The sequence below is a fragment of the Stenotrophomonas sp. GQ19 genome, assembly GCF_059758695.1.
Genome location: NZ_JCAXES010000001.1, coordinates 854908 through 912578, shown reverse-complemented (window position 1 = coordinate 912578; position 57671 = coordinate 854908). Strand labels below are relative to the sequence as shown.

At 62.3% G+C, this 57671-nt stretch carries 44 protein-coding genes (2 of these 44 only partly in view); 28 read left to right on the top strand and 16 right to left on the bottom strand.

All coding sequences use genetic code 11. The features are described 5' to 3' along the window. On the bottom strand, positions 1–263 hold the start of the coding sequence (locus AC6CHL_RS03905; protein WP_498293433.1) for an STY4528 family pathogenicity island replication protein. 940 nt of this gene lie to the left of the window's left edge; only the first 263 of its 1203 coding nucleotides appear in the window; it begins with the start codon at positions 261–263; its stop codon lies off the left edge, out of view. Between the two features lie 163 nt (positions 264–426). Further along, entirely contained in the window at positions 427–1323 is an 897-nt protein-coding gene (locus tag AC6CHL_RS03900) for a LysR family transcriptional regulator (protein ID WP_498293432.1), read from the bottom strand. Between the two features lie 91 nt (positions 1324–1414). Between AC6CHL_RS03900 and AC6CHL_RS03895 the strand changes: the two genes are divergently transcribed. The 4 genes from AC6CHL_RS03895 to AC6CHL_RS03880 all read left to right on the top strand — a co-directional run bounded on the left by AC6CHL_RS03895 (position 1415) and on the right by AC6CHL_RS03880 (position 8404). Further along, positions 1415–1684 (top strand): type VI secretion IcmF C-terminal domain-containing protein, encoded by a 270-nt coding sequence (locus AC6CHL_RS03895; RefSeq protein WP_498293431.1) that lies wholly within the window; start codon positions 1415–1417, stop codon positions 1682–1684. Positions 1685–2252: 568 nt separating this feature from the next. Continuing rightward, on the top strand, positions 2253–5225 hold the full coding sequence (locus tag AC6CHL_RS03890) for a hypothetical protein (protein ID WP_498293430.1): 2973 nt from the start codon (positions 2253–2255) through the stop codon (positions 5223–5225). 96 nt (positions 5226–5321) lie between these two features. Then, the gene (locus AC6CHL_RS03885; protein WP_498293429.1) at positions 5322–5948 is read left to right on the top strand and encodes a hypothetical protein; all 627 of its coding nucleotides are present in this window, start codon (positions 5322–5324) and stop codon (positions 5946–5948) included. A 116-nt stretch (positions 5949–6064) separates the two neighbouring features. Then, positions 6065–8404, top strand: coding sequence for an ATP-binding protein (locus AC6CHL_RS03880; RefSeq protein ID WP_498293428.1), 2340 nt, complete (start codon positions 6065–6067; stop codon positions 8402–8404). Positions 8405–8466: 62 nt separating this feature from the next. Here AC6CHL_RS03880 and AC6CHL_RS03875 read toward each other — a convergent pair whose 3' ends face one another. The 4 genes from AC6CHL_RS03875 to AC6CHL_RS03860 all read right to left on the bottom strand — a co-directional run bounded on the left by AC6CHL_RS03875 (position 8467) and on the right by AC6CHL_RS03860 (position 11977). Continuing rightward, positions 8467–9702: a tyrosine-type recombinase/integrase gene (locus tag AC6CHL_RS03875; RefSeq protein ID WP_498293427.1), complete on the bottom strand. Its 1236-nt coding sequence runs from the start codon at positions 9700–9702 to the stop codon at positions 8467–8469. 1213 nt (positions 9703–10915) lie between these two features. Next, complete coding sequence (locus AC6CHL_RS03870) at positions 10916–11263, bottom strand: hypothetical protein (RefSeq protein WP_498293426.1); 348 nt, start codon at positions 11261–11263, stop codon at positions 10916–10918. Between the two features lie 18 nt (positions 11264–11281). Continuing rightward, complete coding sequence (locus tag AC6CHL_RS03865) at positions 11282–11476, bottom strand: hypothetical protein (RefSeq protein WP_259203111.1); 195 nt, start codon at positions 11474–11476, stop codon at positions 11282–11284. 78 nt (positions 11477–11554) lie between these two features. Beyond that, a complete protein-coding gene (locus tag AC6CHL_RS03860; protein ID WP_498293425.1) occupies positions 11555–11977 on the bottom strand; it encodes an H-NS family nucleoid-associated regulatory protein in 423 nt (140 codons plus the stop codon). 191 nt (positions 11978–12168) lie between these two features. Here AC6CHL_RS03860 and AC6CHL_RS03855 point away from each other — a divergent pair, with 191 nt between their 5' ends. Beyond that, a complete protein-coding gene (locus tag AC6CHL_RS03855; protein WP_498293424.1) occupies positions 12169–12381 on the top strand; it encodes a hypothetical protein in 213 nt (70 codons plus the stop codon). 22 nt (positions 12382–12403) lie between these two features. Here the strand turns inward: AC6CHL_RS03855 and AC6CHL_RS03850 are convergent, their stop codons facing one another. Beyond that, positions 12404–13369, bottom strand: coding sequence for an AraC family transcriptional regulator (locus AC6CHL_RS03850; protein WP_498293423.1), 966 nt, complete (start codon positions 13367–13369; stop codon positions 12404–12406). A gap of 104 nt (positions 13370–13473) precedes the next feature. On the opposite strand from AC6CHL_RS03850, the gene AC6CHL_RS03845 reads away from it, so the two are divergent. The 8 genes from AC6CHL_RS03845 (at position 13474) to AC6CHL_RS03810 (ending at position 21660) form a co-directional block, all read left to right on the top strand. Continuing rightward, complete coding sequence (locus tag AC6CHL_RS03845; RefSeq protein WP_498293422.1) at positions 13474–14718, top strand: MFS transporter; 1245 nt, start codon at positions 13474–13476, stop codon at positions 14716–14718. Between the two features lie 497 nt (positions 14719–15215). Continuing rightward, positions 15216–16220, top strand: a complete 1005-nt coding sequence (locus tag AC6CHL_RS03840; protein ID WP_038687756.1) for a sensor histidine kinase — start codon at positions 15216–15218, stop codon at positions 16218–16220. Next, complete coding sequence (locus AC6CHL_RS03835) at positions 16217–16921, top strand: LytR/AlgR family response regulator transcription factor (protein WP_038687758.1); 705 nt, start codon at positions 16217–16219, stop codon at positions 16919–16921. Before AC6CHL_RS03840 ends, AC6CHL_RS03835 begins: the two co-directional genes overlap by 4 nt. A 105-nt stretch (positions 16922–17026) precedes the next feature. Beyond that, complete coding sequence (locus tag AC6CHL_RS03830) at positions 17027–18376, top strand: acyl-CoA thioesterase/BAAT N-terminal domain-containing protein (protein ID WP_051598780.1); 1350 nt, start codon at positions 17027–17029, stop codon at positions 18374–18376. A 79-nt stretch (positions 18377–18455) separates the two neighbouring features. After that, positions 18456–19253 carry a bifunctional hydroxymethylpyrimidine kinase/phosphomethylpyrimidine kinase gene (gene thiD, locus AC6CHL_RS03825; protein WP_038692057.1) on the top strand — a complete coding sequence of 266 codons (798 nt, stop codon included), beginning with the start codon at positions 18456–18458 and terminating at the stop codon, positions 19251–19253. A gap of 191 nt (positions 19254–19444) precedes the next feature. After that, the gene (locus AC6CHL_RS03820; protein WP_038687760.1) at positions 19445–19996 is read left to right on the top strand and encodes a CPBP family intramembrane glutamic endopeptidase; all 552 of its coding nucleotides are present in this window, start codon (positions 19445–19447) and stop codon (positions 19994–19996) included. Positions 19997–20410: 414 nt separating this feature from the next. Continuing rightward, on the top strand, positions 20411–20986 hold the full coding sequence (locus AC6CHL_RS03815) for a sigma-70 family RNA polymerase sigma factor (RefSeq protein WP_038687762.1): 576 nt from the start codon (positions 20411–20413) through the stop codon (positions 20984–20986). After that, entirely contained in the window at positions 20983–21660 is a 678-nt protein-coding gene (locus AC6CHL_RS03810; RefSeq protein WP_038687764.1) for a ChrR family anti-sigma-E factor, read from the top strand. Before AC6CHL_RS03815 ends, AC6CHL_RS03810 begins: the two co-directional genes overlap by 4 nt. A 138-nt stretch (positions 21661–21798) precedes the next feature. Here AC6CHL_RS03810 and AC6CHL_RS03805 read toward each other — a convergent pair whose 3' ends face one another. Both AC6CHL_RS03805 and AC6CHL_RS03800 read right to left on the bottom strand, forming a co-directional pair. Further along, positions 21799–23952 carry a methyl-accepting chemotaxis protein gene (locus AC6CHL_RS03805; RefSeq protein ID WP_498293421.1) on the bottom strand — a complete coding sequence of 718 codons (2154 nt, stop codon included), beginning with the start codon at positions 23950–23952 and terminating at the stop codon, positions 21799–21801. 86 nt (positions 23953–24038) lie between these two features. Then, on the bottom strand, positions 24039–25877 hold the full coding sequence (locus tag AC6CHL_RS03800; protein WP_498293420.1) for an EAL domain-containing protein: 1839 nt from the start codon (positions 25875–25877) through the stop codon (positions 24039–24041). A gap of 76 nt (positions 25878–25953) precedes the next feature. Here AC6CHL_RS03800 and AC6CHL_RS03795 point away from each other — a divergent pair, with 76 nt between their 5' ends. Continuing rightward, positions 25954–26358, top strand: a complete 405-nt coding sequence (locus tag AC6CHL_RS03795) for a hypothetical protein (protein ID WP_185753484.1) — start codon at positions 25954–25956, stop codon at positions 26356–26358. A 210-nt stretch (positions 26359–26568) separates the two neighbouring features. Here AC6CHL_RS03795 and AC6CHL_RS03790 read toward each other — a convergent pair whose 3' ends face one another. The 3 genes from AC6CHL_RS03790 to AC6CHL_RS03780 are packed head-to-tail and all read right to left on the bottom strand — an operon-like array spanning position 26569 to position 29968. Then, positions 26569–26694: a hypothetical protein gene (locus tag AC6CHL_RS03790; protein WP_280512940.1), complete on the bottom strand. Its 126-nt coding sequence runs from the start codon at positions 26692–26694 to the stop codon at positions 26569–26571. Then, positions 26691–27821 carry a PepSY-associated TM helix domain-containing protein gene (locus AC6CHL_RS03785; RefSeq protein WP_498293419.1) on the bottom strand — a complete coding sequence of 377 codons (1131 nt, stop codon included), beginning with the start codon at positions 27819–27821 and terminating at the stop codon, positions 26691–26693. Before AC6CHL_RS03785 ends, AC6CHL_RS03790 begins: the two co-directional genes overlap by 4 nt. Before the next feature lie 8 nt (positions 27822–27829). Next, a complete protein-coding gene (locus AC6CHL_RS03780; protein WP_498293418.1) occupies positions 27830–29968 on the bottom strand; it encodes a TonB-dependent siderophore receptor in 2139 nt (712 codons plus the stop codon). A gap of 191 nt (positions 29969–30159) precedes the next feature. Here AC6CHL_RS03780 and AC6CHL_RS03775 point away from each other — a divergent pair, with 191 nt between their 5' ends. The 9 genes from AC6CHL_RS03775 to AC6CHL_RS03735 all read left to right on the top strand — a co-directional run bounded on the left by AC6CHL_RS03775 (position 30160) and on the right by AC6CHL_RS03735 (position 46642). Then, complete coding sequence (locus AC6CHL_RS03775) at positions 30160–30462, top strand: type II toxin-antitoxin system HigB family toxin (protein WP_038687768.1); 303 nt, start codon at positions 30160–30162, stop codon at positions 30460–30462. Position 30463: 1 nt separating this feature from the next. Further along, positions 30464–30823 carry a helix-turn-helix domain-containing protein gene (locus AC6CHL_RS03770; RefSeq protein ID WP_038687770.1) on the top strand — a complete coding sequence of 120 codons (360 nt, stop codon included), beginning with the start codon at positions 30464–30466 and terminating at the stop codon, positions 30821–30823. 374 nt (positions 30824–31197) lie between these two features. Beyond that, complete coding sequence (locus tag AC6CHL_RS03765; protein WP_081797185.1) at positions 31198–31497, top strand: SymE family type I addiction module toxin; 300 nt, start codon at positions 31198–31200, stop codon at positions 31495–31497. Positions 31498–31584: 87 nt separating this feature from the next. After that, a complete protein-coding gene (locus tag AC6CHL_RS03760) occupies positions 31585–31824 on the top strand; it encodes a hypothetical protein (RefSeq protein ID WP_428712567.1) in 240 nt (79 codons plus the stop codon). A 140-nt stretch (positions 31825–31964) separates the two neighbouring features. Continuing rightward, a complete protein-coding gene (locus tag AC6CHL_RS03755) occupies positions 31965–32294 on the top strand; it encodes a helix-turn-helix domain-containing protein (RefSeq protein ID WP_498293417.1) in 330 nt (109 codons plus the stop codon). 365 nt (positions 32295–32659) lie between these two features. Next, entirely contained in the window at positions 32660–33376 is a 717-nt protein-coding gene (locus tag AC6CHL_RS03750; RefSeq protein ID WP_137189771.1) for a response regulator transcription factor, read from the top strand. Positions 33377–33675: 299 nt separating this feature from the next. Further along, positions 33676–41511, top strand: coding sequence for a CLIPPER-2 domain-containing protein (locus tag AC6CHL_RS03745; RefSeq protein ID WP_498293504.1), 7836 nt, complete (start codon positions 33676–33678; stop codon positions 41509–41511). Positions 41512–41531: 20 nt separating this feature from the next. Beyond that, complete coding sequence (locus AC6CHL_RS03740) at positions 41532–45188, top strand: zinc ribbon domain-containing protein (RefSeq protein WP_498293416.1); 3657 nt, start codon at positions 41532–41534, stop codon at positions 45186–45188. A gap of 89 nt (positions 45189–45277) precedes the next feature. After that, positions 45278–46642 (top strand): sensor histidine kinase, encoded by a 1365-nt coding sequence (locus AC6CHL_RS03735; RefSeq protein ID WP_161578716.1) that lies wholly within the window; start codon positions 45278–45280, stop codon positions 46640–46642. Here the strand turns inward: AC6CHL_RS03735 and AC6CHL_RS03730 are convergent. The 4 genes from AC6CHL_RS03730 to AC6CHL_RS03715 all read right to left on the bottom strand — a co-directional run bounded on the left by AC6CHL_RS03730 (position 46632) and on the right by AC6CHL_RS03715 (position 50977). Continuing rightward, positions 46632–47279, bottom strand: coding sequence for a hypothetical protein (locus AC6CHL_RS03730; protein WP_137189768.1), 648 nt, complete (start codon positions 47277–47279; stop codon positions 46632–46634). The genes AC6CHL_RS03735 and AC6CHL_RS03730 overlap by 11 nt on opposite strands. Before the next feature lie 760 nt (positions 47280–48039). Next, positions 48040–49041, bottom strand: a complete 1002-nt coding sequence (locus AC6CHL_RS03725; protein WP_498293415.1) for an NADP-dependent oxidoreductase — start codon at positions 49039–49041, stop codon at positions 48040–48042. Next, positions 49038–49820, bottom strand: a complete 783-nt coding sequence (locus tag AC6CHL_RS03720; protein WP_498293414.1) for an SDR family NAD(P)-dependent oxidoreductase — start codon at positions 49818–49820, stop codon at positions 49038–49040. Before AC6CHL_RS03720 ends, AC6CHL_RS03725 begins: the two co-directional genes overlap by 4 nt. Positions 49821–49879: 59 nt before the next feature. Continuing rightward, a complete protein-coding gene (locus AC6CHL_RS03715) occupies positions 49880–50977 on the bottom strand; it encodes an alkene reductase (protein WP_498293412.1) in 1098 nt (365 codons plus the stop codon). 177 nt (positions 50978–51154) lie between these two features. Between AC6CHL_RS03715 and AC6CHL_RS03710 the strand changes: the two genes are divergently transcribed. The 5 genes from AC6CHL_RS03710 to fabF all read left to right on the top strand — a co-directional run. Further along, entirely contained in the window at positions 51155–51736 is a 582-nt protein-coding gene (locus AC6CHL_RS03710) for a TetR/AcrR family transcriptional regulator (protein WP_038687778.1), read from the top strand. Between the two features lie 156 nt (positions 51737–51892). Beyond that, the gene (locus AC6CHL_RS03705; RefSeq protein WP_141056980.1) at positions 51893–52522 is read left to right on the top strand and encodes a TetR/AcrR family transcriptional regulator; all 630 of its coding nucleotides are present in this window, start codon (positions 51893–51895) and stop codon (positions 52520–52522) included. A gap of 62 nt (positions 52523–52584) precedes the next feature. Further along, the gene (locus tag AC6CHL_RS03700; RefSeq protein WP_498293411.1) at positions 52585–53697 is read left to right on the top strand and encodes an efflux RND transporter periplasmic adaptor subunit; all 1113 of its coding nucleotides are present in this window, start codon (positions 52585–52587) and stop codon (positions 53695–53697) included. Beyond that, on the top strand, positions 53694–56759 hold the full coding sequence (locus AC6CHL_RS03695; RefSeq protein ID WP_498293410.1) for an efflux RND transporter permease subunit: 3066 nt from the start codon (positions 53694–53696) through the stop codon (positions 56757–56759). Before AC6CHL_RS03700 ends, AC6CHL_RS03695 begins: the two co-directional genes overlap by 4 nt. A 36-nt stretch (positions 56760–56795) precedes the next feature. Next, on the top strand, positions 56796–57671 hold the 5' portion of the coding sequence (gene fabF, locus AC6CHL_RS03690; RefSeq protein WP_498293408.1) for a beta-ketoacyl-ACP synthase II. It continues 402 nt past the right edge of the window; 876 of the gene's 1278 nt are visible here — the first part of the coding sequence; it begins with the start codon at positions 56796–56798; the stop codon falls past the right edge of the window.

Here is a 57671-nt window from a genome sequence, read left to right as displayed (position 1 = left end):
GGCATGGAGGAAAGGAAGGGGCGCAACTGCTCGTAGGTCGGCAGGGCGGTAAGGCCGTCATCGTTGAGCTGTAGCCGAAATACCTGCCAGGCATTGCGCTCCAGCGGCGTCAGGCGCTGATCCATCAATAGCGCCCGCGGGACGGTTTCATGCCGGTTGCCGCTGTACAGGTATGCATCAAAGCGCCCTGAGGCCGGTGGTGGCTGGCTCTGTCCGAACAGCTTGGGTGCTGGCTCGGCCGCGTTGGCGGGCGGGGGCACCATGGTCAGGCCAGGCCTTGTTCGATCCAGTCCTTGATCGTGGACCAGATGACCGAGGCTGGCAGCGCCAAGGATTCCGCCAGGTTCAGGGTCAGACTGAGCTTGGCACGGTCGTCATCCAGGCGCAGTGCACGCTGCTTGGCCTCGGACTTACTTGCAGCCCAGCTCAGATGTGTAGAGCAGCTATGGCCCGAGCGCGGGCGATGAATCGACTCAATGGCGGTTTCGGCTCGCACCGTGAGCGCAGCAGGTAGGTCGTCAGCGGTGCAGGTTCACCGGCCAGCGGGCGGGTGACAATGGAGGGAGTGTGGCGCGTCGCCAACTGTGCGGAGCAACTCAGGCCAACGGCATATCCTGCCGCTACCAAAGACAGCAGCATCTCCTGGCTCGTAGCGCGCTCGGCCACTTTAGGTGCTGTTTTAACCGTACTCAGCAGCGCCGCGATCTGTTCATGCAGTCCTGCTTGCACCTGGGGGTGGAACAACACGAGGGGGTAGTTCAATACCTCGATCAGAGGCACCTGTTTGTGAATCAGCAATGGATGGCGAGGAGGTGGCGTCACGACAAGTTGGGACTGCCACAACGCTTCGGCATACAGACCAGATGCCTCACCCGATGAGCAGGCAAAGCCGATATCAAACACGTCTTGCTGGAGGCCTTTAAGCTGTTCAGCCAATGGCACCTCGAACAGGCGAATGTTGATGTCGGGCTCTTCTTCTCGACAGCAGGCCAGTAGCGCAGCCAATCGCTGCGGCAGGATCCCATCGGATATCGCAACCCGTAGAGAGTGCTGGAAGCCAGAGGTCGCTGCGAGCACGTTGCTTCGCGTCTGCTCCAAGAGATTGAAAATCCCCGGTACTGCCTCCGCCAGCGCGTGGCCAGCAGGTGTCAGTTGGGTACCTTGCCCAGGGCCGCGCGAAAACAGGACCGCATCGAGGTCGCCTTCCAGATCACGAATTGTGCGTGATAGTGGAGATTGCTCCATGTGTAGCCGACCGGCAGCGCGGGTGAAGTGACATTCCTCGGCCAAAACCAGGAAGCATTGCAACTGACGCAGGTTCATCGCTGATCCTTAGCGAGCGGTGTGTGAGGCTCCAAGGCGACAAAAGCAGATGAAGACGTGGCCGCAGAGGGGCGGGCGATAGGCAGTGGAGATGGCTCGAGTGGATACGGCGGGCAACAGCAGCAGCCTGGGCTTCCAGGGGCCGTGGTCACTGTTCCGGCTGCTCAGCCGGGGCCAGCTCAATGGCCGGACCGATACCAGTGTGGACCTGAGCTTTCGCATAACGGACGGGATGATGCGGTATCGGATCACGGCGGAGAAGACGCTCAATCCGTTCACGCGGCGGCCGTTTCAAGGGTTTGCGTTGCCACGAACTTTGCTTGCGGCAGGTGACGCAAAAAAGTCGGGGCAAACACTCTGAATCGTCTTCGGTTTCAGGCGCCGGGGCCGTCTCGTAAGATGGCGAGCCCCGGGTAACTCAAAGCATGTACTGCCATTGAGGCGGATCTGAGTTCTCATGGTTGGTGCCGCACCTCGCGTGATTTTGGCGGATTCGACACTTGCCAAAGTAATGCATAGTGGCAATGTGGCAGTATTCTAATATGCTTTAGAATCAGGGAGAGGGAGGGCCTTTGAACGGTCTAGTCAATCGGGAACGGAATGATTACCGTGCGTTTCGAGAGCGCATTGTTGCGGGATGCGATTCAGGCACGCCCTGCGCCTCGAGTTGTTACTACAGTGAGGGTGAGGGATCTCGTTCCTATTCGCGTCGCCGTGAGCAGATTGCGGAGTTTCGTGAAGCGGTTCGTCACTTGGTGGCAGAGCTACTGTCTGAAGATCCCCAAGATGAACGCCATGTGAGGCGTGCACTTGGCATCCCCAACAACCTATCTCTCGACCCGCGAGACTGTTCGATATGGCGATCAATTGGGCAGTTTTTCGTTCCGACGATCTTTGGGGCGCGGAAGGCCCGGGTTCTACTGGTCCAAGTGAAGACCTATGAGGGGCGCCGGTACATATTCGACAATTTGATCGCCCCTGAATTTGCCTGGCATTCAATCTTTCCCGGCCCTGTAGGTTTCTCTCCATCGCTGGACCTTCTACTTCGACGATTGGCTTTGCCAAACTCGTGGCCTGAGTTAGACGGCGCTCGGTCCCTGGACAATAACTGGCTCAAAATCGCGCGACGATTTGATCTGGAAAAAATGCCTGAACTTGTGGCGATGGCTCGATACGGAAACTTCCAACTGGACGGTGAACTCGCATGGATGTTGGTTCAGGAGGGAGTCGTCCGTACAAGGCAGGAGCTCAGTCGGCTTGGGCGTAAGAAAGAGTCGTATGGCGTCAGTGCCGCTGCTGCTCGTGGTTACAAGCGGCAAGCTAGGCAGATGATTCGCGTGCTACTTGATCACGAGGTCGATCGAGGTCAGATCGCGACGATCTTCGAGTACGACATGCATTTCTTCAACTCGCAGAAGCTCGACACCAATCTGACAGCTTTGAGAGCGGCCGGGGTGGTAGAGCTGAGTTCAGTGTTCGAGGCAGTAGGACAGCTGTTGTGGCGTGCGTCAACAGAGAGCTGGACCTATGTTCTGCGTACGTTGGGAGCGAGTAGTTCAGCTGATATCGCGCGATTCAGCAGGCTGCTGGATTCCCATCAGAAACTTCCGGTCGATTTCGCATTGGCATTGAAGTCATTGGGGGCCGACCTGCTGGGACTGGCCCAGTGCCAATCATTGATCCTCTGCGTAGGTGAGGACGATCAGGAAAAACGGTCCATCAATGAACTCAAACTCCTTGCGTCGCCTCCATTTGGACTGAGTATTGAGCAGATTTCGCAGTGCACGGGTTACCTGTCAGGCCCTGAAAAGGTTGAGCCATTCCTGTCTGTACTTGCAAAGCACAGCTACGTATCCGGCGCCGGTGTGCTCTCGTTTCAGGACTGCTACCAAAAGCTTAGCGTTGACGATGTCGATGCATGGCTGAGCATTGTTGACAGTGTCCGTGGTCAACCACTCCCAGATGTCGTCGCTGACTGGGTTCGGCAGGCTGGTTCAGGTGGTCACATAGATGCTTGTTGCTATCTTCAGGAAGCGACGGACTTAGATGACTTCAGGTCGCTGCAGCAGGCGCTTCCCATCGTTCACCTTGGACGTGAAATGCTCAGTTACCTCGTCGAGGTGCGCGATCTGAGGACTGTTCAGGCTCTCAAGAAGTGGTACTACAAAGCGCGAGGGATAGAGTCGCTGCGCGTTGGCCGCAGGAATGATGAGATTTCACAGTTGCTGCTTGACGATGCATACACGCGCAACAATTTCAGTGTTCTATCTGGGAACGAGGGCCAGATCTACTCTGCTGTGAGTAAGCGGGTGGAGACCATCATCGGAAAGCGGCCCTCTACCGCTGTCGAGGCAGTCAGGGGCGCCTATCAGCAACGGTACTCTCAACAGGAAGCTATCGAGCGTCTTGCACTACTCGGCGTTCTACCGATCATTCTGGAGCAAACCGGGGGCGTCCTACTCAGCAGCGTGCTCCGCCATGCGTGGGAAGGACAAGAGGCACTTCACGCCACCCTCGACAGGCTCAAGCCACTGGTACATGGACTTCTGTCGGGAGGTGGGCCCGCCGGGCCACAACTAGATGAGTTGGAGGTCGATGCAATCGCAATGCTGTATCGGACCTCATCTTTTACTTTGACATCTCTCTGGCCGAGGCTAATCAATAACCAGGCCGATCTGTCGTGGCTTAAGCTACAAGGCACATATCCCATGACTTGGCAGCGCTCATTTCGGCGCTTGAACGGCACGCTTGAGCGCCAGAGCCTGCTCGCACTTGCGCAGGCAGCGGCCTTCGCCAAGCAGTTTTCTTTGTCCAACAACCAAACCATCTCCGAAGCATGCAAACATTTGAGGGCCAAGCGTGTTTTCGACAACGCTCGTGACCCATGGTCCCTCAGTGCCCATGTTGGTGTGTTGCTGGCCGCCGCACGCGACGATTCCGTGATCGCGGAGTGGATTTCAGGCGGGCTTGAATCTGCTTCGCAGATGGCAGATGAGGGCGCGCAGACATTCGAACGAATCGAGCAGTTAGGCAGGTTGTTTGATAGCGATCTGACCGACGCCTTGGATAAACATGCTGCCAGATTCCTTGGCCGCTTCGATGATGGCGACGCTAGGTTTTTGGCCGAGCGGCTCGTGGGTTCTGAGAACACCCGTTCGGGCAGTGGCAAAGAGCAACTTGATGATGCATTTGCTCTGGTGCGGTCGAATGTTCTGGAGGCATGCCTGCGATGGGTGGCTCGTGAGCGAGGCAAGTTCATAAGGGACAGGACAGAACATACAGCAACGAATCTTGTCGGAGTGGTTTCCAAGCACCCGGCCGCTTTTTTTGCCAAGCATGCAGCGACCTTGTGTTCGCGTGACAACACGGCAATGTGGGAGGAGTCCAGGCAGGCTCATCTTGTTGTCTTTGATCAGGCTCGAAGAAGTCTGGCAGGGATGGCGCTGGTCTACTTTCAGATCCTCCCAGAGTTGCATGCGAGCAAGAAATGCCTGGTCATACGGGCCATCAATCCAATGGACGAAATGCTTGCAACACATACAGAGTCATCGATCGTCGATTCCTTCTTTGATGTGGTTGTAACGATCGCGCAAGAGAACTCGCTAGCCGCAGTTGTTTTTCCAGAAAGCAATGGCTCTCACCTGCTGTCGAACCGAGATGCAATCGAGAAGAACTTGCAGAAGCGATTCGTTGCTGGGTCAGCTGACACCTATGGTCGTTGGCAGGAACCTCGCCTTGGTGGGGAGAAGCAGGACTTGCGCAGAACCCCTCTCTCGTTTGTCTCAACGTTCTACGCCTATGAGCATGGAGCCGAGAAGGTGGGCAGGTTGTATGCCATCTGGTTGGGGGGCGAGGATTCGACCAATGAGTCTGAATGCCTTGGTTTGGAAGGTGTCGCGTAGGCGAAGCGATGCATGCCAGCTGGCGCATGCTTATGGCCATGCTGACAGAGTTCGCTTCGTGCTCTAATCCCAAGACGAGTTTTGAATGGAGGCGTCATGACCGAGGAAGAAGGCCATTTGCTGGACCCAACTTTGACGGATGACCACAGATTTCCGTCCGCATTTTCTGGTCGGAGCTTGTTCGTCAAGGGGGAGGACTGGCAGAACAACGCCATGCTGGGTTGGACAGGTTTTCCTGCTGATCTCTATGCGACGGGGTACAAGGACGCGGCTGATGCGTTGCTTTTTGCTCTGTCTCAACGTCGAGCCAGCTTAGATAGCGTGGTGTATCCGCTGGTCTTTCTATACCGCCAGGGACTGGAACTGCAGCTCAAACTGATGCTTCCACTTGCCAGGAGGCTGGCAGATGAGTACCCGAAATCTGACCATGGCCATGGCTTGATGCCGCTTTGGGGGGAGTTACGCAGTCTTCTCATTAGCGTGGGGGTACCCAGCGATGATAAAGAAGTGGTCGCAACAGAGGTATTCATTCGACAACTGGATGAAGTGGACCCCCAGTCGTTCGCATTTCGGTACGCCACGTCAAAGAAGGGTGAGCTATCCCTGCCAGACCTGACGCACATCAACGTGCGCCACCTTGGCGAAGTGATGGATAGCGTCTTCATGGCGCTTTCTGGAATCTACTCATGGCTGGGAGAGATGGAACAGGGCGTCGACTATTGACCGAGATGTGGCCTTGGCGAATTTCCACCTGCTTAATTCCTAGCTCTCCGAGCGGCTATCAGCGGGAGCCGTAAGTCCTGCCCGTCATACAAATATGAAAGTGGAGTTGATATTTGATGTCCGAAAATCCACCGACCCAGCACTCAACAGAGGCTGATCTGGAGGCATCCGTGCATGCCGCTATCGCAAGAGCATTTCCCGGCGCAGATGTTCAGATACAGCATCAGATGCGGTTCAAATTTCATGTTGGCAAGGCATTGGTTGATATCGATGGGGCGCAGTCGTGGACTAAAGAAGGGCGTGCGGATATTGTTCTCCTCCACAAGGGGCGCGCTCTTGCGGTCGTAGAGCTAAAGCGGAAAGGGCTTGAACTTCAAGACGCAGATAGATTGCAAGGAATTTCCTATGCGCGAATGCTGGATCCGATTGCGCCGCTAGTGGTGGTTTCAAATGGAGAGGTCACTAAGCAGTACTGCACTTACACAGGGCAGGAGTGGATTCCTGTCAGCAGTGACGAGATCCAGCTTGATAGCTTGATCAACAACGTACTCATGCTGGCCACCGATGATGTAAGAAAGGCTGCGCAGACGCTGATGGGCACGGTGTGTGGTGTGTGGTCCGCCGTGGTGAAGGAAAGCACCGCGGAGAAGATGGAGTCCCTTTCTGGTGAGCTGAGAGACAGTCACGTCCCCTTTGCACGGGACTTTTTGATCCCACGTGAAGCAACAGGCGCTGTGATCGAGGCGCTTGAACGTTCCTGTTTCATAATCCTTGAAGGTGAGCCCCTCACTGGAAAGAGCAATGTCCTTCGGGAGCTGGTTAATGTCGCAGCGCAAAGCGATGATTTCGTGCCGCTCTATTTGGAGGATGGGGGTGGCGGCTACCTTCAGTGCTTGGCGGATGCGCTGGCGAGAACGGTGAACTGGCCATTCACGGTTGAGGACGCCCGCTTCTGGCTTCAGCGTCTAGCGCGGGATCAGGAGATGAAGCTGGTAATCATCATTGATCAATACTTGAACACTAGTGAAGCAAGTCAAAGGGAGCTGGAGGATCTGGTTGGGCTCGCCAAGAATGGAGGGTTCTCCGTGGTAGCGGCAATGGATGATGCATTGGTCGACGGTGTCATCAAGTCTCGTAACGGAAGGTCGCTTTCTCTTCTGGGGAGGTTGTGCGATCGAGTCATGGTCCAATCACTGCAGGATGATGAGTTCGAGCGCGCGGTGTTTGCTGCAAAGCGCCTTGGGGTTACATTGATGGAGGGGAGCTTTCGTTCCGATGATTACCGGCGCCCATGGATCCTCAGATCGGTTATCTGCAGTGCTATGGATCGTATCCCCGTGGATGAATCGTGTGCAGTCGAAGCCCCGCCGCTGCTCGGTGTCGACTTTATAGGCTATGTGCGTGAACGTTACGATGACGCCGCCCTAAGGCGGCATTATCATGAACTGGCTAGGGTCACGCTCGACGACTATCTTCGGGCTGGTCGGTCGGACAAGATGGAAATAGAGGCAGCTAATGCCTTCCTGCTTCGTGATGAAGCCTTGAAGAACCTTTCATCTGAGGCTAGGAAATATTTGGCAGACTGTGGGGCGCTTAAGTACCGCACTTATGAGGATCTCCCTGTCTTCCGAATCGGCTTTTACGAGATGCTGGTAAGTGAACTTGCATCTGTTATTGCCGATCGCCTTCGTTGCCAAGTTGAGTTCGACATAGAAGATGCTATGAAATGGCTGATGAGTGCAGCGGAAGTTTTGCCAATGGGCGAGATCATCGCCGCGCGCGCAATCGTTTCGTTGATTCGATCAGGTGTCGACCCGACGCCTATATGCCGTGAGCTTCTGTCGCAATCCCCTGTCCAAGGTGTGAGCTCGCCACGAACTCGATTCGCTATCAAGACTATCGACGTGCGTGATGACGAAGTGGGCGATGCGGAGACGCATGAGGTGTCTCCAGGATACTACAGCGACAACACCTTACCTTGGATTACGCTTTCACATGTGCTGGCAGCGCAGCCATTGAGGGGGGGGCAGATCGGGCTTCTTCCTCAGATGATAGTGTTGATGGAGGTTGCCAAGTCCGTAGTGGCGCTGCGTCGTCCTGGTACGACTGCAGCCTCATACGAACTATTTTCTCACGAGATGAACGACGGCACATTCGTTCCAGCGTGGGGTGTCGGCATCATCGAGCCTGTCACGTACGCCATCTTCAAAATGTTCCGGACATACCCGAGATCGGGAGATGTGTGGCTGATGATGGTTGAAAAAATGGACTCGGCGCATCTGCTTGCGCGTACTTACACCGTATTGATCGAGCTAATTCGTCTCGGTGGCCTTCAGGGGCAGTGGGCCGGCGTCACTGCAGAGCGGGTGCTTCTCCCATTGCTGATCGAACATCCAAACATCACCATTACGGGTGTTTTTTTGATGGCGAGTGGCGATCCTAGTTCGCGAAAGTAGCGGGGGCAAAGGGGGCCACAGACAAAGCTGGGGGACAGACTTCATCCGCGGACTGTCGCGCGCTAGGACGGTGTCGAGCTGGTCATGTCTTTGCAGTTGGGGGGCGCTGAGGTGAGGAACTGGCTCCAGTGCTCCATCATCGACTTGCGCTTGTCGAACAGATCTCCCCGAGCGTAGGCGGCTTCTGTCTTGTCGCTGATCGTATGGGCAAGCGCTGCTTCAGCCACCTCCCTCGCATAGTCCGTGGTTTCCCTGGCCCAATCCCTAAAAGTGGAACGAAACCCATGCGCCGTCAGGTCGGTGCGTTGGATGCGTTTGAGCAACTGCAGCAGCGCTGTGTTCGACAGGTGGGTTCCTGGCTTTGCCCCCTTGAACACGAACTCGGAACCATCCCCCTCATCTCTGATGATTCGTGACACGAGACGCAGCGCTTCAGAGGACAACGGAACTCGATGTTCCTTTGGGACCTTCATGCGTTCCGCTGGGATCGTCCACACGCCAGTGACCAGATCGATCTCACTCTTGCGCGCACCGAGCGTTTCGCTGGTGCGTGTCGCAGTCAGGATCAGGAACTCGAATGCCCTGGCCGAGGCGTTGTCCATTGATCGAAGGGTCTCAATGAACTCCGCGCTTTCGCTGTAGGGGAGGGCAGCGTGGTGCTTCACTTTTCGGATCTTTGATCGATGAGGGAGCAAGTGATCTAGATGCCCCTTCCAGCGCGCAGGGTTCTCTCCTGTTCGATAGTTGCGTGCAGTTGCCCAGTCCAGTACCGACTCGATTCCGCTCCGGACACGGGTGGCGGTCTCTGTCTTGGTCGTCCAGATGCCTTCCAAGACGCTCATGACCAACCCTGTGTCTATCGAGTCCACTGGCAACTTCCCGAACACCGGGGTGACGTAGGTCTCCAATGTATTTTCCCATTGGGAGGCGTGCTTCGCGTTCTTCCAGCCGCTGCGATGGGCAGCGATATACTTGGTGGCACACTGATCAAAAGTTAGAGAGGTTGCCTCTTTAGCCTTCCGAGACGCCACATGAGCGTTCTTCTCATCAAGGGGGTCGATGCCATCTAGCAGCTTTCTTCTGCAGTCCATGGCCCTCGACCTGGCTTCCGCTAGGGTGATGGTATGCAATGGGCCCAGGCCCATGCCCCTTGCTTTGCCGTTTCGCATATACCGGAACAGCCACGACTTGACGCCTGCCTTGGTGACCTGGAGATACAGCCCGCCGCCATCGCAGTAGAGTCCTGCTTTGTTCTGGCGTGACGCGGATAGGGCAGTCAGGCGATTGATGGAAGCCATAGTATCCAACTCACAAAATGACTATCAAAAAGGTTAGCGGATCTGAACGTATTTGAAAAGCTCTGGTTGGACGAACGGTGACGTCGGACCCCTTATGCTGTGGGGGTTTCAGAGCTTCCATGGCTTTTGATGGAGCTTCGGAGAAGGGACACTCTCTCCGCCACTGATTCCTATCTCTCCGCCAAACCCTTCTAACTCATTGCTTTTAACGTAAATTAACTGAGTTGGATGGTTTGGAAGGCAGGAAGCATGTCGAGGGAACACTCGCATGCGCATCCCCCATCATCTGAGACGCACATCGGCCAGTCGCTGGTCGTTTTTCCAGCGCGTCCCTACTGACCTTCAGGCCGTGCTCGACTGCCGGCTGATCAAACGAACCCTTCGTCACTGGTCGGGCTTTGTCGGACGGCGGATCAGGAAGTGCGGGCCATACCTTTGGTCACGAAATTCTTCACGCGACATACTCCAGAGTTGGGGTGCCAAATGGAGGTTGGACCAATGGCGCGTATAACATGCAGCATCAGGAACCTTTCAATGATGCTTCCGATGCAATCAAATGGCGCATGCCCGTGGAGCATTCCGTTGCGCGTAGGATGCCTTATTCTCCTCATTGCGTTTGCTGTGTGCGTCTCAGGGTGCAGCTCCTCGAGCCCACCAAAGAAGGAGTCGAGGTCATTCACTCGGCAACTAGGCATGCCCAGCTGTCGAGCATCTGTTCCGCTGCTTCCAAGTGACGCCTTGGATATAGGGCGTCGCTGGCAGCTTTATCCAAATCTCGAAGAAGATCCAAAGTGGACAAGCATGATCGCTGGCATGCAGCATGGCGACGAACTTCGTTCGCTCTACTGTACGTCTGGGCACGCCTATTCCTACGTGGTTATCCGTAATGGAAAGGTCATAGCCAAGTATGTTCTCCCAATGCTGGACTGATTTAGTCGGGATAGAGGAGAAAGGTGGCAGATTTTTTTGAGCTACTCTTCAGGGCGTAGATTTGTTGCACCCAAGGAAGGAGGTGAAAGATGCCCAGCAAATGCGCCTGCCGAACACAGCTCTGGGCATCCAAGACTGGCCATGGTCGAAGAAACATCCGGGTCTCCACTCTGCGCAGACTCCAGCGCGTAGCGCTCACCATCCGAAAATTCCCACCCTACACCTCATGCTCAGATACGGCCCAGCCTGGTCTGAGGCAGCCTGTGCTGAGTTCCTGAGCGCCTCACCTGACGAATTGGTGCGCGTACTTGATCACATGGTCAGGAAACAACGCGTCATAAAAAGCGGTGGGAATGCCGAGGATGCTGATCTCGATGCAATCAGGCAGAAGGTCTTCAGTGAAGTCCAGAATGGCGATTGCCATGGATGGAACAACCAAGCCTGCTTCGGTTTTCACTGAAAGGGTCAAGCCGGACTGGTCGACGTGATTTGTGCGGCACTCGTTTTGAATGGCGAGATACCCAGGGGTTGGCTCGAACTGGCCGAAAGCAACGCCCATGGGAGGATCGCCACTTTCCAGCGACGAGTAGCCAACCAACATCATTCCGCTATAGATCGAGAATCGCGCCATCTGATCGCCAGCCTGGGTTCACTTCGCCGCAAGTGATGCCTGAAGCGCTGCAGCCAACGCGGCGTCGCCGTTGACCAACTCCGTCCACTGCAGCTCCAACCCCTTCCTCCGCCCCTTCAGCACGAGCTTGAGCCCGCTCGGGTCGATGGTCAGTGTGTACGTGTCGTCGCCGACCTGCAGTTCTCTACGAATCGCTTTGTCGAGAGGCGTCATTTCCAGCTCCTGTTTGAAGGGTTGGACGGAGAAGGAAGACGCTGGCGCTGGAGAACGCCTGCGCTCTTGCAGCCGCAATCAGCCCGGGTAGGTCGGGAATCGCTCGCCGGGGTGCCGCTTCTTCCACTCGGTATGGGCGACGGTGCCTTCCCAGGCGAGGAAGGCTGCTGGCGGGCGTCCACGTCCAGACCACGTCTCACCACTGAAGGGCAGCCAGAACCGGGGCGGCAGGTCTTCCTTTGGAGCCTTGGGTGCCTTGGGAGCCTTGGCCTGTTTAGGTGGCTTCGGACTGGCGCTCACTCCGATCGCCTCGCGGATCCTGCGCTGCTGCGCTGGGCTGAAATCCTCGAAGTAAGCGCTCAGGAGCACATTGACGCGCTTGTAGGCTTCCTTGGTCGCTGCACTGAGAAGTGCCTTGTCCGTTGCTGTTCCTAGCGGGATCGCGCCGGCAGGGAGGTCCAGCAGCGACGCGGAGGGATTGTTCGAGGTCTTGCGGGGCATGGGGGTCGGGATCTGTGCAGAGCTGGCGCCCAAGATACCAAATGGCTGGGCGATCACGTCAGGCGGCCTCACCGATTGGACCGCAAGCAGCTGGGCACCGGCAGGCCGTTCCTGGTCAGGCGACAGGACGATAGTCAGCCGGCGTTGCCTCCGTATCTCGCCATGCGACGCCCCGTATTCACCATGGACCCATGACGAAAGCAGACATCGGAAAGGCGCGCTGGGCGCGCGCACGGGCGGCTTCGCTGTGGCTGCAGGCCGACGCACTGGACCTGCAGCGGGGTGGCGACTGGCGGGCGAGGGCGAGTCGACGCGCTGCCGCCGATCGCCTTCGAACAGAGGCGGCGCGCTTCGATGGGATCGCCAACCGGCTGCAGCCCGCTGACGACGTTCAGGCGGCTTGAGCGACTGACCCCAAACGGACCCCTATGGCGAAGCCAAGGCGCGCCCGCGCCGAGTCGCCCCAGGAGAGTGCCCCATCACGCGCTTGTAGGCGCGACTGAAGGCTGCCTGCGACGCGTAGCCCAGGCGCTCTGCCACGACCTCGATGGACAGGCTTTGGTGTGTCAGCCATTGACTCGCCAACTGCATGCGCAACTCCGTCACGTACCGCAGGGGCGCGGTTCCAATGACGGTCTGGAACCGGTCTGCAAAGACAGAACGTGAGATGTTGGATTCTGCAGCCAGCGCTTCGACGGTCCAGTCACGCCCAGGATCCCTGTGCAGGGCAAGCAACGACAGTGATAGACGCGGGTCGCGCATGGCCATGACCAGGCCGGATGCGCCGTCGCAACCGCGCTCCACCCAGTCGCGGACGATCATGGCGGCAACGGCATCCGCCAGCCGGGCGAGTATGCCTGCAAAGCCAATACGTCCGGAGCACACCTCGCGCTTCATCGCGTCGATCATCGGCAACAGCCCAGGAAACTGAGTGCCGTTGCCATCGGCCAACATCACCGCCGGCATCACCTTGCTCAACCCTTGCATGCCACCCAGATCGACCACCATGCATCCGTGGAAGAGCACGGCGCTTGGTACGGCATGGGTGCTCGGGCAGGTGTCTATGCCACTCACCGTGTCACCCAATGGGGCGGCGTCTATCGTTTCCAGGCACTGGACGGGATGGTCCTCGCCCGACAGCAACGCGTGGCCGTCTCCGCGGGGAAGAAGCACGACATCCCCGGCCGAGAGAAGGTGTTGGCTGCCGTCCGCGCCGCGAAGAATCGCGGTGCCCACGGCCAGGTAATGGAAGTAGGCATGCCCTGGCTTCGGCGGAAATCCAAGCCCAAAGGTCGGCCCGGTTTGAATGCGTCGGTATTGAACGCCATGCAGCCGCATGCCGGTCAGCAGCTCGCTGATCAGGTCTGTGGGCTGGGGTGGAGCGTGGCTCATTGAGACGACCCGGGGTTTCGATCAAAAAGACAGGTTGGACAATCATAGATCATCCTGGCATGGCTCCCTAGACTCTCGGCTGCACGAATGCACTGGGATCTTTGATGAGCAATAACGTAGTGGATGCCGTAGGCGCGCCTGATTCTGTGACCCGGGAGAGCGGGGAGCCGTCTTCGTCGGCATGGGTGGCCGTGTTTTCGCTGGCCATGGGTGTCTTCGGGCTACTCACGGCCGAGTACCTGCCTGCCAGCCTGTTGACGCCGATGGCAGCGGACCTGGGGGTGTCGGAGGCGCTGGCCGGGCAAGCGGTGACTGTCACTGCGGTCGTGGCCCTGTTCGCTGGCCTGCTGGTGCCGCGGCTGACCCGTTCGATCGACAGGCGCCTGGTGCTGTTGAGTTTCACGGGGCTGATGATCCTGTCCAACGCCTTGGTGGCGTTGTCGTCCAGCATGGGCGTCCTGCTGGTGATGCGCGTCCTTCTGGGCGTCGCGCTGGGCGGTTTCTGGAGCATGGCGGCGGCCGTGGCCATGCGGTTGGTGCCGCCGCAGCGCGTGCCTCGCGCGCTGTCCATCATCTTCAGCGGCATTGCGGTGGGCACGGTGGTGTCCGTTCCGTTGGGGAGCTACCTCGGCGGGCTGCTGGGCTGGCGCAGCGCCTTCTGGGCGGCGACGGCGGTAGGTGGACTCACGTTTGCGTTCCAGTGGTTCACGCTGCCCCGAATGGCCCCGCGCAAGGCGGCGCTTCCGGAGTCGGTGGCGGGTCTCTTGCGCCGGCCGGGCGTTGCGGTGGGCATGCTCGGCTGCGTTCTGGCGCACACCGGTCAGTACGCGCTCTTCACTTATATCCGCCCGACGCTGGAAAGCCTGGGGCAGATGAGCGCCGATGGCCTGGCCCTGATTCTGCTCGGATTCGGTGTGGCGAACTTCGTTGGCACCCTACTGGCCGGCTGGCTCATGGAGCGCAGTTTGAAAGTTACGTTGGTGGTCATGCCTGCCCTGGTGGGCGTAGCCGCGCTCGGCATGCTCCTGTTGCCGGTGGGCGTGGGCGGGCTGGCGATCCTGGTCGCGCTCTGGGGCCTGGCCTTCGGCGGCGTGCCCGTTGCCTGGTCAAGCTGGGTCGCCCGTGCGGTACCCGATCAGGCCGAGAGTGCCGGCGGGATGGTGGTCGCTGCTGTGCAGTCTTCCATCGCGGCGGGGGCCGCCTTGGGTGGCCTGGTGTTCGGGCTTGGGGGCATCGTTGCCGTCCTCACCGTTGCTGCGGTGGTGATGCTGCTGGCCAGCCTGCTCATTGCGCTTCGGGTCAGGGTGAGCTCGGCGACGGTCTCGGCGGGTCCGGCCTTTCACATCTAGCCGTCCTCCCCCCTGAGTGGCAGGGGGATCAGCCCGAATGGCGAAAAGGAGAAGGGGCAGTACGCTGGCTATCCCGGATGGATGGCCCTCAACCAGGTCAGAGGCTGTGTAGAGGTTGCCATGTGACGTGCGACGCGGCTCCGCAGGTGGACCAAAAGCGCGCCGGCCAATCCGGCATCGTCCAGAGCGTAGGTGCCGGCGACAAAGACAAGCCCGGCGATAGAGTGACGGTGACGAGCATGCTCCCTGCGCTCGGCTTGATTGTCCTTGGTTGCTTGGCGATGAGTCGTCATGAAGAGCCGGGCATATCCACTTCCTGGAGTGCCATGGCTTACTCTTGCATTCTGTCTAGGGGAGTAGAAAATGGCTTGGATGATTCGATCCCTGCGGCTCCTTTGACCAAGTCGAACACCACTCCCACGTCTTTGAACACTTGAATGCCTGGCAATCAGTCCATCTTGAGAGTTCGATGGCGTTGGGTTGGGCTGTCTTGGCTCGTGCTCGCGTTTGCCTACACACCTGCCGTCGTCTTGACGAGCCCATCAGATGGCGCGCGGAGCGCTTCGGATATCCTGCATGCCTTCTTGTTTCTCGTCGGCAGCTACACGCCATGGGCATTGGCCACCCCCATGCTGTTCGGTCTCTCAGAGCGATGGATCATCGGAGCTGGCCGGTCTGCTTACCACCTGATTTGGGTTGCATTGTTCGGTCTTCTAGCGATTCCCCTTCTAACAGGGGCGGGCTGGGGATTGGGGCATGGCGTCTTGAATATGTTCGGACTTGCTGGGCAAGGGCAGTTGGATCTGCGCAGCAGTCAGCGTGCTTTGGTGGCCACCGCTCTATTTGCCATACCGCTTTACCTGGCTGTCATGGGGGTAGGGCAGCTGTTGGCCCATACGGCCCTGAAAAGCGAGCGAGAGAGCCTTCTGGCGCGTTTGAACGAAGAAGCATTGAGATCACGGCTACACCAGCACTTCATCTTCAACGCGCTCAATGCCATCGGCGAGCTTGGATATCATGATGCTCCCAAAGCTGACCGGGCCTTGGGTCATGTCGCAAACTTGCTTCGAGCGTTGCTGGAAAGCGCTCCTGCGGTGGCTTTGAGGGACGAGATTGGGGCATGCGCTGAGTTCATCGAATTGCATCAGGTGCTATCCGGCAACATTACGTTCGTTGCGGAGATCGAGCCCGGTGCTTGGGACGCATCCGTCCCTTCGATGGTGTTGCAGCCGCTTTTAGAGAATGCCATCCAACACGGCGCGGATACTGACGGGGCAGTCGAGATCAATATTGGGGCCAACCTTCAAGACGGGGACCTTGTCATCAGTGTGGTGAACTCGGTCAACAGGCGCTCATCTGGCGGTCTGGGCATTGGCTTGGACCACCTCAGGAAACGATTGGTACTGGCGCACGGGGCGGGGGCATCGTTGACGACTCAATGTGAGAAGAATCGGTTCATTGCTTCAATCCGTCTCCCGCTGATGGAACACTATCAACCGTGATTCGCACGCTGATTGTTGACGACATTTCTCTTGCGCGAGCGCGACTCATTCGGTTGCTGGCGAGCGAACCTGACGTCACGATCGTAGGGGAGGCATCAACGTTGGAAGCTGCGCTTGAGCGCGCGAACTTTGGAGATGTCGATCTCATTCTTCTCGATATCGGGCTGCCGGATGGCAGCGGCTTGGATCTCGTGCAGCATCTTGAGGAACTGGTGCCGCACATCGTCTTCATCACCGCATACAGTGCACACGCCGTTCGCGCCTTCGAGACCGGGGCGTTGGATTACCTGTTAAAGCCGGTGGACCCAGATCGCCTGCAGTTGGCCATGCGCCGTGTCCGGGAGCGCCTCGATGGAAAGGTCGAGCGCACCGTGCGTCTAGCGGTTCAATCGGGCGATCGGACGGTCTATCTGTTGCCGGCAGACATTGACTATGTCGACGTAGCTGGCCATTACGTGTGCATCCATGTGGGAAAGGATACGTATTTGCGCCGCGATAGCATGGCAAGTCTTGCGGAGGCGTTGGAACCAAGTGGGTTTCTCCGTATCCACCGATCCTCATTGGTGAATGTAAGGCGCATCGCAGCACTTCGTTCCGCGCGAAACCAGGACGCTCTCTTGGAACTCACTGACGGCACGATCCTTCGGGTCAGTCGACAGTTCCGAACACAGCTCGAAGCCAGTTTGCCGCGATTGCCGTAGATGTCTGCACGATTGGTGCCACGTGGAGCACGGCTCACGCCAAAGTCCGTCTCAGGGATGCGTCCTGCCCGCACGCTTTGAGGTCTCCCTCAGAGCGCCACCTCGATGCGTCGATTCGCCCTCCTATCGCTTCTTTTGGCTTACGCCAATAGTTACGCCGCGACGCTTAACATCATCTCGGCAGACAGTCGAGCTGACGCGCCACTGGGGGTGTCTGTCTCAGGCGTGCGGCCCACGGATGTCGTTGAGCTCAGGCTGGCCATGCGTGACTCAAAGGGCACCCGCTGGCGCTCCAACGCGGTTTATCGAGCGGATCTGGAAGGCAGGGTTGACCCCTCGACGACGGCCGCCGAGGCGGGTAGCTATACGGGAGTCGATCAGACCGGGCTGTTCTGGTCGATGAAGCCGGACGGTCCAGGAAGACCTTCGCCTTTCCCCATCAAAAGGAGGGATGGAGACCTGCGATTCGAGCCTGCGATTTTCACGCTCGAAATGGTTATTGAAGGAAACGTCGCGGAAACCGTCGAACTCCGCCGCTGGATCGACGGCGAAGACGTCTCCGCGTTCACTGTGGAGTCTCCTGGCCTGGTCGCCAACATCTATGCACCCAGGGGAGTGCTGACAGACGGCCGCCGTCATCCCGTCGTCATTACGCTCGGTGGCTCCGAGGGTGGCATTGAGAGCGCAAACATGTATGCCGCCTGGCTTGCCTCTCATGGGTTCTTGGCCATGTCAGTGGCCTACTACCGCATGCCTGGCTTGCCTAAGGACCTCGTGCGGGTTCCGATTGATCCTGTGTCGGTGGCTGTGGATTGGCTGGAAGAGCAAAGCTACGTCGACGCGTCTGGAATAGGTGTGTTGGGAGGGTCCTGGGGCGGCACGATTGCCATGGCGGCCGCGTCGCATGATCAGCGCCTGCGCGCCGTGGTCTCGATAGTGGGAAGTCCCGCGCCCTTCCGCGGCATACGGCGCGATATCGCACCGGCTGACTTCCGTGCGGTCGATGAGCCCGGTCTGACGTTGAAGGGGAACGATCTGCCCTTCCTGCCGTATAGGGAGGATTCGCGATGGCTTGATGAGGAAGACGCTACGGCGCAGTCGGCGTTGAAATCTGCCATGTTGCCGATCGAGAATATCAACGGCCCGCTCATGCTCGTGGCGGCTGGAGACGATCGGCTTGGTTTCTCTGGTGAGATGGCGGCGGTGGCGAGTCGCTATTTGGCGAAGCATCATCGTGATAAGTCGGACGAGATCGTCTATTTCAGTGATGCCGGGCACTTGATCTCCCCGTTCTGGCAGCCAACCTCCTATCGACACGACCTGGGTCCTTACCTGCAAGTGGGCGGCACCCCCACGGGCTATGCGCGCGCAGATCGCGAGGGGGGTGCGGCTGTCATCCGGTTCCTGCGATCGGCACTGAAAAGTGACCGTGATTCGCTCCCCGCGTCGAAGTGAACGAATAGGCAGTTCACCCTGCGCAGGCCGAGCGCTAAGCTCTCGGGCTCTGCGGTTGACCGGGTTTTTGGAGAAACACGTGATCCCCAACGTTTTGAGCATTGCAGGAACAGACCCCACCGGCGGCGCCGGCATTCAAGCAGACCTTAAAGCGTTCTCAGCGCTGGGTGCGTATGGCATGACCGTCATTGCTGCCGTTGTCGCCCAAAACACCCAAGGTGTCCGGCGATTTGTAGCACTTGACCCCGATTTCGTGCGGGCGCAGCTTGAGGCTGTCTTCGATGACGTGCGCGTGGATGCAATCAAAATTGGCATGGTTGCCAACGCGGGCGTTGCCCGAGCTATTGCGAAGACGCTCCGTGAGCGTGCCACGTGCCCTATTGTCCTGGATCCAGTGATGGTGGCCAAAAGTGGTGACCGCCTCTTGGAGGAAGACGCGGTTGCGGTGCTGAGGGATGAGCTGCTTCCGCTATGCACGATCGTCACTCCCAACTTGCCCGAGGCCAGCGACTTGCTTGGTGTGCCCGAGGCCGCCAGCATTGAGCAGATGCATCACACCCTGGATGCAATGGTGAAGCTTGGGAGCGAGTGGGTGCTGTTGAAGGGTGGACACCTGAAGGGTGATGAGAGCACTGACCTGCTGGCCGGAAATGGAGGGAGGTGGACCTTCAACGCCCCGAGGATCGCCACGCGAAACACGCATGGAACCGGCTGTACGCTATCTGCGGCACTTGCCGCGTTGATTCCCAAAATGCCTGTAGCTGATGCAGTCGGGGAGGCGAAGGCCTATCTAAGCGGTGCTATAAGCTCAGCTCAGGAGCTCGACGTAGGCCAGGGGCAGGGCCCTGTCCACCACTTCCACGCCTTGTGGCGTTAGTCGCTCCACGGGACTGAGACGGCTCCCCAGGTGACGACCGACCTTAGACACGAAGAATCCCTATGCAGAACACCTCTGATTCGACAGTGCCCTCAAGCCCGCACATCCGCATAGCGATGCCCATCAGGCTGCTCCTGGTGGCATGTGTGCTTGCATTGTCATATTTCCCGTGGCTTCCATTCCCGTGGCGCATGCCCCTGGTCGGTCTGCTAGGCGTGACGTTGGTTTGGATGGAGACGCGCTCATCATCCTCTTGCGGGCTACACCTGCGATCTTTCGGCCAAACGCTGGTGTGGATGGCCTTGCTGGTCGGGATTGTTGTTGGCCTTGTCGACCCGCTCATTCAACCTCTCGTGGATCAGCTGACGGACACGAAGGCCGACTACAGCGGCTACGGGCCCTTGCTTGGCAATTTGCCTGCTGCAATGACGCTTGTTGCTGGCGCGTGGCTTAGTGCAGCAGTCGGCGAGGAGCTTGTCTTTCGCGCGTTCCTCATGCACCAGCTTCACGTGCTCTTCGCTTTGCTGCCCGGCCGCATATATTTCGCGTCGTTGACTGGCGGACTGGTCTTCGGTCTCATGCATGCAAATCAAGGGCTGTCGGGGATCGTCGTGACCGGTCTGGTCGGTGCACTCTTTGGGTTTGCCTACCTCCGATCTGGACGCAACCTCTGGTCGCTCGTGTTGGCGCACGGCTTGATCGACACGTGGGGAGTGATGACGCTATACCTTGGTTGGTATTGATCAAGGTGGCTGTGGGGCAGGGGTTGATCGACGGATGACTCTCTCACGGTAAGTTGCTCGAACGGATACTGGTTGTCCGCGGTGGGGCGCGACAGCACCGAATGTGCGCGCTCAGAGGTCGCGGCGACTGGCCGCTGGTCGACGGCCGAACGCTCGGGCACCAGGCCACCAGCCATGGATCAACGGATTACACTGATTGCGCAGTCAGGTTGCCATTGGGGGAGGTGGGGTGCAGTTCATGGATGTGAACAAGACGACAGCTCTGACCGTCATTCCGTCCCATTCAGCTGCATCCAGAAAGGCGTCCTGATCGTATAAAGGGGTTGAATTCGAATGCGCTGCTCCTTCGGCCGTTGACTGCCATCCAGGCAGCGCCCCTCGCGCCACGGACATCGCCCTTTTCAGGTTGCTCGAATGATCTCCGTTCCTCCCTCACAAAGCCACGAGCTGAAGCAATGGGTCGCCGAAATGGATGGCGTGGCCAGACGCCAGGATCGCGATTGCTTCATGAGGATCTACGACTATTTCATGCCGCGCCTTTGCCGATACCTGAGTGGGTTGGGGGCCCCCCCGGTCGTCGCAGAAGACCTGGCCCAGGAAGCGATGCTCAAGCTGTGGAATGGCGCCGAGCGTTACGATCCTGCTAGAAGCGGGTTGGGCACCTGGCTCTATCGCGTCGCCCGGAACCTGCACATTGATCGGGTCCGGCGTGAACACATATGGGTGCATGCCCAGGATGTCGTGGACCAGGCCGCGGAGCACGACGTTCAACAGGATTCTCTGGCGGAGCTGCACGCTGAACAGGTGCGGCTCAGGCAGTGCCTGGGCGAACTGTCTGCCGCACAAGCGCGGTTGATTCGCATGTCCTACTTCGAAGCAAAAACCCACACTGAGATTGCCAAAGAACTCGGCATGCCGTTAGGCACCGTCAAGTCGCACATACGCCGTGCCTTTCTTCAGCTTCAGTCATCAATGGGAGAGCAGCGATGAGTCCCCGTCACCATCTGGATCCGGCCACCGTCCTGGGTTTTGCGGCGGGTTCACTGGGCCCTGAGATGTCCGTTGTTGCGTCGGCCCATATGGAGTCGTGCGGCCACTGCCGTCAGCAGTTGCGGTTGGCTGAAAGGATCGGTGGCCTGCTCCTGGATCAGCAGGCGTGCCCCGTGCCCGGGAAAGACACGCAAGCCGCCTTGCGCCAGGCGATGGTGGACAAGCTCGACCGCATTCCCGCTTCGAGAGGCGAGCAAGGCCTCTCCCCCATGGGGGAGAGGCCCGCACGCGATGACGTGGACCGTCTGCCTGCAGCGCTTCAGCCCCATTTTGGATCGTCCTACCGGTCACTGAAATGGAACTGGATGGCACCTGGCGTGCACTGCATCAGGGCACCCGGCCTTCCTTCTCTCATCATGATGAAGATAGCCCCCGGCAAATCCCTGCCCATGCACAGCCACGGAAACAGTGAGCTGACGCAGATTCTCCAAGGGGCCTACGATGACGCGCTTGGGCATTTCGCACCCGGGGATGCGGCAGACCTGGGCGAAGATGTGGAGCACCAGCCCGTGACGACCCCGGGTGTCGCCTGCATCTGTGTCTGCGCGCTGGATGCCCCGCTGGTCTTCAGGGGGTGGATCGCCCGGAAGCTGCAGAAGGTGCTGAACCTGTAGTCGCGCCGAGGTTCACGAGGCGCTGCCAGCCGGGAACCGCCTTGACCAATACAGCATCAAGGGCCGCTCCGGAGCGGCCCTTGATAGTGAACGATGGCAGGTCGCCATGGTCAGTAGGCGAGGTGTTCGCTCTTCACGCTACTGGGCAGCGACAGCACGCAGGTAAGGTGCCGTAGCTCGAGGCGCTATCGCCCTATCGATCTTGAACACCGACACCGCCTCGCGAAGCCCAGACGCCTGAGTCTCCAGCTCTGTGGCCGCTGCGGCGGCTTCTTCCACCAGAGCCGCATTCTGCTGCGTGGTCTCATCCATACGGCCGATGGTCCCGTTGACCTGTTCGATGCTGGACGATTGCTCCCGCGACGCGGACGAAATCTCCTGCATGATGCTCGTGACCCGTTGAACGCTTGAAACCACTTCGTCCATTGTGGAACCTGCCGTGGTGACAAGGGTGGAGCCCTCGGCGATCCTTGCGCCGGCATCATCGATGAGGTCCTTGATCTCTTTGGCCGAACTGGCCGCCCGTTGCGCCAGGCTGCGCACTTCCGATGCCACCACCGCGAAGCCCCGGCCCTGATCGCCCGCACGTGCGGCCTCCACGGCTGCGTTCAGGGCAAGAATGTTGGTCTGGAAGGCGATGCTGTCGATGACCGAGGTGATCTCCGCGATCCGCCGGGAAGAGGATTCGATGCCGGCCATCGTGCTCACGACCTCACCCACGATCCGACCACCACGGCCGGCGACCGCCGCGGCCTCGATCGCCAGGCGATGGGCCTCGTCGGCAGAGGATGCGTTCTGTTTGACCGTGGAGGTCAGCTCCTCCATCGACGCGGCGGTTTCCTCCAGGCTTGCGGCTTGCTGCTCGGTTCGCTGTGACAGGTCCCGATTACCGTTGGACAGTTCGGTCGCTGCGCCAGTGATGGCCTCCGATGCGCTGTGGATGCGGCGGACGATATCGGCCAGATTGGTCGCGGTCTTGTTTGCATCCGCGCCCATGGTGGCGAACACGCCCCTGAAGTCTCCCTCCATGCGCGCGCCCAGGTTCCCGGAGGCCACCGTGTTGAGGAATGCGGAGAGGTCGGCGAGATTCTGCTCGGCAATGCCCATAAGGCCGTTGAGGTTCTCCACCATGGTCCTGAAGTCATACTGATAGTCGCTGGGCGTGCCACGTGCCGAGAAGTCTCCCTCGGACGCCGCCTGCGTGAGCTCACGTATGTCACGACTGATGGAGGACAGGTTGGCCTTCACCTGGTCCATGGTCTCGGTAATGATCGCCTTCTCGCCGGGAAGTCGCTCCATGTCGCCGGAGAGGTCGCCCACAGCGTAGCGGCCAATCAAACGCACCAGCTGCATCTTGATGGAAATATGCGCGGCAACGATGGCATTGGTGTCGCTGACCATGACACCAAACTCGCCCGGATAAGCCTCGGGATTCATCCGGTGGCTGATCTCGCCAAGCGCGTGCCGATGGGTCATCTCCCCCAGGTCAGAGATCACGCTTCTGACGCGCTGGCGCATCTTCTCCATGGCGAGCAGCAGTTGGCCTGCTTCGTCGCGTCGATCGGAGACCAGCGGGGTATCCAACCTGCCTTCGCTGACATCCTTTGCGGCCCGTAGGGCCATGCCCATCGGGCGGACCACGCTGCGCGTCAACGCGACGGCAATAAGGCTGCCCAGCACCAATGCCAGAAGCGTCGCGCCGATCATGAGCATCGCAAAACCACGCGTCGTTGCCGTCAGCTGCGAGGACGTGGCGGCGGTCTTTGATTCCTGCAGGTCGATGAATGCGTTGATCGATGACAGCCACGCGACGAATGCCGGCTTGGCCTGGCTGAGCATCAGCGACTTTGCCGCTTCGAAATCGCCCGCATCGCGCAGCGCGATGACACGCGAGAGCAACGGCAGCGCGTTGGCTTCATTGGTCTCGATCCGCTTCAACAGCGCGGTCTCTTTGGCATCTGTGCTTGAGGCCAGCATCGCCGACATGGGTGCTGCAGAGGCTGCGTAGTCACGCGCCAACGCGTCGATGCCCTGAATGGATTCCGTCCTACCCTGGCTGTCATCGGACAGCACCACGTCACGCAGGGCGATGGCGCGGTCATGCACGCTGCCCCTGAGATTGATGGCCATGCGCTGCTTGACGCTGTTGACCTCGTTGATCGAATGGAGGTCCCGTTCGATAAGGTTGACCCTATGGATTCCGATGACGGCGATGATGACCATCAGGCCAATGACAGCAGCGAAGCCGAGTGCCATGCGCTGGCCAATGCGCAGATTCCTTACGAATTGCATGGTGGAGTCCTAAGGCGAACGTACGAGTCAGGGAGGTGGGTGTTCGTTTCTGCAGTGCTGCATGTCAACGCATTGCCTGGAGGGTGTTACGTGTAGGTGCGACGTGCAACGCGCTGCTGGCGTGGTGCGAACTCACTTGCGATCAAACGGTGCGGCTGGATGGGGGTCACCTTTTCGCTCTGCGTCTGAGCGTGGCCCGCCGGACTGACGTGCTCGGCGACGGGCTCGAACAGCTCCGCTACCTTCAGGGCGGGCGCAGGCGCGGCTAGCAGGTAGCCCTGAATCTGATCAAAGCCCAGGCCCTTCAGGACATCGAGCTGCTCCTGGCGTTCGACACCTTCGGCAACCGTGAGGTAGCCCAGTTCATGGGCCAAGTGGTGGATGGCGGAGACCTTGGCTCTCGAACGCGGATCCGTGGCAACGTAATCGATCAGCGATTTGTCGAGCTTGATCGTGTGGACCGGAAGGTCGGACAGGTAGCTGAAGTTGCTGTAGCCACTGCCGAAGTCATCTATGGATATTCTGACCCCAGCACCTGCCATGGCGGCAATCTGTCCAACCGCAGTGGAGTTCGGGATGAGCCACTCACCCTCGGTGATCTCGAACTCGATCATCGAGAACGGGATGGCCCTGCTGGAGAGCTTCTCGGCGATGGTGTCCCACGCGCCAACGCTGGAGAGAAAGCCGCTGGAGATATTGATGGACAGGGGAATCTGCCGCCGTTGCGCCAGCCATGCCTGAAGCTGATCCAGCGCACTGTCCAGCACCCAGTCCGTCACCAGGTCCATCAATGCCGTTCGCTCGAATATCGGTATGAACTCGCGGGGGCTGATGGCGCCGAGAGTAGGGTGGGTCCAACGAATCAGCACTTCCACCGAGACCGGCTTGAGCCCCTGGGCGCCGAACCGCGGCTGGTACTCGAGATGAAAGTCGCCATCGAGAAGTCCCTGCTTCGCGTCCGACGCAAGCTGGTAGCCACGGTGAATCTGCGCGTCGCGACCTTCGGAGTACCAGAGAAATGACTGGCGGGCATCGAACGCGCCGTGGACGCTGACAAGCAGCTTGCGCAGGAGGTCGTGGCTGCTTTGATCGTCATCGACAACAGCGCAGATGCCGGCGTGGAAGCTCGGTGACATGGGAACTGCAGCCGCCATGAGCGGGCGCAGCATCTTGTCCCTCAGCTCCAGAATCAGGTATTCGAGGTGCTGGGCTGAGGGCACGTTGACCACAAACGCGAACTGGGTGACGCCCACGTGGTAGATCGTGGCAATCCCCTCCAGGGCCGCGCGCAGCCGTACGCCGGCGCGCCGGATCAGGACCTCCATGGGCTGCAGCCCGAGTACTTGCCCTACCTCCGTCGCACGCGGAAGGTCGAGGACATCTACCGCCACTGCGTAGCGTGTTCCGGATGGCGTGCGCGCGAGGATCCCGGGATAGTCGGCATGGAGCTGGTGGCGGCTGGGCAGGCCGCTGACAGGATCCAGGCGGCCGGACATGTTGCGCAGCTCCAGCTGTGCCATCACAAGGTGCGCCAGCGCCGACAATTGCTCCTGGTCGATGTGCGGGAAGTCGCGGGGCTCCCTGTCCATGATGCAGAGCGCGCCAATGACCACCCCGTTCTTTGCGATCAAGGGGGCGCCTGCATAGAAGCGAAGATGCGGCGCGTCGGTGACCAGCGGATTGTTCTGGAAGCGCGGATCGGCCATCAGATCGGAGACCACAAGCACGCCATTGGCCGTCATCGCGTGCGCGCAGATGGAGGCGCGGATGCTTGTTTCCTGCACCGGCAATCCAATCTGCGAGACGAAGCGCTGCTTCACATCCCCCAGGATGGAGACGAACGCGACAGGTACGTTGAAGGCATAGCTCGCAAGGCGCGTGATTCGGTCCAGCGACGGTACTGTGTCTACGTCAGCGACCTGCATCGCGCTGAGGGCTGCCCGTCGTTCGTCTTCTGGGGTAACTGGAGGGCACATCGGAGCTCGGTCGCAGGAAGGGGGGATGGTCAAGGGCACCCACGGGGGTTCATTCCGTGTTTCGCTCAACAGCCACCGTTGTACGAACGCAGTGGGCGTTTGGATTCAGTGCCTTGCATCTGCGCTGTCAGATGTTCAGGACGGGCGTCGGTTTTACAGCAGCCATTGCGGCGCGCGCGACGTATGGGTGACGCTGCGGGTCATGGTATTGACGCATCAGGTCAGGGGGGTGACGCAGAATGTCGCGCGGCGCGTCGGCCGGAATGGTCATCGGCGACACGTCGGCAAGGTGCTCGTTGCTTGCCAGTGGTGTTTCGCACCACTGCGCGAATGGCGGCTGCGGTCCTTACGTCTGCGTTTTGTAGCGGCAGACTTCAAGGAGCCAGGCGAGTTCACCGTCATTCTCCAGGCGACCAGGGACCAACCCTGAGGTCATTCTTCCCTGGCCAGTTCTTGCTGCCGAACGTGTCGGATTTCTGGCTAGCCGTGATGGGATTGATTCGATGCGTTGCCGCCCCGTTCGGTTGACGGCCGTGGCAGGGCCTATGCCAGCGGGTCAGCGCACCGGCAACCGACGTGGACCGAGGGCCGGCCGATGCGCGTGCTTATCCTGTCGAGCAATGGCGCTGTGTGAGCACCGCTACTTCATGGCCTCAAGCGGCACCAGCGACGCCCACACCAGCAGCAGGGCCAGCCACAGCCAGCGCCAGCGACCCATGCCGTGCCACGCCGTGCGCCAGGGGCCGGGTAGCTTTTCATGACTCATGTCTGCCGCCTTTTGGCTGCTGATCGCAGCGAATCCACTGTGCGAAGTCCGTAGAGATACACGCCGGTGACGCACAGGCCCGTCAACAGCGTGCCGGCCAGCAACCAGAGCAGTCGGATGGGCCAACCGCCGAAGCTGCCGAAGTGCAGGGGATCGGCCATTTCGGCGATGCGCTGATGGACCCCCAGCGCACGGCCGTCATGCATGCCGATCACGTGCCCGGTATGCAGGTCCACGGCGATGTTGTTCGCCCGCTCCCGCACCAGCCAGGCCTCGGCCTCCCCCAGGAACAGGATGCTCCCGCCATCGCGTGCGGGAATGGCGCCGAGGATGTGAAGGCGGGGCCATTGCTGGCGGACGGTCTGCACCGCAGCGTCCACGGCCGCCGGATCTACGGCGGCAGCGCGGTCATCGCCCTTGGCCAGTCGCATGGTCGGCGCGGCCGGTGCATCGCCGCCAAGGGATTCGATCAGGTACCACGCCCCGGTCAACCCGATCAGCAGCAGAAACCAGAGTGACCACACCCCGGCCAGGCGATGGACATCGCCCCACAGGCGGCGCGGTCGTGAGGGATCGGGCCGTTTGAAGAAACCGCGCCACCACTTCTTGTAGATGTACAGACTGCTCAACAGCGACAGCAGTAACGGGATGGACAGCGCCGCCACCAGTGGCACGCCCCAGGCCACCGGCAGCATCAGGTGACGGTGGGTGTTGCGCAGCAGCCGTTGCGTATTGAACCAGCCCGTGTCGCCGGTCACCTGCGCGGTGTAGGGGTTGATCCAGACAAAGCGTCGCTTGCCATCGGGCAGGCGCATCTGCGCGCGCGCCGCGAACAGGCGCGTGTGGCCGGCGGAGATGCCTTCCAGCTCCCAGTCCGGATGTGCCGCCTGCGCGGCATGGATGACCGGCCCCCAGCCGGCGTGCTCACCCCCATCGGCCACGCGCATGGGGGCGTGCAGCAGCCAGTCGATCTCCTGCGAGAACACCGCCAGCGTGCCGGTGAGGCAGACAAAGCCCATGAACAGGCAGAGCTTCAGGCCGAGCCAACTGTGCAGGTCGAACCACAGCCGGCGCCCACTCCCGCTGCGTGCAGGGCGGTCAGGATGCGCTGGCGTAGGCTGGCGCATGGGCGAGCTCAGAAGGCGTACGCCGCTTGCACGTACACGCGGCGTGGCTCACCCGGGAAGTGGCCGGTGCGCTCGGTGAAGCCACTGGCCGCATAGACCTTGTCGAACAGGTTCTTGACGTTGGCCTGGAACTGCCACTGCTGCCACTGCGTTTTCCAGCTCATGTCGAACACGGTGTATGGCTTGACACGTTGGCCATCCAGGCTGACGCGCTCATCCACGTAATCGGCGCCGAAGCCGATGGCCGAATTGATTGCCGGCAGGTCGTAGCGCGTCCACAGGCCGAGCTTGTTCTGCGGCGCATTGGCGAAGCGGTCGCCGGAGGCATTGGTGATGCCGTTGCTGCCGGCATCCTTCACCCGTGCATCGTTGTAGGCATAGGTCAGGTTGAGCACCCAGCGGTCGGTGACATCGGCCAGCAGATCCAGCTCCATGCCCGTACTGCGCACCAGGCCCAGGGCGGCCAGTTGGTTGACGCCGTCCACGATCTCGCCGGTGGCCTGCACGATATTGCTGCGGTCGATCCGGTACGCGGCCAGGTTCAGGGTGACGCGCTCGGCCAGCAGGGATTTCAACCCGACTTCCCATTGTTTGCTGCGCTCGGCATCGAACGGGCCGCCTGCCTCGGCGCTCTGGTTGGCCGCGCTCTGGGGCATGAAGCCGCTGGCGATGTTGGCGTAGACATTGACGCCTTCCCGCACGGTATACGTGCTGCCCAGCCGCCAGCTGATGTCGTTGCCGTCCACGCGGGTGCCGGCAATGCGGTCATCGTCCTTGAAGCCATCCCAGCGCAGTCCGGCCAGCACATGCCAGCGCGGGGTCAGGGTCAGTTCGTCCTGCAGGTAGCCGCCATAGCGCTTGCTGCGCGTGCTCGTGCTGCGCCAAGGCAGGGCGGCCAGGTTGTAGTCGCGCCACGAAGTTGCACCGTACACCGGGTTGAACAGGTCGATGCCCGGCACCGGGCCGGCACCCCGCGCCAGGTCCGCGCTGTTGGCGGTCTGCGCGGTGAAGTCGGCATCCTGCTGGAACACATCGGCGCCGAACAGCACCTTGTGCTCGATGCTGCCGGTGCTGACGCGCCACACCGCGTTGCCGTTGGCGGTGAATGCATCGTTGTCACGGATCTGGTTGCGCAGCTGGCGGGTCATCCACTCGGGCACGCCGTCGCGGTTGCGGTCGATCAGCCCCATCGGCTCGTGGTAGATCTGGTGTTCGTTGTTCTCGAACCAGCGTGCACCCACATCCACGTCCAGGTTGGTGCTCGGCGAGAAGCGGTACTGCGCCAGCGCAACCTTGGCCCGCATGTCGAGAAAGTCGGTGGCTTCGTTGTGGTTCCAGCGACGGTCGGTGAGAAAACTGCCGTTGTCGTCCACCGGCACGCCACGCAGGCGGTTGCCGCCCAGGTTCTGGGTGATGTCGGTGAACTGCAGGGTCAACTCGCCGGTGTCGCCCACGTCGAAGGCCAGCGATGCATCGCCAATCACGCTTTCGCTGTCCGCGTTCCAGCGCACGCCCTGTTCGGTGTCGCCATACAGCCCGGCGCGGTAACGCACGCTGCCCGCGGTGTTCAGCGGCCCGGTGGCCTCGATCGACGCCGCCCGGAAATCGTTGTTGCCGGCCTGCAGTTCGATACGGCGCTCGGACGTGGCCTTGGGCTTGCGCGTCACGTAGTTGATGACGCCCCCGGCATCACCGCCGCCGTACAGAGCGCCGGCCGGTCCCTTCAGGACTTCCACGCGCTCGATGTTGAACAGCTGCGGCACCGAAAAGCCGGCATAGGGGTCGCCGCGCAAGCCGTCATACAGCACGTTTTCCTGGCGGAAGCCGCGCAGGGTGACGCCGGCATAGCTGAAGAAGCTGATGCCGCTGATGCTGCGGTACAAATCGGTGATCTGGCGGGCCGCCTGGTCTTCAATCAGCTCACGCGGTACCACCTGGATGGACTGCGGCACCAGCGCCAGCGGCGTGTCCGTCCGCGTGCCCACCGTGGCGTCGTCCACCCGGTAGAGGGTTTGGGCGCGTCCGAGCACCTGCACTGCGTCGAGCTGCTGCACATCGGGGGAGGAGGGGGGAGCGGCGTGGGCCGAAAGGCAGGCGAGGGTCAGGGACAGGCCCAGGGCAGAGGGGCGAAGCGACGGGCGGGTCATCGGGGGCGGGGAGGGGTAGGTGCGAATGAGAAAGATTAACATGTGGGCGGGGGGTGTTGGCGGATGGGCCTGAGATCCGGCCTGCTTCGCACCAACCGTCCTGCCGCCTCTTGGCTGAGCTGGCGGCATAACCCGCCTTGCGCAGTGGTCGATCGTCTTGACAAGTCCCAAAATGGGACTATTATTGCGACATGAGGGTCATCGCCGTTGCCACGCTCAGGGACTATTGGGAGGCGAACCCGCCGGCCGAGCAGCCCTTGAAGGCGTGGCATGACGAGGCGAAGGCGGCCACGTGGAAGTCGCCGCAGGACATCAAGAACGCCTACCGGAATGCAAGCTTCGTTGCCAATAACCGAGTGGTGTTCAACATCAAGGGCAACGACCACCGCCTGATCGTGGCGGTCGCTTACCAAATAGGCATTGTCTACGTGAAGTTTATCGGCACGCACGCCGAATACGATCAGATAGATGCCGCAACCATAGAGGTTGACTGAGATGAACATCTCCCCCATTCGCACCCCTGCTGATTACAAGGCTGCACTGAAGTCGATCTCCAAGCTTGTGGAGGCTGACCCCGCGCCTGATAGCCCGGAAGGGGAATACCTGGACGTGATGGCCACGCTCATCCAGGCGTATGAAGCCAAGCAGTTCCCTATAGACGCGCCGGATCCGATCCAGGCCATCAAGTTCAGGATGGAGCAAGCCGGGCTTGAGCCGAAAGATCTTGCAGCATCGATTGGCAAGCCAAACCGCGTGTATGAAGTGCTCAACGGAAAGCGCGGCCTGTCCATAGAGATGATTCGCAACCTGCACAAGAACCTTGGGATCCCGGCAGAGAGTTTGATTGGTGCCTGATGCGCTAAACCCCACTTCGGCGGGGTTTTCTTCAGGTTCATCGCGGATTGGCATGGGGGCTTGTTGGACCAACGGTGCCTTCTGGACTGCCTTTGCGCCGGAGCGTGTGCATGCTCATTCTCCAGTCGGCGTAGAGGCAATGAACCAAATTTCGCGGTTCAAAAGAAACAAGCAATTTCCTATCCTCCGCATCAACGCGCATGGTGTGCATCGGAGTCTAGAAGCTCCTTGAAGAGTGTAAGTTGGACGTCCTGAGTCGGGAGGGTGGCTAATACAACACCCTTGCGGAAATACGCCCACCGAGCTTCGATCGGCTTCTAGCCTCCCGACACCCTCGCCATCCCGGCGAGGGCGATCCCTACAGGAGGTCCAACATGCACAGGTCCTGGGTGACCCGGCCCGAATTCGTCCCGCCCAAGCGCAAGCCGTACGCTCGCCCGGCCCCCACCTGCAAAGTGGGCGCGCAGCACTATCCCGCCCGCGAGGAATACGGCAGCGAGGAGGTCATTCCCTACGTGCGCCTTCGCGGCCGCTGGCTGGACAAGCTCGGCTTCGACGTAGGCGCACGCCTGAAAATTGAAACCCGCCCCGGCTGCATCACCCTTACGGTGGTGGAGCGCCCGGTGGTGGTGCCCAAGAAGATCCCCAGGAAGCTGCAGCGCACCGCCGGCTGATCGGGACGTGCTGCCAGCAGGCGGGCACAGCACGGCACTGCCGTGCGGATTGCATCCTATTTCACTATCCAGCAGTAGGAGGAACTCATGAACGAGAGTGTCTTCATGCAGGTAACGATGGACGCCGGCTTACGCGCCAGCTTCCAGCAAGCGGCCGCACGCGAGCGTCGCCCGGCGACACAGGTGCTGCAAGCGTTGATGCGGGAGTATGTGGCGCGTCATTCGGGGGCAGGGGAGGCGCTGGACGCTGCGGGCGCAGACCAGGATCTGGACGAGATGGCGCACCGGCAGCAGGGGTGGCACTGCTGTCCGTTTGGCACGGGATGAGCGCGGCACGGTCGCAAAGGTGCCGGGGGGCAGGGGATTACGAGGCAATGCGCTGGCTTATGTGACGCATCTGGCCTTGCTGTTCCGAGTACGCTGAACGTAATTTACGTTCAGCGTAGCGCTGGGTCATGCTTGTTCGCATGACCCGCACACCTACGTCCATCCGCTCTGTATTTGCCCGCCGCCTTCGCGCGTGCCGGCTCGAGCAGGGCCTGACTCAACGCGCGTTGGGGGTGCTTGTGGGATTGCCAGAAGATATTGCGGGCGTTCGCATCAACCGGTACGAGCGGGCCGTGCACAGTTGCGATATCGAGACGGCGCAGAAGATTGCGCGTGCCTTGGGCGTTTCCGTTGCCTACCTGTTTGCGGAAACGGACCAGCTTGCCGAGCTCATTGATGAGTTCGGCAAGCTGTCCGGAAAGGCGCAGGACGCATTACTTCTGGAAGTGCGGCGCAAGGCGACCAGATAGCGCGCGCCTGCTCTGCCGCACACACCTGACGCCTGCCAAATAGGCCATGGAGCACGCTGCCAGGCTGGATAGCTTGACCAACGGACTCAAGAACCTGAGGCGCCTCAGGCGGGGAGGCGTCGGCGCAGGGTGGGCTGAAGCATCACCCGCTCTGAATCACCTGTGGGGCCGAGCTGGCCAACCTTCATGGACTCGAGCGCGTTCGCCTGGACCCCATTTCCACGAGGACGAGCGCCCGGCTGACCCATTCAAGGAAGCAGGATAGTTCTATAGAGTAGGCAGAATAGCGTCGCTGGCGGGGACGCCGGTTGAGACGATGTGCGGATTGGGGTGGGCGAACTGCCCCCTATGAAACGGAGGCATCGATGGAGTCTCTCCCATCGGAACAACGCAAGCGAATCCTCGTGGTGGAAGACGACTTGGAGTTGCGCGAGCAGATCCTGGTGCCGGATCTGACCGAGATGGGTTTCGATGTGCAGGGCGCCGGCAGCGCACTGGAGATGTATCGATACCTGATGCGGTCCGAGGTAGACGCAGTCGTTCTGGACGTTGGCTTGCCAGACGAAGACGGCTTCAGCGCATTGACGCACCTTCGGCGAAGCGCCGACATCGCCGTCGTTCTGCTCACGGGGCGGTCCGGCAGCGCAGACCAGATCCGAGGGCTCGACGGTGGTGCCGATGCCTATCTCGTCAAGCCTGTCGAGACTGAAGTGCTGGCAGCGACGTTGCGAAGCGTTCTGCGTCGCCGTGGCGCGACCTCGCCCAAGCAAGCTATCCCTGCGGTTCTCAATGCCTATGGCTGGGATCTCGCCCTGGATGGCTGGCGACTTACCTCTCCCGAGCGCAAGCAGGTGCAGCTTTCCCACGCGGAGCTTTTGTTCCTCGCCGCGCTGATGCGCAAGCCGGGATCCGCCATTTCCCGGGAGGATCTGAGCCAGAGCATTGTGGCCGAGCTTCCCGAATTCGACCCGTTCCGGCTTGAGATGGTCGTGCATCGGTTGCGGCGGAAAGTGGAGGAGGGGTGCCAGCGTCCTCTGCCGGTCAGGTCCATCCGGTCGGTAGGGTATGCCTGGACACCGTAAGTGGAATTCACGGTTTATTTCGTTTTATTTCACGCGTTGAAAACAACCGTGATTGAGTGATCCCGGGCCCCTGCTTATAGTGCGCGCCTCGCAATGGGGCGCTCGGCAATCTGCCGCAGCAACGTTCTTCTACAGCTCCGACCGCTGACACCAGCGGTGCGCTTCCGTGCGCGTGCGTGATCTTCGTAAACGGCTTGTGCCGCCGCACCAACAGGGGTTCCAAGGATATGGCTCGTCAGCTCGCACGCTCTTCGCAGGGGCGTTTCCGTCGTTGCTTCGGCTCAGGACTGTGGTTGTTGGTGCTGATGGCCCTGGCGCCACTAACGGCACAAGCTCAGCTTGCCCCACGTCATAGTTTCAACGTCCGCGGCGACGTGGCCATGGTGGGCAACGCCCTGTTGACCTGCGCCACCACGGGAACCGGCTCGGCCAACTGCGCGAACCAGCGGATGAGCAACAGCACGGGTGGCAATGGCAACCGCGTGATGGAGTTCATCAACGTGGATGCTGCCGGGCTTCCCGCAAGCGTGCCGGCGAATTCGTCGGCAGCCACGTTGGCCCTGCCAGCAGGGGCGCGCGTCCGATCGGCGGGTTTGTACTGGGGGTCCCGTGCAGGCAACACCGATGTCGACCGTCGGACGATTCAGTTCCGTACGCCGGGCGGCGCCTATCGCTCGGTGACCGCCAGTGCGGCCGACTTGAACACGTTCAATGCGCAAGGCGATACGGACGCAAACCGTCCCTACACCGCCTACGCGGATGTGACCGCGTTGGTCGCCGCCTCGGGAAGCGGAACCTATTACGCCGGCGGCCTGACCGCCGTGGCAGGCAATGGTGGCGGGCTGGGAAACTACGGCGGCTGGGCGCTGATTGTGCTCTACGAGGACAGCAGCAAGCCGTTCCGCCGTTTGATGGTGTTCGACGGCGATGCGGGCTACGTTAGCGGCGGCAACGCGCAGTCGGCGTCCGTATCGGGTCTTCTGACGCCGTCGAGCGGGCCCTTTGATGCCTTCATGGGTGCATTGGTGTGGGAGGGCGACGGGGACATTACCGGCGACGCTTTCCAGCTGAGCGGCAATGGCAATGTGCTTAATCCTGGCGCGGTCAGTGATGCCCTGAGCCCTGCCAACAACTTCTGGAACAGCGGCATCACCCGGCTGGGCGAGCGCTTCACGAACAAGTCGCCCGACTACGCCAATCAGTTCGCCGTTGATCTGAAGCTCGTCGACATCTCCAACAATGCCGCCAACGCGGCTTCGTCCCGTCCGCGGCTGGCCAATAGCGCAACCGGCGCGACCCTGACGTTCACCAGCACAGGCGATGCGTATTTCCCGCACGCGTTGGTGTTTGTCACCGACCTGTTTGTGCCCGATCTGGTCAGTTCCCTGGACAAGACGGTACGCAATGTGACCCACCCGACCGGTCCCCTGCGGCGTGGCGACATTCTGGAGTACACGGTCTCATTCAAAAACAGCGGCCAGGACGGCGCGACGCGAACCACCGTTCGCGACCCGATTCCGACCCATACGGCGTTTGTGCCAGGCAGTCTGCGCGTGGTGTCCGACGATGGCCGTGGCATTGCGGGGAACAACGCGCCTGAAACCGATGGAGCGGGGGACGACGTTGCGGAATTCGACGCCGCCGGCAATCGCGTGGTGTTCCGCGTCGGCGCGGGCGCCAATGCGACCGGCGGAGGGTTGCTGACGTCGGGGCAGGGCGCAACGCTGCGCTTCCAGGTCAAGGTCAGCGACACCGCACCGGATACCGCCCAGATCGTCAACAACGCCGAGGTGACCCACAACGGGCAAACCGTCGAGGTTGCCGACGACTACGAGGGACGCGCTTCGGCCACCATCGGTCCCGTCGAGGTGCCGGCGATTGCAGCGGTGAACTTCTGCCCGGCCGATGGCGGCATGTTCGGCATTGTGAACGGGGCGGGCTTCCGACGCTTTGTTCCTGGTTCGGGCACGGACGAAACCGTGGGCGACCTGGCCATCAGCCTCCCTGGCAACCTCAATGGGCTGATGCTCGATGCAGCGCGTAACCGCCTGCTGTTCCACACCCGCACCAATGGCTCGGGCGGCGAAGTGTGGGCTTACGATGCGAACAATGGCGGCTGGTACCAGACCGGCGCGGTGATCGCGGCGGATCTGCCACGCGCGGGCATGACCCGCGACGGCGTCGGTTACATGGTGACCCCCGTCACCGGCAGGACCGCTCGCATGTATCGATTGGATCCCGCCGGGGCCTTTGGATACACCGCCGGCGCACCCACCACGCTGACGTACGACGTGGCGCCTTCGGACACCGGGTCCGGCGACATCGCCTTCGATCAGGATGGCATGGGTTGGCTGGTGGCCGGCTCTGATCTCTATCGCGTCGATGTGAATGCGGGCACGGCCACGCTGCAGCAGCGGTTCACGGGTGCACCAAGCGGTGCGTTCTATGCCGGCGCAGCGTTTGGCGCAGACGGCAAGCTCTACGTCGTGGTCAATGCAACGGGCGCTTATTACGCGATGGATCTGGCCACCGGCACCATGACGCTGGTGGGCACGTCGTCCCTGACCAGCGGAAGTGATCGCGGTCGCGACCTTGCTTCGTGCAGCTTCCCGCTGATTGCGCCGCCGCAGCTTCAGGTCAACAAGGTGCTGAGCACGGTCAACGGCCAAACGCCGGGGACCAGCGTCGCGCCAGGCGATGTTCTGGAATACGAGATCCGCATCAGCCACATCGCAGGCTCGCAGGCCGCAACGCTCTTTGCAGGGGATGTGGTTGAGGGCGTGCCGGCGAACACGACGTTCCTGCCGTCTGGTAGCGACTTCACCTGCGCTGCGGCGCTGTGTTCGAACAGCAACGCGGTCAACATCACGGCCGGTGGATCGGCGACGCTGCGCTTCCGGGTACTGGTGGCCACGACGATTCCCGGCGCGGCGACAGCGATCCGCAACGAAGTGGCGGTGCGAGGCAATACGCCGGTGGATTGTGCCGCGACGGGCAATGATTGCGAGGAGACCACCCCGCTGACGCTGACGCCCGGTCTGACGTCGACCAAAGCCCTGACCCTGGTCAACGGTGCTGCGCCCAGTGGCACGGTTGCCGTGGGTGATGTGCTGACCTACGTCGTCACAGCGACGAACACGGGCAATATGGTGCTGCCGTCTGTCGTGGTGGCCGATGCACGCATCGTGCCGGCCACGCTTACCTGCGCGGATCTGGCGCCTGCCGCCGCGTGCGTGCTGACCGGTGTTTACACGGTCACCCAGGCGGACCTGGACAGCGGCGTGGTCCGGAATACAGCCTCGATCACCACGCCGGGCACCGACGGGGTTTGCCCCGTTGGCAACAGCACCGCATCGTGCAACCCCACCCTGGACACGCCAGTGGACCCGGCGCTGCCTGCGTTGACGATCGTAAAGACCGGCAGCGTCCCGAGTACGTCTACCGTTGGTGGCACGATGACGTACAGCTTTGTCGTGACCAATACGGGCAACGTCACGTTGAACGCCGTTGCGGTTGTCGATGACAAGCTGACGGTGGCGCCCGTGTGCCCGGTGACCACGCTGGCACCGGGAGCGGCGACCACCTGCACGGGCACCTACACCCTGGTGCAGGCCGATCTGGATGGGGGCCGCGTGGTGAACCGCGCGCGTGCCGAAGGCGTGCCGCCGGCAACGCCAAGCAACCCCAACCCGCCCCGCGTGCCCAGCCCGGAAGACGAAGCGATCACGGACCTGCCGTCGGCCCCGGCCCTCACCATCGTCAAGTCCGCCGGCCTCCCCAGTGGAACCACCGTGGGCAGCACCATCGCCTACGCGTTCCTGGTCACCAACACCGGCAACGTGACACTGCGCGACATTGCGGTGGTCGATGCCAAGCTGGCAACGGCACCGGTCTGCCCGGTTACCACGCTTGCGCCCGGCGCGACGACTACCTGCACGGGCACCTACACGTTGGTGCAGGCGGATCTGGACGCGGGCAGGGTGGTGAACACGGCCCGAGCCGAAGGCACCCCGCCTTCCACGTTCAGTAATCCCACGCCACCGCGCGTGCCGAGCCCGGAGGACGAGGAAACCGTTGATCTGCCTGCGTCCCCGGCGATGAGCATCGTCAAGACCGCAGGCCAGCCGAGCGGGACGGCCGTGGGCAGCACCATCCGGTATTCGTTCCTGGTGACCAACACCGGCAATGTGACGTTGAACGACATCGTGGTGGTGGATGACAAACTCGCCGCCGCCCCCACGTGCCCGTTGACGACGTTGGTACCGGGCGCAGCCACGACCTGTTCGGGCATCTATACGCTGACCCAGGCCGACGTGGACGCAGGCCGGGTGGTCAACGCTGCGCGGGCAGAAGGCACGCCGCCGGCGACCCCGGGCAACCCCACCCCCCCGCGTGTGCCCAGCCCGGAAGATGAGGAAACAACCGACCTGCCGTCGGACCCGTCGCTGTCGATCGTGAAAACGGCCGGCTCGCCGACCGGCGCCACCGTCGGAAGCACGATCGCCTACAGCTTCCGGGTGACCAACATCGGCAATGTGACCTTGACCGAGGTCGCGGTGATCGACGCCAAGCTGAGCACGCCGCCGGCCTGCCCGGTGACCACGCTCGCCCCTGGCGCCACGGTGGTCTGCACCGGCACGTACACCCTGACGCAGGCCGATCTCGATGCAGGGCAGGTGCTCAATTCGGCGCATGCCGAAGGTACCCCGCCAGCAACCCCGGGTAACCCGACCCCTCCGCGGGTTCCGAGTCCCGAGGACGAGGTGATCACGAATCTGCCGTCCGCGCCGTCGCTCTCGATCGTGAAGACGGGCGGTACCCCTTCGGGTGGTACGGCGGGCAGCACCATCGCCTACACCTTTGTGGTGACCAACACGGGCAACGTTACCCTCGGTGACATCCGCGTTGTGGATGCGAAGTTGGCCGCTGCGCCGGTTTGCCCGGTGACCACGCTGGCCCCGGGCGCGGTGACTACGTGCACGGGCACCTACACCCTGACCCAGGGCGATCTTGACGCGGGCCGCGTGGTGAACCGCGCGCACGCCGAAGGCGTGCCGCCGGCGACCCCGGGCAACCCCAACCCGCCGCGTGTGCCCAGCACGGAAGACGAGGAGACCGTGGACCTGCCGGCGGCGCCGTCGTTGAGCATCGATAAGACGGCCGGCCCCGCCAGTGGCAACGCAGTGGGCAGCACGATCGCCTACAGCTTCCTGGTCACCAATACGGGCAACGTGACGTTGAGCGCGCTCACGGTCGTGGACAGCAAGCTGGCCACTGCACCGAGCTGTCCGGTCAACACGCTGCCGCCGGGCGCAAGCACGGTTTGCACGGGAACCTACACGCTTGACCAGGCTGATCTGGACGCGGGCGAAGTGGTCAATACCGCCCATGCTGAAGGGACGCCGCCGTCAACGCCGGGCAACCCCGGTTCGGTCCCGGTGAAGAGTCCGGAAGACACGGTGCGCACGCCGGTGGCGCAAGTGCCGGCGCTCGAATCGACCAAGCAGCTCTCCCGCAACGCCGATGAAGACGGGTCGGGCTCGGTGACGCTCAATGACACCCTCACCTACACCGTCACTGCCAGCAATGTGGGTAATACGACGCTGAAAGATGTTGTTGTGACCGACAGCAAGATCACGCCGGCAAGCATCACCTGCCTCACCCTTGCGCCGGCCGCACGCTGCGTTCTGGAAGGCACGTACCGGGTCAGCCAGGCCGATGTGGTTGCAGGCAACGTCCGCAACGTTGCGCTCATCGCCACGGCAGCGCCGGGCCTTTGCGGCACCGGGACGGATAACCCCGCGTGTGCTCCGAGCCTCGATATCCCGGTCCTGGCCTGGGAGATCGACGCAGAAGATGATCGCGACCGCACGCCGCAGAACACGCCGGTGACTACTCCTGTTCTGCAGAATGACCTGCTGGACGGCAAGGCGGCAGATCCGGCAGTGGTCCAGGTCAGTGAGCAAATGCCGCCCACCAATGGTTCGATCGTCGTCAATGACGACGGCACCATCACCTACACGCCGAACCCCGGGTTCTGGGGCGAAGACAGCTACGCGTATCAGATCTGCGAGCGGGGAAACCCGACGAACTGCACGACGGCGCGCGTGGTCATCACGATCGATCCCAATCGCGTGGAAGCGATCGACGATGCCGGTCGCACCGATCCGGGTGTTCCCTTGCAGCTGGTCGTCGTCGGCAATGACCGCAGCCACGGTGCGCCACTGGACCCGGAATCCGTTCTGGTGATGACGCCGCCGTCCAACGGCACCGTCACCTGTGCAGCAGGCATCTGCAGCTATACACCGGCGGCCGGTTTTGTAGGCACCGACACCTACGTCTACCGGGTGTGCGACACCTCCTATCCCACCGCGATGTGTGCTGAAGCAACCGTGACGGTGGAGATTGAAGGCACGGCTGCACTTCGGTTGACCAAGTCGACCACCTCGCGTGACGTCAAGACGGGCGATCTGGTCCGCTACAGTGTCACGATTGAGAACGTCGGCACCGTGGATCTGTCGGGCGGCAGTGTCCTGGACACCCCGCCGGCGGGCTTCACCTATGTCGAAGGCTCACTGCTCGCCAGCGATGGCCGATCCAGCGTTGTTGTGTCCGGCTTCAATCCGGTCCGATTCGACGGCATCGACCTGAAGATCGGCGACCAGATGACCTTGGTCTACCTGATGCGCGTGGGCGCAGGGGTCCAGCGCGGTGTGCAGATCAACCGTGCACAGGCACGCGATGGAACGGGTCAGCTGGCGTCCAACGTTGCGACCGCGGAAGTAGTGCTCGATGCCGATCCGTTGCTGGACGAGAGCCTGGTGTTCGGAACCGTGTTCGATGACCGGGACGGAGACGGCTGGCAGGACAGCGCGGCGTTGACGGGCTTGAAGGTGCAGGGCGGATTCGCGGCAGACGATTACGTGGCCGGATCGACCCTTGTGGGCCATGGAAGTGGCATGACGCCTGTGTCCGATGCCAGCGCACCGCTGTTGCGTGGCCTTTCCCTGGGCCGGTTGAGCGGGCGCCAGTCGATCGCCGATCCTGCGAACCGCCACGCGGTGGTGATCCGTCAGCGGCTGCGCAAGGGCACGTTCACCGACGACTTCGTGCTCGAAAACGACCAGGGCATGCGCGTTCATATGGCAGCCGATGGCACCACCCGCGTTGAGAAACGTGGAGATGCTGCGAAGGGGCTGACGGCCGCCGCGCCCGTGGTCGAGCGCCGCATCGTCGTCGAGGGCGACGAGATGGTGGTGGATTACATCATCCGCAACGAGGGCATCGATGAACGCGGCATTCCCGGCGTCCGTCTGGCGTCGGTGGAAGGGCTGCTGATTGAGACCGATCAGTTTGGCCGGTACCACCTCACCGGCGTGGATGGCGGGGCGTGGACTCACGGGCGGAACTTCATCCTGAAGGTTGACCCGTCCACGCTGCCTGCGGGCGCCGAGTTCACGACATCCAACCCGTTGCTGCGTCGGGTAACCCCCGGCGTGCCGGTCCGCTTCGACTTCGGGGTGCGTATGCCCGAGCCGGTTCGCAGCGAAGCGCACGTGGCCGAGGTGCAGCTGGGCGAGGTGCTCTTCGCCCCGGACAGCGCTGTAGTACAGCCGCGCTACGGCGCGGTGCTCGGGGAGATGGCCGCCCAGATCAACGCCTACAACGGCGGGGAAGTGGTGATCCGCGGCAATGGCAACCCTGCGCTGGGCTATCAACGCGCGGTTGCCGTAAGGGAGGCGCTGATGGCGGTACTACCGTCGGACGTGGCTCGACGGACGTCCATCAGTGTGCGGGGGGACCTGGGCGATGCCGCCACTCGCTCCCTGACGCTGCAAGGGCCTGACACCCTCCTTGGAACCGTGCTGTTCGATACGGACAAGACCGAGATCAAGCCGGAGTTTGAACCGCTGTTGGCGCAGGTGGCGGCGGCCGCAGCGAAGACAAAGGGGCGCCTGATCCTGACCGGCCATACGGACGTGCGGGGTTCGCACCCTTACAACACGGAACTTGGCCTTCGCCGTGCTCAGGCTGTGCAGCGCGCCATTGCTGCGTATCTGCCACGCGGAATGAGCGAAGCAGTGAAGGTAGAACACAACGAAGACCCGGCAGCCCCTGCCGAGCACGGTCGCTGAGAAGGAACAGGGGACACGCCATGAAAATTCAAATGAAGGTGCTGGATTGCGCGCTCATCAGCCTGCTTGCCAGCGGCATGGGACTCGGAACGGCCCAGGCTCAGGATCCGGGCACCGCGTGCACGGACAGCGGGTGCCGCTCCGAAGAAGGAGTGCTTTTCCAGCTCCAGACCCGAAGCTACGACGAGCCGGTGACGCGGGGCACGGCCCCGGGGTCCACGGCTCAAGCGCTGGCGCCGGATCGGCGCGTGCAGGTGGCGCTTGCGCAGCCGGGGCGAGCAGTGGCCAGTGGAACGTTCTCCATCGACCTGCCGAACGGTGGCGCGGTCTGGGCGACCGAAGACCCGACGCTGGGCGAGCCGACGCTGTCCATTTCAGCGCCGTCGATCATCGCGTTCGATGGGACCCGGGTCACCAAGCCGGTGCAGTTCTACGTTCGCAGCAACTACTCGCGCTTTATCGAGCGCTATGAGTTGAGCATCCATCGGGCGGAAGATGTTGATCTGATCGAGCCGCTGGCTCGGTTGCCCATTGACGTGGCTGCGGTCTCCACCATGGAGTGGAATGGCGAACTGCCCAACCGTTTCCGTTATCGGGCCGGAGACGCGCTGGTCTATGTGCTGCGTGCCTACGATGCGGACGGACGCTTTGATGAAACCCAGCCGCGTCAACTGCAGCTGGTGCGGCCTGAAGAGGCCGATCGGGGCGCGGTTGCCCTGCGTCAGAGCGTGGAGAAGAACATGGGCACCGCGCTCACCACGGAGCAGGCGCAGGAGCAGCGTCTGCTGGACGAGGTCTTTGCCATTGATGGTCTGCGCCAGCAGAACATCCCGATCCGCGGGTCCCGCATTCGGATCCATGGCCGAAACCTGCCCGAAGGTGTGAGCCTGAAGATCAACGGCGACGCCTACCCGATCGACATGGAGCGCAAGTTCGTCGCCGAGTATCTGTCCCCGATCGGCCTGAGCTCCTTCCTGATCGAACTGGACGGCAAAGGCGAGCCCATCCGCAGCAACCTGGATGTCAACGTCACCGGCCGCTACCTGTTCGGCGTGGGCCTTGCAGACGTGACGGTGTATCAGAACAAGGTCAGCGGATCCGTCGACGCATCTGCCCTGAACGAGCGCTATGCGGACGACGTCATCAGCGACGGCCGCCTTGCGTTCTACCTGAAGGCCAAAGCGCAGGGTCGCTACCTCATCACCGCGCAGGCCGATACCACCGAACGGGATCTGGAGGCGCTGTTCACCGGCTTCACCCGGGCCGATGCGACGGACGTGTTCCGTCGTCTGGACCCGGATCTGTACTACCCGGTGTATGGCGACGACTCCAGCGTCTATCGCGATGTGGACACGATGGGCCGGTTCTACGTGCGCATGGATTGGGACAAGAACCAGGCCCTTTGGGGCAACTTCGCCACGGGAATCACCGGCACGGAGTACGCCCAATACGTTCGGTCGCTGTACGGCGCGGCCCTGGACTGGCGGTCCCGCGCGAGCAACGCGTGGGGTGACCCGGCAACGCAGTTGCGTGCGTTTGCGTCCGAGGCCCAGACCGCACCGGGCCATAGCGAGTTCCTGGGCACCGGCGGCAGCCTTTACTACCTGCGCCATGCCGATGTCCTGCCGGGCTCGGAGCAGGTGGTGTTGGAGATCCGTGATTTGACCACGGGCCGCGTGGAGAGCACGGTCGCATTGAAGCGGGGGGCAGACTACGAGATCGACGAGCTGCAGGGGCGAATCCTGCTGACGCGGCCGCTTGCGCAGGTCACGCGCGAGCATATGCCCTCCATCACACGCGACACGCCGCTGGATGGCTATCAGCAGCGCCTGGTCGTGGATTACGAGTGGGTGCCCTCCGACTTCGACGCAGACGACATGACGGCAGGCGTGCGGGCCAAGCATTGGTTCGGCAACCATGTGGGCGTGGGTGTCACGCAGGTCGAGGAGAACCGCGCAGGCGAGGATTACCAGCTTTCCGGAGCGGACCTGACCCTGCAGGCCGGCAAGGGAACCTTCCTGAAGATCGAACACAGCCGCACGGAATCGAGCAGCGCACCGCTGTTTTTCTCGGATAATGGTGGCTTCACCTTCCGACGCATCGATGGTGCGGGTCCGCAGAGTGGCGAGGCCTCCGCCGTCGAAGGACGCGTGAACCTCAAGGAGCTCGGCTGGACGGCCCAGGACTGGAGTGCTGCTGCATGGTGGCGGGACGTGGGCGCCGGCTATTCCATCAGCCGCTACGACACCGGGGCCGATGTCACCGAGTATGGCGCCGAGGTGCTGGGCCAGGTGCATCGCGATCTGTCGCTGTACGGTCGTGTCAGCCGTGCCGAGAGGGGGGGCGAGGCGCTGGAGCAGGCACAGGTGACTGCACAGTGGCGAATCGGTGATTTCGACGGGTTGACCACTGAGCTGCGTCGGACCGATGAGAAGCGCGCAAGCGGGAATGCGGCCGGCACCCTGGGCGCCGTCAAGTACACCCGCCGCGTGGGCACCGCCCTGGACCTGTACGGCGTTGCGCAGATCACGCTGGATGACGACCATGGCAAGTACGCCGACAACGGCGCGTACACACTGGGAGGCAAGTACCTCTTCGGTGACAGCTCGACCATCGGCGTGGAAACCACCCGTGGGGACCGGGGAGACGCCACGCAGATCGATGCCGAGTATCGCGTCAACGCCCAGCAGAGCATCTACGGCAGTTACACCTTGTCCACGGACAGCACGAGCTACGATTCTCTGTTCAACCCCGAGCGCCAGTCCGGCTGGACGGCCGGCCAACGCTGGCGCCTGTCCAACCAGGTCAACGTGTTCAATGAGAGCCAGTATCTGAAGAATCCGGATGAATCCGGCCTGGCGCATACCTTTGGCATGGATTTCTATCCCGCGCAGGGCTGGAATCTCGGTTTCACGCTCCAGGACGGCGAGCTGGTCAACAACGATGGGGGCAATGTTGATCGTCGCGCGGTCAGTGTGTCCGGTGGACGCACCTCGGTGGTGACCGATTGGCAGAGCAAGCTGGAATGGCGACGCGACACCGGTGCTGAACGCCGTGAGCAGTGGGTCGTGACCAACCGCCTGACCCACCGCTTCAACGACAGCTGGCGCATGGCGGCCCGGCTGAACTGGTCGGACACCGATGATGAGATCGACCCCACCCAGGGGGCGCGCTTCATCGAGGGCAACATCGGCTTTGCCTGGCGCCCGTGGGAAAGCACGCGATGGGGAGTCTTTGGGCGTTATACGTATTTGTATGACCTGTCCACGCTGGGTCAGATCAACGGCACCAACGTGGATCAGAAGACCCAGGTGCTCTCCTTCGAGGGCGTGTATCGGATCGATCAACGGTGGGAAGTGGCAGCAAAAGTGGCCCAGCGCGAGGGCGAGGTCCGGATGGGGCGGGGCGCTGGCCCGTGGTTCGACTCGTCAACAACCTTCCTGGCGGGGCAGTTGAGGTACGACCTGTTCCAGGCGTGGCACGGCCTGGCCGAATACCGCACCCTTCAGGTGAAGGATGGCGGTACGCGCCAGGGCTGGCTGGTCGGGCTGGATCGAGACGTGGGCAAGAACTTCCGGATCGGTGCGGGCTACAACTTCACCGATTTCAGCGATAAGCTCACCGACTTCGACTACGACCACCGCGGCTGGTATCTCAACGTGGTAGGCAGCTACTGAGGTTTATGGGAACGTCTCCGCCCGGATATCACGCCACTACTGCCGGCCGTAATGCCGACCGGCGATCTGCTGGCGGACGGGCGCGTGCCTTGTTGACGCTGCCCGTGCGTTGGCTCAGAAACGTGCCCGTGGCAGATCCGGTGGATCTGCGTAACGCGCCGATGCTGCAGCTGGTGCTGTTGCTTCTCGGCGGGCTTCCGCCCCTGGCGTGGGCATACCGGGCTTTTGCGGTGGATGTCCCCTGGCGCGAGGGGGAGCTGGGCAGCATGGCACTGAGCCTGCTGCTGAGTGCCGTCGCCCTGGGCGGCTTCGCGTTGGTCCGGCTGGGGCATTTCCGCTGGGCGGCGTATCAACTGCTGGCGGTGTTTTCGGTGTCGGTCTGCCTGTCCTATGCAGGCAGCGGGTTCACCGCCCAGCGCTTCGAGCAGCCGGTGCTGACGGTCTGCATGGTCATCGCGGCCCTGGTGGTTGGCCGCGGCGCCTTGTGGGGCGTCACTGCCGCCATCTGGGGCGCGTTCGGTCTGGGGCTCTGGACGGAATGGGCGTCCAATGGGTCGGCAGCGCTGGCCGTCGACGGGGTCATCAGCGCGTCGATTTTCCTGCTGATCGCCGTAGTGCTGGACCGTGCCAGCTCTGCGCTGCGCCATAGTCTGGCCGAAGCGAGGGCGAAGGGCCGCGACGCCAGCGAGGCTTATGTGCGGCTTCAAGGAGAGGTGGAGCAGCGCCGCAACGTGGAGCAGCAACTTGTTCATGCCAGAAAAATCGAAGCAGTGGCACGGCTGGCCGCAGGGCTGAACCACGATTTCAACCACCTGCTGTCGCTGATCCTGGGATACGTCCAACAGGCCAAGCGTGGCCAGACGCCTGAGAAAGTCGCGGCATCCCTGGCGGGTGCCGAGAGCGCCGTTCGCAAGGCGGATACGCTGAGTCGCCGCCTTCTGACGTTCAGCCGGCAGAACGACGCCGTGATTGAGCGTCACGAGTTGCGTGGCGTGATCGATGAGCTGACACCGCTGCTCCGACAGACCATTTCTCCAGGCGTTCGGCTGCATACGGAAATTCCGGCAGGTCTTTTCGTCGATTTCGACCGGGATCAGCTCGGTCTTATCGTGCTGAACCTGTTGAGCAACGCGGACGACGCCATGGCGGGGCAGGGCACCATCCGCTTGATCGCCCAGGACGCCGGTGATGGCATCTGCCTTTCATGCGCAGACTCCGGTCCCGGGATCGACGACGAGCTGAAAAGCCGCATTTTTGAGCCTTTCGTGACGACCAAGCCGCACGGTCAGGGAACGGGCCTTGGGCTGGCAATGGCCAAGGATCTGATGCTCGGCCAGGGGGGTGATATCGCGCTGGAAAGCACACCAGGGCAAGGGGCGATCTTCCACCTGAACTTCCCCAGGTCTGGCACCACTTCCCATGCGCCCGTCACGGCATTACCGATCAACCCATAGCCGTTGATCGGAGCTGGGCGGTCAGCAGGCGCGTCAGGCTGCGTCGCGCGAAATACCCCTGCAGTTGCCTGGCCTTGATGGTCGTTGCCCTCAGTTGAGGGAGGCAATCGGTACGGTGGTCGATCCGGTAGCAGCGCGACGCCCCGCACAGCTCTGCCTGGCTCGCGGTGACCGTCACCACGGTCACCTCCAGACTGGTGAAGTCTGCATCAGACGCGATCTCCGGATTCTCCTTGCTGGCGCGCTCGATAAGCGTACGGAACCGGCCCAGGTCTCGTTCGCCCCCGCTGGTGAGCGAGCCGACGTTGGTCGCACGGCGGACATCGTCGTCGTCGCCGGGAACATCCTGGCTCCAGCGCTCCGTGCGTTCGGGTATGACCGCGCGAACGACCTTGCCATCCGGCTCAATCAGGTCGATGACCACGTCAAGCAGATACACCGGTTCCAATCCCAGATTGGTCACGAAGCAATGCGCGTCCAGGTCCTTGCCGGCGCCGGATGTGATCAGAATGGACGGTCGCTGCTGACGTCGGTAGCTGCGCAGGAAAAAACTGAGGTAAACCACCCAGATCAACGCCGTCACGCAGGTCATGGCGGCGGTTATCAGCGGGGCGAAATGAAGCAGGTTCTGAAGCACGATGGGCTGGATTCCGTAGGGCCGACGCAGGGATACGCGTTCGCTGCCATGATCGCCATTGAACCGCTTGCACCCTGTGAAACGCCCGGCGCCGATCGCGCAGGGGAACGGCGCGCGGCTTCAGAATGGGGATCGCCCGCAACGCAGGCGGCCCACGGGCAGTGGCAGGCCAGTGGCCAGGCGGCAGTTAAGGGACCGCGAGACAGTCGCCTTGATTCAACGTCCCGAACACGTGTCAGCCGCTGAGGCCTGGATCACTGCGGCGGTGCATCCGGAGACGCAGGGCCCGCAGCCGACCGTTGCGAAAACTCCACGAAACGCGCCGCCGAGATCGCCTGACGGCTGCCGCACGCTGGGCACTCCAGCACCGCGCCTCCGCCCGGAATGTTCGCAAGGCTCGGCGGGGCAGCGGCAGTGGTGACGTGATGGCAGGAAAGACATTCGGCCTGGACACTGAGCACTTTGGGCTCCTCGCCCGAGTCCGGCCGACCTGGCTGCACGTTCACTTCAAACAAATAGAACCGCCCTGTATTTGGCATGCTCACGCGTTCGCATTGAGGGCCCCTGGGGTGACGACGCGGGCCTGGGTCTGGATTTCATCATAGGCCGCCGCGACGGCCGGAGCCAGAGCGCCCGTGTCCCCGCCTGGCTTTGCCGGGGCCGGAGGGGCAGGGAAGGGCGTGAGAAGAGAGCCGCGATCGCCGGTCCTCCTGACCGGCATCTCCGGGCTGGATGGCACGTGCAGCGGGGGGCAATCGAACTACGGCAGTTCCACTACCACTTTCCCCTTCGCCCGCCCGCTCTCCACATGGGCCAGCGCGCCTTGGGTGTCCTCGAACGGGAACACCCGATCAATGACCGGGACGATTGCGCCGGACTCGACAAGCGATGCGATGGCGCTCAGTTGCGCCCCATCGGCCCGCATGAAGACGAAGGAATACGTCACCCCCTTCCTCTTGGCCTTGCTCCGGATGCCACGGCTGAGCAGGCGCATGACCTGCTTGAGCGGCCAGGCCAACCCGCGCGCGGTCGCAAAGGTGGGCGTGGGCGGGCCCGAGATGGAGATGAGATGGCCACCCGGCTTGAGGATCTGCAGCGAGCGCTCCAGTTCATCCTTGCCCAGGCTGTTGAGCACCACATCGTAGTCGCGCAGTGCCGTGGCGAAATCCTGCTGCCTGTAATCGATGACCACGTCCGCGCCCAGGTCCTTTACCCACGCCACGTTGGCGGTGCTCGTGGTGGTGGCAACGAACGCGCCAAGGTGTTTGGCCAGCTGGATCGCCACGGTGCCGACGCCGCCGGAGCCCGCCTGGATGAAGACCTTCTGACCCGGTTTCAGCTGGGCGGTTTCGACCAGGGCCTGCCACGCAGTCAGCGCGACCAGCGGCAGCGAGGCGGCCTCCACCATGGTGAGGTTGTGGGGCTTGAGTGCCACGGATGCGGCGCTGACGGCGATGAACTCGGCGAACGTCCCGATGCGATCATCGTCGGGGCGTGCGTATACCTCGTCGCCCGGTTTGAACTGGGAAACCCCGGCGCCAACACGCTCCACCGTGCCGGCCAGGTCGTTGCCCAGAATCAGCGGCAGGCGATACGGCAGGATCACCTTGAACTCGCCCCGCCGGATCTTCGTGTCCAGCGCGTTGACGCTGGCCGCATGCACGCGGATGAGCACATCGTCGTCGCGCAGCGCCGGCGTTGGCACGTCATCGATATGGCCGGTTTCCTTCTTGCCGTACCGGTCGATGAGGAAGGCTTTCATGGGCGATAGCGCTCTGCAGCCTGCGCCTGCCGGACGTCCGAGAGCAGGCCCTGGCGCGATGCCTCCAGCGTGTCCCAGCGTGCGGCCACATGCAGCGGCGGAATGGTCACGGTTTCGCGACGATCAAAGCCGACCAGGGCGGCATCCACCAGCTCGCCGACATCCATCACCTCCGGCAACGTGTTGATGTCGATGCCGGCACGCTCCCAGATCTCGGTGCGCGTGGCGGCAGGCAGCACGGCCTGCACATAGACGCCCTTGGGCGACAGCTCCAGGCTGAGCCCCTGCGACAGGAACAGCACAAAGGCTTTGGTCGCACCGTAGACGGACATGCCGAACTCGGGCGCCAGGCCCACCACCGAGCCGATGTTGACGATGGCGCCTTCGCCGGCGTTGGCCAGGCGGGGTGCAACGGCCGCGGCCAGGCGCGTCAGGGCGAGCGTGTTCAGCGTCACCAGCTGATCGATGCTGTCGGCCGATTGCGCGGTGAAGCCACCGGACTGGGCGATGCCCGCGTTGTTGATCAGGATGCCGATACGCGCATCGTCGCGCAGGCGGGTTTCGACGTTGGCCAGATCGGTGGGCTGGGTGAGGTCGGCCGGCAGGACGTCTACGGCGACCCCGGTGTCCTGGCGCAGGCGGGCGGCCAGCGTGTCCAGGCGCGTCTTGTCGCGCGCGACCAGTACCAGGTCGTGGCCGCGGCGTGCGAAGCGTTCGGCGTAAACGGTGCCGATGCCGCTGGAGGCGCCGGTGATGAGGACGGTGGGAAGCAGGCTCATGGTGTGTCTCTTGGAATTGGGTGGGCGAGAAGGGGGGCAGCGCGGTGCTATCGAACGGATTACTGCGGCGTCGTAGCGGTCAATGCGGGGTAGTCGGTGTAGCCCTCCGCGCCGCCGCCGTACAACGTGGCGGGGTTCAATGCGTTCAAGGGCGCGCCGGTCTTCAGGCGTTCCACCAGATCGGGATTGCTGATGAAGGCACGGCCAAATGCAACGAGGTCCGCCTTGCCTTCGGCGAGGTGTGCGCTGGCCAGGTCCAGGTCGTAGCCGTTGTTGGCCAGGTAGGTGCCCTTGAAGCGGGCGCGCAGCCCATCGAAGTCGAAGGGGGCCACGTCGCGCGGGCCGCCGGTTGCGCCTTCAACCACGTGCAGGTAGACGATGCCCAGCGCGCTGAGCTGGTCGACGATGTAGTCGTACTGCGGCTGCGGGTCGCTGACCGTGGCGATGGCATTGGCCGGCGAGACCGGGGAAATGCGCACGCCGGTGCGATCCTCGCCGATCTCCTGCGCCACGGCGGCAGTGACCTCCAGCAGCAGGCGCGCGCGGTTCTCGATGGAGCCGCCGTAGGCGTCGGTGCGCTGGTTGGCGCCGTCCTTGATGAACTGTTCCAGCAGGTAGCCGTTGGCACCGTGGATTTCCACGCCGTCAAAACCGGCGGCGATGGCATTGGCGGCGGCCTGGCGGAAGTCGTTGACGATGGCCGGCAGCTCGTCGATCGCCAATGCGCGCGGTTCGGACACATCGACAAAGCCGTTGTGGACGAAGGTCTTGGTCTGCGCGCGGATGGCCGAGGCGGAGACCGGCGCGGCGTTACCTGGTTGAAGGTCCACGTGCGAGATGCGGCCCACGTGCCACAACTGCACGAAGATGCGCCCGCCGCGGGCATGCACGGCATCGGTGACCGCGCGCCAGCCGTCGATCTGGTCCTGGGTGTATAGCCCCGGCGTGTCCTGGTAGCCCTGGGCCTGGGCCGAGATCTGGGTGGCCTCGGTGATGATCAGGCCGGCCGAGGCGCGCTGGGCGTAGTAGGTGGCGGCCAGCGGGCTGGGCACCAGACCGGTGCCGGCGCGGTTGCGCGTCAGCGGGGCCATCACGATGCGGTTGGCCAGCGTCAGCGGGCCAAGGGATTGGGGCTGGAAGAGCGTCGGGGTCGTCATGGGGTGTGGAGTCGTGATCGTTGAGGGGGCGTTGCGGAGGGGCGGAAGCCCGCTCCGGGGTAGGGGTGGCGCAATGATGATGACCGTAATCTTAGATGTCAATGGTTTGATGATGCACGTAATCTAAGTGTGGTAAAGTGCCGTACTTCCGCAGCACAGCGTTGCAGGGCATCGTTCATGAAGGTCACCAAGGCACAGGCGCAGGCCAACCGGGCGCACATCGTCGAAACCGCCTCCACCCTGTTCCGGGAGCGGGGATACGACGGCGTGGGCGTGGCAGACCTGATGGGGGCCGCGGGCTTTACGCACGGCGGCTTCTATAAGCACTTCGGGTCGAAGGCCGACCTGATGGCGGAAGCGGCCGCCTGTGGCTTTGCGACATCCGCCGAGGCATTGGCCGGGACCGATCTGCGCGCCTTCCTGACCTACTACCTGTCCCGCGAACACCGGGATGCACCGGGGCAAGGCTGCACGATGGCGGCACTGTGCACGGATGCCGCGCGTCAGCCGGCGTCGGTCAAGGCTGCGTTTGCAACCGGTATCGACGCGCAGCTGGAAGACGGCTCAGGTCGCGATGGCCAGATTGATGCGGCCGCCGCCGAGCGCAGCCGTGCGCGGCGGATCGCGCTGATTGCGCAGGCGGTGGGCGCGGTGGTGTTGTCGCGGTCCTGCCCGGACGATGCGGCACTGGCCGACGAGATTCTGGACGCCTGTCGGAACGACATACTGGCGCGGCTGCCGGACGCACCTGCGGCTTGAGGCCGTGCTTCAGGGATGAGCTGCGCAGGTAAGCGCGCGGCCCCTGTGGGGATGGCGACTTGAGAAGCCGCACGGGAATCAACAACGGCCGTGGGTAAACCCATACCCGATTGGTCACTATTTGCCCGCGTCACCGCGCAGCGCTACGCTTCCCCGATGTCTACTTCATCCTCCGCAGCGCTCGATGCCGGGCGTGGCCCCGCTGAGCACGACGTGCGCACGCAGATCATCGAGGCGGCCACCGCGCACTTCAGTCACTACGGCTACGACAAGACCACGGTGTCTGACCTGGCCAAGGCCATCGGCTTCTCCAAGGCGTACATCTACAAGTTTTTTGCCTCCAAGCAGGCCATCGGGGAGGTCATCTGCACCAATTGCCTGGCGCAGATCGAAGGCGAGGTGCATGCGGCCCTGGAGGGGGTTCAAACCCCGCCTGACAGGCTGCGGGTGCTGTTTACCGTGATCGTGGAGGCCAGTCTTCGCCTGTTCCTCCAGGATCGCCGCCTCTATGAAATCGCCGTGGCGGCCGCGACGGATCAATGGCCCTCGACCCAGGCCTACAAAGGCCGCATCCGGCAACTGGTGGAAGAGATCCTGAAAGAGGGGCGCGCGTCCGGCGTCTTTGAGCGCGCGACGCCGCTCGAAGCGACCAGCCAGGCGGTCTATCAGGTCCTGGTTCCCTATCTGCACCCAGTGACGCTTCCACACCTGGCGGCTCTGCATGCGGAAGCGCCCACGGCCTTGCAGGACCTGGTGCTCAGGAGTCTTGCCCCGCAACGAAAGTGACTATTGACGGAATCGGTCACTAGGAACAGAATGCCTCCGGATACCCCACTCCGGAAGACCGTATGCGGCGCCGTTTTGTACTCACAGCCATCTCCTGTGTTGTTCCGTTGTTCCTTGCGGCCTGCGGAACGTCGGATGACATCGACCCCCGGACCGCGCCGCCCATCGTCCGGGTTGCCCATGTGCAGCCGGGCGCGGGAAACGCACGCACGTTTACGGGCACCATCGCCGCAAAGGTGCAGAGCGATCTGGCCTTCCGGGTCGGCGGCAAGGTCACTGAGCGCCTCGTGGAGACCGGGCAGACGGTCAAGCGCGGGGATGTGCTCTACCGGATCGATCCCAACGACCTGAACCTGGCCGCGGCCTCTCAGCAACAGGCCGTCATCGCGGCCCGTGCGCAAAGCGTGCAGGCCACGGCGGATGAAGCGCGGTATCGCGATCTGGCGGCCAAGGGCGTGGTGTCACGGTCGTCCTACGACCAGATCAAAGCGGCGGCCGACGCGGCGGCTGCGACACTCAAAGCGGCCGAATCCCAGGCCCGGGTTGCGCGCAATGCCAGCCACTACACCGCGCTCGTTGCCGATGCCGACGGGGTGGTCATGACCATCTCTGCGGAGCCCGGTCAGGTTGTGGCGGCGGGGCAGGTGGTTGCCCGGCTTGCCCGTGCGGGCAGCCGAGAGGCGGTCGTCCAGTTGCCCGAGACGCTTCGTCCCCAGATCGGTTCGGTCGCCCTGGCGTCGTCGTTCGGGGGAAGCGGCACGATCCCCGCGCGGTTGCGCGTGCTCTCTGAATCGGCCGACCCCGCAACCCGTACGTTTGAAGCCCGCTACACCCTGGAAGAGGGCAGCACGGCGCTGCCGCTGGGTTCAACGGTGACGGTTGAACTTGGCGGTGCAGCAGCTACCGGTGCGTCGGCAGGCGTGGAGGTTCCGTTGGGCGCCCTGTTCGATCCTGGCACCGGACCCGGTGTCTGGGTGATCGGAGGTGAGCCGCTCAAGGCCACGTGGACGCCGGTAGCCGTCAAGCAACTGGGCGATGACAAGGCGTTGGTTGAGGGGGCTTTCAAGGCATCGGATCGCGTGGCGGCTCTAGGCGCTCACCTGCTCCGCGAAGGGCAGGTGGTTCGCCTGGCCGACACGGCCAAGCGCGCAGTGGCAACCGGAGCCCAGCGGTGAGTGGGTTCAATCTGTCGGCGCTTGCGGTGCGCGAGCGCGCCATCACCGTCTTCCTGATCTTCCTGATCTCGGTTGCCGGCATCGTGTCGTTCTTCCAGCTTGGACGGGCAGAGGACCCCGCGTTCACCGTCAAAGTCATGACCATCGTGACGGCGTGGCCTGGCGCTACGCCCACGGAAATGCAGGACCAGGTCGCCGAGAAGCTGGAAAAGCGCCTGCAGGAGCTGCGCTGGTATGACCGCAGCGAAACCTACACCCGGCCTGGCTTGTCCTTCACCACGCTGACGTTGCAGGACGGCACGCCGCCTTCGCAGGTGCAGGAAGAGTTTTACCAGGCGCGCAAGAAGATGGCGGACGAGGCGGCAAACCTGCCCGCAGGCGTGATCGGCCCGATGGTCAACGACGAATACGCGGATGTCACGTTTGCGCTGTTTGCGTTGAAAGCTAAGGGCGAACCCTTCCGCGCATTGGCGCGCGATGCCGAAACCCTGCGCCAGCGCCTGCTGCACGTGCCTGGGGTAAAGAAGGTCAACATCATCGGTGAGCAGTCCGAGCGCATCTATGTGGAGCTGTCACACGAACGGCTGTCGAACCTGGGCATAACACCGCAGGACGTGTTCGGGGCGCTGAACGGACAGAACGCCCTGACCCCTGCAGGCTCGGTCGAGGCCAAGGGCCCGCAGATTTTCATTCGGCTGGATGGCGCGCTGGATCAGCTGGAAAAGATCCGTGATACGCCCATCGTCGCGCAGGGCAAGACCCTGAAACTGCAGGACATCGCCACCGTGAAGCGTGGCTATGAAGACCCTTCGACCTTCATGATCCGCAACGGTGGCGAGCCTGCCATGCTGCTCGGCATCGTCATGCGGGACGGCTGGAACGGCCTGGATCTGGGTGCCTCACTCGATGCAGAGGTCAAGAAGATCAATCAGGGGCTGCCGGTCGGGATGGCGCTGGACAAGGTGACCGATCAGGCGGTGAACATCAGCGCGTCGGTCGACGAGTTCATGATGAAGTTCTTCGCCGCGCTGCTGGTGGTGATGCTGGTGTGCTTTGTCAGCATGGGCTGGCGCGTGGGGGTGGTGGTGGCGGCCGCGGTGCCACTGACGCTGGCTGCTGTATTCATGGTGATGGCCGCAACCGGTAAGAACTTTGACCGCATCACACTCGGCTCGCTGATCCTGGCGCTCGGCCTGTTGGTGGACGATGCGATCATCGCCATCGAAATGATGGTGGTGAAGATGGAAGAGGGCTATAGCCGGGTCAAGGCATCGGCCTACGCATGGAGCCATACGGCGGCGCCCATGCTGGCCGGCACCCTGGTGACTGCGGTGGGCTTCATGCCCAATGGCTTTGCCCGGTCCACCGCCGGCGAATACACCAGCAACATGTTCTGGATCGTGGGCATCGCGCTGATCGTGTCGTGGGTGGTCGCGGTGTTCTTTACGCCGTACCTGGGGGTGAAGCTTCTCCCTGAACTCAAGACTGTGGAAGGCGGGCACAGCAGCCTTTACGACACGCCGCGTTACAACCGCTTCCGGTCGATCCTGGCGCGGGTGATTGCACGCAAGTGGCTTGCGGCGGGGTCGGTGATCGGCCTGTTCGTGCTTGCTGTGGTGGGCATGGGGCTGGTGAAAAAGCAGTTCTTCCCCATTTCCGATCGCCCGGAGGTGCTGGTCGAAGTGCAGATGCCCTACGGCACGGCCATCGAACAGACCAACCTGGCCACCAGGAAGGTGGAGCAGTGGCTCGCTGGGCAGGAAGAAGCGAAGATCGTCACGGCCTACATCGGTCAGGGCGCACCCCGGTTCTACCTCGCCATTTCCCCGGAACTGCCCGATCCGGCGTTCGCCAAGATCGTGGTGCGTACCGACAGCCAGGCACAGCGCGATGCCCTGAAAGCACGACTGCGTCAGGCGGTGGCGGAGGGCTTGGCGCCCGAGGCGCGGGTGCGCGTGACCCAGCTGGTGTTTGGGCCTTACTCACCTTACCCGGTCGCGTATCGGGTCAGTGGTCCGGATCCGGATGTCATCCGTGGCATTGCGGCCAAGGTCGAGCAGACCCTGCACGCCAGCCCGATGATGCGGACGGTCAACACCGATTGGGGCGTGCGCACGCCAACGCTGCACTTCACGCTGGATCAGGACCGCCTGCAAGCCATGGGAATGACGTCTGCGTCTGTATCGCAGCAGTTGCAGTTCTTCCTGAGCGGGGTGCCGGTCACTGCCGTGCGCGAGGACATTCGCACCGTCGAGGTTGTCGCTCGGTCAGGCGGCGACACACGCCTGGATCCGGCGCGGATTGCGGACTTCACGTTGGTTGGTGCTGCTGGCCAGCGCGTGCCGCTGTCCCAGATCGGCTCGGTCGAGGTCCGGATGGAAGAGCCGGTGCTGCGCCGTCGCGATCGGGTACCCACCATCACCGTGCGCGGTGATATTGACGACGCATTGCAGCCACCGGATGTATCCGCCGCGATCAGCAAGCAGCTTGAGCCCCTCATTGCCGCGCTGCCCGAGGGCTACGCCATTGCCCAGGCCGGTTCCATCGAGGAATCGGGCAAGGCAATGAGTGCGATGTTGCCGCTGTTCCCGATCATGTTGGCGGTGACCCTGCTGATCATCATCCTGCAGGTGCGGTCCATCTCCGCGATGATCATGGTCTTCATGACCAGTCCGTTGGGGCTGATCGGTGTGGTGCCCACGCTGCTGCTGTTCCAGCAGCCGTTCGGCATCAACGCGCTGGTGGGATTGATTGCGTTGTCGGGCATCCTGATGCGCAACACGCTCATCCTCATCGGTCAGATTCACGAGAACGAAGAAGCCGGCATGGAGACCTTCCACGCCATCATCGAGGCCACGGTTCACCGGGCCCGCCCGGTGATCCTGACCTCGCTGGCAGCGGTGCTGGCCTTCATTCCGCTGACCCATTCGGTGTTCTGGGGAACGCTGGCCTACACGCTGATCGGCGGCACCATTGCCGGCACCGTGATGACGCTGGTGTTCCTGCCGGCGATGTATGCCATCTGGTTCAAGGTCCGAGCGGAAAAGACCCCCGTTGCCTGACATTGGCGCGGACCTCTTTTATATGGGAAGTGATGTATGAGCAGTGCCGACAAAGATCGCATCGTGGTGACCGGAATGGGCGTGGTCAGTCCTCTCGGCTGCGGTGTGGAGACCGTCTGGTCGCGCCTCCTTGCCGGGCGCTCCGGCATCGGATCGCTGGGGGCCGAGCTTGCGGCGGGAACCGGCTGTGAAGTGGGTGGCCGCGTGCCTGACCGCATTCAAGATCCCGAGGCCGGCTTCGATTCGACCGGCATCATCGCGCCGAAAGATCTCAAGAAGATGGATCGGTTCGTGGAGTTCGCGTTGGTCGCCGCCCACGAAGCGCTTGAGCAGGCGGGGTGGCAGGACGCCAATGCCCGCGGGCTGCTGCGAACGGCGACCGTGATTGCCACCGGGATCGGCGGGTTTGGATCCATCGTCAATGCGGTCCACACCACCGACAGCCGCGGGCCTGGCCGGCTGTCGCCGTTCACTGCGCCGACCTTCCTGGCCAACATGGCGGCGGGGCAGGCGTCGATCCGTTACGGGTTCAAGGGCCCGCAGGGCGCGCCCGTCACGGCGTGCGCGGCGGGTGTCCAGGCCATTGGTGATGCGGCGCGTCTCATCCGGTCCGGTGAGGCGGACATCGCGCTGTGCGGTGGGGCGGAGGCGGCAATGCACCGGGTCAGCTTGGGCGGATTCGCAGCGGCCAAGGCGCTCAGCACGTCGTTCAATGACACACCGCACGCAGCCTCTCGCCCGTTTGATGAGCAGCGGGACGGGTTCGTCATGTCCGAAGGGGCAGGGTTGCTGGTGATCGAGCGGCTGGACCACGCCTTGGCGCGTGGCGCCACGCCGCTGGCCGAACTGGTTGGCTACGGCACGACCTCCGATGCCTACCATCTGACGGCCGGACCCGAGGACGGCAGCGGG

Excerpts from the sequence above, each read along its gene's own strand:
- AC6CHL_RS03900 (WP_498293432.1), bottom strand. The coding sequence starts at position 1,323 with ATGAACCTGCGTCAGTTGCAATGCTTCCTGGTTTTGGCCGAGGAATGT.
- AC6CHL_RS03895 (WP_498293431.1), top strand. The coding sequence starts at position 1,415 with ATGGCTCGAGTGGATACGGCGGGCAACAGCAGCAGCCTGGGCTTCCAG.
- AC6CHL_RS03885 (WP_498293429.1), top strand. The coding sequence starts at position 5,322 with ATGACCGAGGAAGAAGGCCATTTGCTGGACCCAACTTTGACGGATGAC.
- AC6CHL_RS03880 (WP_498293428.1), top strand. The coding sequence starts at position 6,065 with ATGTCCGAAAATCCACCGACCCAGCACTCAACAGAGGCTGATCTGGAG.
- AC6CHL_RS03875 (WP_498293427.1), bottom strand. The coding sequence starts at position 9,702 with ATGGCTTCCATCAATCGCCTGACTGCCCTATCCGCGTCACGCCAGAAC.
- AC6CHL_RS03870 (WP_498293426.1), bottom strand. The coding sequence starts at position 11,263 with ATGGCGCGATTCTCGATCTATAGCGGAATGATGTTGGTTGGCTACTCG.
- AC6CHL_RS03865 (WP_259203111.1), bottom strand. The coding sequence starts at position 11,476 with ATGACGCCTCTCGACAAAGCGATTCGTAGAGAACTGCAGGTCGGCGAC.
- AC6CHL_RS03860 (WP_498293425.1), bottom strand. The coding sequence starts at position 11,977 with ATGCCCCGCAAGACCTCGAACAATCCCTCCGCGTCGCTGCTGGACCTC.
- AC6CHL_RS03855 (WP_498293424.1), top strand. The coding sequence starts at position 12,169 with ATGACGAAAGCAGACATCGGAAAGGCGCGCTGGGCGCGCGCACGGGCG.
- AC6CHL_RS03850 (WP_498293423.1), bottom strand. The coding sequence starts at position 13,369 with ATGAGCCACGCTCCACCCCAGCCCACAGACCTGATCAGCGAGCTGCTG.
- AC6CHL_RS03845 (WP_498293422.1), top strand. The coding sequence starts at position 13,474 with ATGAGCAATAACGTAGTGGATGCCGTAGGCGCGCCTGATTCTGTGACC.
- AC6CHL_RS03830 (WP_051598780.1), top strand. The coding sequence starts at position 17,027 with ATGCGTCGATTCGCCCTCCTATCGCTTCTTTTGGCTTACGCCAATAGT.
- AC6CHL_RS03820 (WP_038687760.1), top strand. The coding sequence starts at position 19,445 with ATGCCCCTGGTCGGTCTGCTAGGCGTGACGTTGGTTTGGATGGAGACG.
- AC6CHL_RS03815 (WP_038687762.1), top strand. The coding sequence starts at position 20,411 with ATGATCTCCGTTCCTCCCTCACAAAGCCACGAGCTGAAGCAATGGGTC.
- AC6CHL_RS03810 (WP_038687764.1), top strand. The coding sequence starts at position 20,983 with ATGAGTCCCCGTCACCATCTGGATCCGGCCACCGTCCTGGGTTTTGCG.
- AC6CHL_RS03805 (WP_498293421.1), bottom strand. The coding sequence starts at position 23,952 with ATGCAATTCGTAAGGAATCTGCGCATTGGCCAGCGCATGGCACTCGGC.
- AC6CHL_RS03800 (WP_498293420.1), bottom strand. The coding sequence starts at position 25,877 with ATGCAGGTCGCTGACGTAGACACAGTACCGTCGCTGGACCGAATCACG.
- AC6CHL_RS03795 (WP_185753484.1), top strand. The coding sequence starts at position 25,954 with ATGGTCAAGGGCACCCACGGGGGTTCATTCCGTGTTTCGCTCAACAGC.
- AC6CHL_RS03790 (WP_280512940.1), bottom strand. The coding sequence starts at position 26,694 with ATGAGTCATGAAAAGCTACCCGGCCCCTGGCGCACGGCGTGGCACGGC.
- AC6CHL_RS03785 (WP_498293419.1), bottom strand. The coding sequence starts at position 27,821 with ATGCGCCAGCCTACGCCAGCGCATCCTGACCGCCCTGCACGCAGCGGG.
- AC6CHL_RS03780 (WP_498293418.1), bottom strand. The coding sequence starts at position 29,968 with ATGACCCGCCCGTCGCTTCGCCCCTCTGCCCTGGGCCTGTCCCTGACC.
- AC6CHL_RS03775 (WP_038687768.1), top strand. The coding sequence starts at position 30,160 with ATGAGGGTCATCGCCGTTGCCACGCTCAGGGACTATTGGGAGGCGAAC.
- AC6CHL_RS03770 (WP_038687770.1), top strand. The coding sequence starts at position 30,464 with ATGAACATCTCCCCCATTCGCACCCCTGCTGATTACAAGGCTGCACTG.
- AC6CHL_RS03765 (WP_081797185.1), top strand. The coding sequence starts at position 31,198 with ATGCACAGGTCCTGGGTGACCCGGCCCGAATTCGTCCCGCCCAAGCGC.
- AC6CHL_RS03760 (WP_428712567.1), top strand. The coding sequence starts at position 31,585 with ATGAACGAGAGTGTCTTCATGCAGGTAACGATGGACGCCGGCTTACGC.
- AC6CHL_RS03755 (WP_498293417.1), top strand. The coding sequence starts at position 31,965 with ATGACCCGCACACCTACGTCCATCCGCTCTGTATTTGCCCGCCGCCTT.
- AC6CHL_RS03750 (WP_137189771.1), top strand. The coding sequence starts at position 32,660 with ATGGAGTCTCTCCCATCGGAACAACGCAAGCGAATCCTCGTGGTGGAA.
- AC6CHL_RS03740 (WP_498293416.1), top strand. The coding sequence starts at position 41,532 with ATGAAAATTCAAATGAAGGTGCTGGATTGCGCGCTCATCAGCCTGCTT.
- AC6CHL_RS03725 (WP_498293415.1), bottom strand. The coding sequence starts at position 49,041 with ATGAAAGCCTTCCTCATCGACCGGTACGGCAAGAAGGAAACCGGCCAT.
- AC6CHL_RS03720 (WP_498293414.1), bottom strand. The coding sequence starts at position 49,820 with ATGAGCCTGCTTCCCACCGTCCTCATCACCGGCGCCTCCAGCGGCATC.
- AC6CHL_RS03715 (WP_498293412.1), bottom strand. The coding sequence starts at position 50,977 with ATGACGACCCCGACGCTCTTCCAGCCCCAATCCCTTGGCCCGCTGACG.
- AC6CHL_RS03710 (WP_038687778.1), top strand. The coding sequence starts at position 51,155 with ATGAAGGTCACCAAGGCACAGGCGCAGGCCAACCGGGCGCACATCGTC.
- AC6CHL_RS03705 (WP_141056980.1), top strand. The coding sequence starts at position 51,893 with ATGTCTACTTCATCCTCCGCAGCGCTCGATGCCGGGCGTGGCCCCGCT.
- AC6CHL_RS03700 (WP_498293411.1), top strand. The coding sequence starts at position 52,585 with ATGCGGCGCCGTTTTGTACTCACAGCCATCTCCTGTGTTGTTCCGTTG.